Origin of the sequence: Rhizobium sp. 18065 (assembly GCF_902706095.1) — a bacterium.
Lineage (GTDB): Bacteria > Pseudomonadota > Alphaproteobacteria > Rhizobiales > Rhizobiaceae > Allorhizobium.
In genome coordinates this window covers 1-56,645 of sequence record NZ_CACSJP010000003.1, presented here as the reverse complement: position 1 = coordinate 56,645, position 56,645 = coordinate 1, and the positions used below count along the sequence as shown (strand labels likewise).

The following is a 56,645-nucleotide window of genomic DNA, read 5'->3' as shown; positions in this document are numbered from 1 at the left end:
TCCCAGAAACCAGACCGTGCGGATGACGCGGCGGACATCGATCCCGGCAATGCCGGCCAGCCCCGGGTTTTCGCTGACGGCACGCATGGCCCGGCCGATATCGGTTCGGGTCATGATCAGATGAACCGCGACCACCGAGACCAGCGCCACAACCAGCATGGCCAACTGATCCGGCGTGGCACGCAGGCCGCCGCCCAGCTTCATGGCGATCTGCAGCGCCTGGCTGAAATAAGCAGGCTTCGAGGTGAACAGGAATTCGAGCAGGCTGCGCAGCGCAAGCGATGCGCCGAAACTCGCCATGACCATGATGATGATGGCGCTGCCGCGTCGGCGGAAGCTGGAAAACAAAAGCGCATCGACGGCAAGCGCCAGAAGTCCGGTCAAGGCGATGGCCAAGACGGCCGCAATCGGCAGCGACCAGCCGAAGGAAAAGGGACCGAGCGGCGTGGTGAAGCCCGTTCCCAGAACGCCAAGCGCACTGCTGATGCCGAGCGCAAGATAGGCGCCCCAGCTCAGAAACTCGCCATGGGCAAAGTTGGAAAAGCGCAGGATCGAATAGGTGAGCGTCACGCCGATGGCACCGAGGCCGATGATGGCGCCGGCAATCAGTCCATCCATGAGAAACTGCGAGTTCATCGGGCCACCCCGCCAGAGGCGTGCCGCGCCGTGCCGAGATAGATCTGGCCGATCAGCGGATCGTCGGCAAGTTCGGCGGGTGTTCCTTCGTGGCGCATGCACCCTTCGGCCAAGATGACGGCACGATCGGCAATCGCCATCGCCGCCTTCACATTCTGCTCGACCAGCACGATCGTAACGCCATCGCCATTGACACGTTTGAGCATGGCAAACACCTCTGCGACAATCTTCGGCGACAGCCCGGCCGACGGCTCATCCAGGATCAGGACCGGCGGATCCAGCGCCAGTGCGCGGGCAACCGCCAGCATCTGCCGCTGCCCGCCTGATAGGGCTCCGGCCAGCCGCGTCGGCCGAACGGCGAGGTCCGGAAACCTGGCAAACAGCGCATCGATCTTGGCAACGCGCGCTGATTTGGGCAGGAGCGCCACGGCGATCTGCAGGTTTTCCAGAATGCTCATGCTGGCAAAGACGTTGTCCGTCTGCGGCACAAAGGCCAGCCCTTGCGCCAACTTGCGATGCGGCGCAACGCTTGTAATATCCTGGCTACCCAGATGGATCGTGCCCGAATGGACCGGGACCATGCCGGCGATTGCCTTGACGAAGGTTGACTTTCCTGCACCGTTCGGCCCGAGAAGAATGACAAGCTCGCCTTTTTTGACTGCGAAATCCACGCCGCGCACGATCGGCAGATCGGCTTCGTAGCCAGCGAAAAGCGCAGATGTTGCAAGAGCTGGGCTTGTCATGCGCCACCTCCCAGATAGGCTTCGATCACCGCAGGATCGGCCGCGACCTCCGCCGGCGAGCCTTGTGCCAGCGGCTTGCCGAGCGCCATTGCGACAACACGCGAACATAGCCGCGATACCATCTCCATGTTGTGCTCGATCAGCAGGATCGACTTCCCCTGCCCGTTCAGCGCCACGATTCGCTCGATAAGCACCTCCAGCAGGGCGGGGTTTACCCCGGCTGCCGGCTCGTCGAGCAAGATCACCTGCGGATCGGCCATCAGCACGCGCGCCAGTTCCAAAAGCTTGCGCTGACCGCCGGAAAGCACGCGAGCCGGCTGATGCGCAAGCGGCGAAAGCGTGACGAACTCCAGAAGGTCACGGGCCTTTTCAAGCGATGCCTTTTCTTCGCGTCTTACGCGTCCGGGCGTGAGAAAATTGGCAAACAGCCTCTCGCCATGCTGCTTTTGCGCGCCGACCAGCAGATTTTCGAGCACGCTCATTTCGGGAAACGGTCTCGGGATCTGGAAGGTACGGGCGACACCATGGGCAATGCGTCGCTCCGGCGGCTCGCCGGACACTTCGCGGCCTTCGATCCAAATCTCGCCAGCACTCGGCTTGAGGCTGCCGGCCAGCAGATTGAACATGGTCGTTTTGCCGGCACCGTTCGGGCCAATCAGGCCGACCATCTCGCCCTGAGCGACCTTTAGTGACATGTCCGAAACAACAGCCAGCCCATCGAACCGCTTGGACAGATGTCGTGCCTCTATCGATGGCGGCGCGACAGCTTGCGACGCTGGCGCTGGTGGTTGGAGAGTTTCGGCAGTCATATGCAAAAAGAGGCCTTGATCTGGTCGTTGATGTTTGATCAAACTTTACGACAGGACTAAAATCAACCGATATTTCCTGAAAGGCGCATTGGTGGCAGGAATTGCGGAAACGGTCGACCAGAGGGATGAACGGCTCACCCCCCGCCTGACACCGGTCGAGCGCGAGACGGTGCAGGACCGTGTCTACGGCCAGTTGCGCCGCACCTTGATCAACGGCGGCTTTGCTGCCGGCGACATGCTGCGCATCGTCGATCTGGCGGAAAGATTGAAGACGAGCACAATGCCGGTGCGCGAGGCTCTCGGCCGGCTTGTTTCCGAACAGGCGCTGGAAGCCCTTCCCAACCGCTCGGTTCGCGTGCCTCTGATCACCCGACAACGCCTTGATGATCTGGAGCGCGCGCGCATCCTGATCGAGGGCCGTCTGGTGGCGCTCGCCTGCCACCGGTTGACGCCAGACGATCACGAGGGGTTGAAACAAACCAACAGGGATTGCGAGGCCGCCTTTGAGAGGCACGGCCAGGACATCGCGCCGGTGACATCAGAGATCAACCAGCGTTTTCATTTCCAGATCTACCGGGCCGCAGGTTCGCAGGTGCTGATTCCCATGGTGGAAAGCCTTTGGCTACAGTCCGGTCCGGTGGTGCGTGCGGCAGCCCATATCCACGACGAACAAGGGGGACTTGCCGCAACCAATCACCACTGGACGATCGTGGCGGCGCTTGAGGCTCGCGACGAACAAGCGGCGGTCGACGCGCTGGCAAACGACATTGGACGCTCATTCGACCTGGTGCGCGGCCGTCTCGATGCCGGCGACGAAGCAGCATGAGGAAAGTGCTATGAACGAAGCCGACGATACATTCGAGCTTTTCGACCTGCGGGTCGACGTGGTGATCCCGGAAAATGGCGCCGTCTATTGCGGCGCGAAGCCCGGCGATTATTTCGAACTGCGGGGTGAAATGCTACATCTGCCGGCGGGACAGGGCATTTCCATCTACTCGCTCGCCTCGGTCTTGCCGCTGCTGGCCGCCAAGCAACGCCCGACCCATGCGCATGACTGGATGACGACGGATGCAGATATCGCCTGCCCCGATCCCAATTGCTCGACCCGGCTGAGGATCCGGCGCACCGGCCGTCGCCGCTTCAGCCATGCCGACACCACCGCAGTCCCTCTCGAAGAAAAACAGTGACCATGCAGCGCATTACCATCGCCCCCGACTATGAGATTTCCCGCGTCATTCGCGGCGGCTGGCAACTGGCTGGCGGCCACGGTGCGGTCGATCATGAAATGGCGATCGACGACATGGTGGCCTTTGCCGATGCGGGTATCACCACCTTCGACTGCGCCGATATCTATACCGGCGTCGAAGACCTGATTGGTCGCTTTCGACGACACTACCGCGACACGCACGGACAGTCTGCCGTGGATCGCATCCGCGTGCATACCAAGTTCGTCCCCGATCTCGGCATTCTGCCAACTATCACCAAGGCCTATGTGGAAAGCGTGATCGACACGTCGCGCAAGCGCCTGAACCTTGAGCGCCTTGATCTCGTGCAGTTCCACTGGTGGGACTACGAGATGCCGTTATGGCTGGAAACGCTCGGTTGGCTGAAGGAATTGCAGGACGACGGCCGGATCGACAAGATCAGCGGCACCAATTTCGACAGCGACCATGTGCATACGATCCTCGATGCCGGTATCCCCTTCACCTCGCTGCAACTGCAATATTCTCTGCTCGACCGACGCCCGGAAAAGCGCATGGTGGCCCTGGCAAAACGCCATGACGTCGCGCTGTTTTGCTACGGCACGGTCGCCGGCGGTTTTCTATCCGATCGCTGGCTCGGCAAGACCGAGCCTGAGCATCCGTTGGAGAACCGCTCGCTCACCAAATACAAGCTGATCATCGACGATCTGGGCGGATGGGATCTCTTCCAGGCGCTGTTGCAGGCCTTGCGCAAGATCGCAGACCGACACACCACCGATATTGCAACGATTGCCAGTGCCGCCATGCTGCGCCGGCCGGGAGTGTCTGCGGTCATCGTCGGCGCCCGCAACCGCGATCATCTCGCGTCCAATCTCACCATTGCCAGTGTCGCCCTGTCGGACGCCGATCTTGCCGAGATCGACGCCGCGCTGGTCGGCGCTCAGGAACTCGAGGGCGACGTCTATACACTCGAGCGCGATCGCACGGGGCGCCACGGCAGCATCATGAAATACAATCTCAACAAAGGGGAATGACATGAACAAGGGGAACAATATGAAACGACTGGTACTCGCCTCCACCATGCTCACAGGCATCGCGCTCAGCGCAGCCCCGGCAGTTTCGCAGGACTGCGACATCACCGTCGGTGTCGTGATGGAACTGACCGGTCCTGCCGGGGAATATGGCAAGGCAGGCGCAAAATCCGTCGAAATGGCGTTCCGCGATTTCAATGATGCGGGCGGCGTGGGCGGCTGCAAGCTCGTGATGGACACGCGCGACAGCCAGAGCCAGGGCAATGTCGCCGTGGATCAGGCGACCCAGCTCGTCAATATCAAGAAGGTGCCGGTCATCATCGGCGGCATCATTTCCTCGGTATCGATCCCGATCCTCACCTCCGTTACAGCGCCGGCTGGTGTCGTGCAGGTTTCGCCAGCCTCGTCTTCGCCGACGCTGACGGCACTCGGTCGCGATGGCAAGACCAATGGCGTGTTCTTCCGCACCATCACCTCGGATGCACTGCAGGGTACCGCAGCGGCGAAATACGCGCTCGACCAGGGCATGAAGAAGATTGCCATCATTCACGTCAACAATGACTTCGGCAACAATCTGATGAACGAGTTTACCGCAGCTTACACCAAGCTCGGCGGCACGATCACGTCGACCACGCCCTACAATGAAAAGCAGGCGAGCTATTCTTCCGAAGCCTCCGTTGCCATGACCGACGAACCGGATGCGCTCTACCTCGTGTCAACCCCGGTCGACGGCGCCACGATCGCCCGCGCCTGGATCTCCGGCGGCGGTGCGCAGAAATTCCTGTTCAACGACGGCATGAACTCCAAGGATTTCATCGCAAGCGTCGGCGCACAGTATCTCAACGAAGCCTATGGTACCTCGTCCGGTACGACGCCGACGGCCTCGACTGAGTATTTCAACGCCAACTACGAACAGTTCTCCGGCGGCATTGCGCCATCCGCTCCGGCGGCCGACCGCTCCTATGATGCCGGCGCCATCGTGGCGCTTGCTATCGCCAAGGCGGGAAAGCCTGAAAAGGATGCCATCAAGGCCGCCATTTTCGAAGTGACCGCGCCTGGCGGCACGCCAATCCATGCTGGCAAGGCGGAATTCGAAAAGGCCCTGGCGCTGCTGAAGGAAGGCAAGCCGATCAAATATGAAGGCGTCATCGGACCGGTCAGCTTTGATCAGTATGGTGACATCACCGGTCCCTTCCGCCTGTGGAAGATTACCGATGGCGAGGTGACGACAGTCGGCGAAATGCCATCCGAGGACGTGTCCAAGATCAAGGCTTCGCTCGGCAAGTAACCGGCACAGTCAAACGTCGGAACGGGCAGCCATGAAAGGCTGCCCGTTGTCGTTCGGGTCGAAGGGTGCGCTCGGCCTTTTTGGCGCGCGCTCATTCTGGGTGAGCTTCCTGTTTCCAGCTGGCCGATCGGAACTTATGGCGGTGCCATGCATTGGCGTCAAAGGGATACCGCCATCTCCCAGGAACCCAGCAAGTCAGCTCCCGCATCCAAGCACGAAGCCAGTGACCCGCATCCCGGCAGTGTCTCGCCGACAGTGTCTCGGATGGAACACGCCGCGATGCCGTCGAGACAGACGGCACCAATGCCGGTGGCGGTGCCGAGAAGCCCGGAAAACGCGCACCACCGTCAGCGTAAGCACAGATCAGCTGGATCTACTGTGTACCTCAAGGGAGGAAAATCGAAATGGACGATGATCGCTCAGCGCAGGCGAAGGGAGGTGGACGGTCATGGTGGGCGATCTGACCAACATGAGGCGCGTCCGTTCCATGCACTGAGCCCGTTGTGGCTGGCAAGTCGTGGCTGGCAGAACGCCGACTAGCGCTGGCGCAACCGGCGCAATGCACTCGTGTTCAACTCACGACATCGGCAAAAGCGAACTATGGCGAAAACATCCCCCCACCGTATCGCACATTTTGCAAACCGGACGCGGTCTCTGCATCGGCCAGCGAGACTATCGCCAAAGCGACGGAGGCACTCAACTATGTGCCGAACCGGATGTGGCCATGCCGCCGACTTCGGACTGTAGCAGCGTCGGAGATCGCCATTGGTCAAATGCAGATGGGCTCCGGCCCATGAGCGTTTAGCCGATGAGGGAGGATCGTTGCGCGGTCAGAGATGGACGACTGTCCATGACTGTCGTAAAATACTCTTTGGATGTGGCAATGGACCTTCGGGAGGAAACTCATGCCTATCTTCATGGACCGGCACGATCTTGCCGGCGCTTCTGCTGCGGATGTTGCTGAGGCGCACCTGAAAGATCTCAATATTCAGGATCAGTATGGCGTCAAGTTTCTGACTTACTGGTTTGACCATAGACGTGGAACGACCTTCTGTCTCATCGATGCGCCGGACGTGGAAACCGCGCAGTGCGTGCATCGAGAGGCGCATGGATTCATCGCTGGCGAAGTCGTCGAGGTAGCACTATCCGCCGTCGAGGCGTTCCTCGGGCGAATACAGGATCCTACAGCGGCCGTGGCGACTTCAAGAGATATGGATGCTGGTCACCGGGCGGTTCTTTTCACCGACATCGTCGGATCTACCGAAATGACATCACGACTTGGCGATCGCATGGCCACCGAACTTGTCAGGGCTCACGATGCCCTCGTTCGCGGTTGCCTGGGACGGCGATCGGGCCGTGAAGTCAAGCATACCGGGGACGGAATAATGGCCGCATTCTCGTCCACGGTGTTTGCCGTAGACTGCGCCATTGATATCCAGCGCGAGTTTCATCACTTCAACTTGGGCAGTTCCGAGCCAATTCACATCCGCATTGGACTGGATTGTGGTGAACCAGTCGAAGACAGCAACGATCTTTTCGGCAAGACGGTGCAACTCGCAGCAAGGCTTTGTGCTGCCGCCAGTAGCGATCAAATCCTGATATCAGAAAACGTATGCCAGGAGTATGGCAAGACTAGTGTGTTCACAAATGGCAGCCACCACAGATTGAAAGGATTTGCAAAGCCAGTCCTGGCATATCGCTGCGAATGGTTGAACTAGCTATGACTTGCCGCGTCCAGATGATCTTTTCCAGTTGCTACCTTGATCTGTTCCTGACGATATCAATTCCGACATATTCTCGCTACGACACAGTCACGCTGTAGAACGGCAAAAGGCGCCTGTTCTCTCCGAGAGACTTTGCTGCCTGTGGAAATACCGAATGGCTGGGCCTTCGTTACCCATTCATATAGCGTCTACGCTGTACAGCCGATCTTGGCGGCGATAGAGCCACCGCCGCCCATCGAAAAGAACGCTCGCCGCCGTGATCCGAAACCATCCGAACGGCTCGGGCGCGGACTTCCCCGGAAAACTTGTTAGTCGTCTTGCGCATAGTGGCTCCACTTTCACAGAAGTTGGAACCTCTAGCGAATCCAGGGCGGCTCAGGGATGAACCTAACCTCGTGTCCGATAAACCGGCAGCAGGCCACACTACTCAATCGCGTCAGCCGCGTTTCAGGCGCTTGATCAGCGTGTTTGCACGGCGGAGTGTCGTGAAAGCAGCGCCAATCACGACCACGGACAACCCAATTGTCAGCACCTGATTGTGTCCATCCCAGAGCGGTTCGACAAGCGTCGCCAATGCCGCTGCTGTTACTGTCGCCATTCGATGCTGCTTGGCCATTGGGCCGGAGAAGTCGCTCGGATGGCCATTGGCCCGGCCAAGTTCACGGATATAGGCCGTCAACACGGCAAAGGCTCCGGCTGCCCATCCAAGATCCGGGACGCCGAGACCGTAGCCGAGGCCGACGAAGATCAGAAGGTCTGCGACGCGATCGGGAAACTCGTTCCAGAATGGACCGTCAGGCTCTCTCTTTCCGCCTTCGATGGCAACCATGCCGTCGAAGAGGTTGCAAAGCAGCCGGACCTGGCAGCAGAGTGCTGCGAGCAACAGCAAGCTCACACGTGGCCAGTCGCTGGCAGTACCGGCCAGATAGAACGCTCCGCCGGCAATCGCCGCCGCCGCCATGCTTGCCCGGGATATCTGATTGGGCCTGATATCGCGCGCCGCCAACCAGCGGGCAATGGCGCCGGCCCAGCGGGTATTTCGACTGTCCAGCGGTCGTCTGTCGCCTGTATCGGTCATGGCCCTCGCCTTGCAGAAATCGAGTAATTGTAGATCGTGGCGTAACTGGTCGACACCAGAAGAGGAACTGCGATGGTCTTCCATATTTCCGGTGTGCCACTTGCTGCATGGATCGCAACGAGAAGACTGGCCGACCCGAGGCAGGCAATCGCCGGCGGAGCCCATAACTGCACCGGGTAAGCAATGCGGCGCGAAAGGCCATCGATCACCGATTTGAGCAAGAGCGTCAGGCCGGCCGACATCGTGCCCTGAACCAGGCCGGCATAAATCGGTTGCGGCATGTCATGGCCAAGATTGACGAAGACCGCCCAACCTCCCATTGCAATGAAGGCAAAAAGGACATGCACCCCTCCATTGCGGGCAAACCGTCGCAGGGGTTCCCTAGTCAAAGCGACCACCAGTACCGGACGATATGGAAGAAGATTGGCGCAGAGAAAACGACGGAATCCAGTCGGTCGATCAGGCCGCCATGGCCTTCGATCAAATTGCCCCAGTCCTTTACGCCGCGATCGCGCTTGATCGCTGACATGACCAGACCACCGAAGAAGCCCATCAGCGTGATGATGAAGGCCAGAAGGCCGGCCTGGAATGGCGTGAAGGGCGTGATCCACCATAGGGCAGCACCAATCAACGTGGCACTGACCACGCCGCCGACAAAGCCTTCGACGGTTTTGGAGGGTGACAGATTGGGAGCGATCTTGTTGCGCCCGAACATTTTGCCCCAGACATATTGCAGGACGTCACTGAGCTGGACAACGATGACCAGGAAGGCGATCAGCAGGACATTGCGGCCCTCGTAACCCTGAATGTGCAGCGTCAGCAATGCTGGCACATGTGAAGCGCAGAAGACGCAGATCATTAAGGCCCATTGCACTTCAGCGATGCGGATCAAGAAGCGTTCGGTATCGCCCCTGAGCACCGAAATGATCGGCATCAAAAGGAAGGCATAGACCGGAATGAAAATCGAAAAGATGCCGTATTCTTCCGCCCAGAGCAGATAGTACTGGATCGGCACGACAAGGAAGAAGGCTGCGGCAAGGGCCCAGTGATCGGCCCTGCGCGTGTTGATCAGCGTCACGAATTCGCGCAATGCCGCGAACGAGCAGAAGCCGAACAGGACCAGCACGCCAATCCGGCCGGCGACGAAGGCAAGGCCTATCAGCACCACCATCACCCACCAGGCCTTGATGCGCGCATTGAGGTTTTCGATCGATGCGTTCGAACCGGTTGGGGAAAAACGCAGCTGGAGACCGTAGCCGACGGCTGATGCAAAGATCAGCACACCGAAGATACCAATCACAAGCATCAGGAGATCAGAATTCGCGGCACTCATTCGCCACCTCCTGCCGGTCGGGGAGACAGGGCCAGAAGGGCTGCCTGCATCCGTTGGAGAAACGCGTCCTTGGCTTCGTCAGGCTCGATGCGCAGTGGATTCCCGAAGGTGACCGTGCATATCAGCGGGATCGGCACAATCTCTCCCTTCGGCATTACCCGGTTCAAATTGTTGATCCAGACCGGAACGAGGTCGGTGTCCGATCGAGCTGTGATCAAATGGAAAATTCCGCTTTTAAACGGTAGGAGCGGTGCGTCGGTCTGGTTTCGCGTGCCCTCGGGAAAAAGAATGAGGGAGGATCCGGCATCGATCGCCTCGGCCATCTGCTCGATCGGATCATGGATCCGATTGTCGCGCTCTCTGGCGATCAGAACCGCATTGAACACGTCACTGCCAATGAATCGCGTGAGCCTGGATTTCAGCCAGTATTCTGCGCCAGCCACGGGGCGTGCCTGCTGCCGAAGCCTTGGCGGCAAAACCGTCCAGACCAGCACGAAGTCGCCGTGGCTGGAATGGTTGGCGAAATAAATGCAGGGGCGGGTCGGCAGTCCCTCTTCGGCCCAGATGGCGCGCACAGCCGTGACCGCGCGGGCAAACAGCACGATCACTGACGCCGCGGCCTCTATCAGCAAAGCCTTCATTCTTCCCCCCGACCCAACCCAGCACTAGTGGCAATCAAACTGTATCATCTGCGCACGGGGAAGAAAGATGCGCTGCCGGATCTCGATTGGCCGCAAATGAGGAAAAAATAGCGCTTCCTAATCTTGCCGTCCGATAAATATGGTCCGGTTCCGCCTTGCCAGCGTTCGCAGCACCGTATCCGCCAGGTTCGCCGCCTGAGCAGCAATCTCCGGGACGCCGATCAACTCACCAAATGCCGGGCGTGCGGGCGGCCCCGCGACAAAGAGACTGGTGTTCGGGCAGCCGTCTAGCGAGATGATGCGACCTCCTCGATCGCAAACCAAGCCCAAACCAAGTGGGTCGGATTGAACCAACCCTTCTCGATGAAGAGCGAGCAGGAAATTTTGGTGTGTACCGTAGTCCCGGAAATCGGGCCCTGTCGCAAGCAGAATGTGTTGGCAGCGATGAGTCAGGTCGCAACCGTCTCGCGTGGCGATCCTCGCAACGAGATCTCGCCCGTCCTGCCGCACGGAAGCCAGGTCTCCGACCATGGTCTCGACCTGACCGGTAGCCATCCCCTCCATCAGGAAGGCGGATACCTGTGGCGGCATCCGGTATCTATGGACGTCGTACCACCGCCGCAGACGACGAAGCAATTTCTGGCGCTCGCATTCAGGAAGACGCTGCCAGACACATTGTGCCTGCTGCCGCAGAGCATCGAAGACCGGCTGCCAGGGAATGCCATGCGTTGCGGCATCCAAGATCGTTGCCCGTACCTTCACCAAAACTTGCCGGGCGGTGGTCAGGGCCTCTTCCTGGAAATTTCCGTAAGGCGAAAAGCCACCGCCTGCGTGCGGTCTCGGCAGAAGACCGGAGCGAGAGAGAAGCGAAATCTTCCCCTGATGGCCCTGGGCGTTGAGCCGCACCAATGCATCAAGGGCGGTCAGTCCTGAACCGACAATCAGTATACTGCTGTCGGGGTTGAAGTCTCTCAGTGCGTCTGGTGCCATTGCATCTGTCACCCTCATGGCCGTTGGCTTGCTCAGCTTTTCCAGAGCCCGCGGCCTCGAGGCTGGGGGGTGCCCCGTCGCGACAATCAGCATGTCGGCTACAATCTTCGTGCCGCCAGCGCCCGTAACGTGCCACTGATCGTTCACCCGGCAGACTATCGATACCGTCTCGCGAAGGTGACGAATGTTACCGTCCTTGACCAGAGGCGCCATTTGCTGGTGCATGAAGCGACCGAAATCACGGCGTCGGGCAAAAATCCCTTCAGATGTGAAGGCCGCCGGGTCGACGGTCAATGTGCCACTTGACTGCAACCAGTCGAGAAACGCCGACGGCGTGCCGGGAACAGCACGCATCCGATGGGCCGCGACGTTGAGCCGGACATCGGGGTCGCTCGTATCGTAAGCAAGGCCACTGCCGAGTTGTGCACGCGGTTCAAAGACCGTGACGTCTTCGACATGTCCGAAGCCGCGCTCGACGAGAAGTTTGGCGACAGTTGCTCCCGTGAAGCCGCCTCCGATAATGGCGATCCTTGAGCCATGCACATGATCGGTGGTCCTCGCCCGCGGCGAAGATATCCTGATTTTCAACATGGCAGTCTTCCCTCCGGTTCGCGGCAGTAGAGTTAGACATATTTTCTATAAAATATATGTAGATTAAAAATGTTTGTCTACTGCGTCAGTTCCACGGCTGATATCTCTTGCTCCAGATGAGCCCAAAGGGAGTGGAATTATGAGCCGTTTTATCGCGACAGAGTTTGCCGAGCCCCGTATTCGTCCCGTCCTCGATCAGCCCGCCGATGCTATCAATCTGAAAGAGGCCATGAGAACACTGGGCGGCGGAGTCTGCATTGTGACGGCGGGCGAAGGCGATCTCCGGTCAGGAGCCACTGTCACCTCTGCGACGGCATTGTCGGTAGATCCCCCGCGCATGCTCGTTTCCCTCAACAGGACGTCCTCGACATGGCCTGTCGTTGATCGCTTCCATCATTTCGCCATCAATGTGCTGGGCGCGGAACACAAGGGCCTTGCGAACCGTTTTGCCGGGATAGGCGGCCTGAAGGGAGCAGAGCGCTATCGTAGCGCCGAATGGACCAGACTTGCCAGCGGCGCGCCCGTGCTGGAAGATGCCGTTGCGGCTCTGGACTGTGAAGTCGAGGAGGCGATTGAGAGACACAGCCATGTCATCGTCATTGGCAGAGTGCTCGCAATTCGGATCGGATTTGGAAATTCCTTGCTCTATCAAAACGGGAGATACCATTCTGTCGATTGATGACAATCAGTCTCATGTCCAGAGGGTTTGAATGATGAAATCGGCATCCGATCGATTGCGTCCGGTCCCCGCGACGCTCCCGACCGAAGGGCAGGTTCTCGCTGTGGTCGAATCGATCGTTCTGAGACCCGTTTCCGATGGACAGGATATGGCGGCGGCAACCTTGGCCAAGTCAGGCCTCCTGGCCATATCAATTCCGGCGATTTTTGGTGGCGCGGACATTTCCAACGTCGTTGTGGCTGAAGCAATCAGCAGACTGTCGACCTGGAGCATGAGAACAGCCGAACTTTTCGTCCATCATCTCATTGCCCTGGAACTTCTCCGCACGAGCGGAACGACCGAACAGCGAAGAGCCGTCTACAGCCGGGTAGCCCTGGGAGAAGTGTTCCATTTCTCCGCTGGCCCCACGGTTCACCCCATGGCCCGCCTGGTGCGCTCAGGCCTCTCCTTCATGGTCGAACCTGCGCCTTCCATGCCGCCGCGAGGAACCGATTGGCATGTCCTGATCGCCACCTCAGCTGGCATGGGCGAGGTCGCGTTCATCCTGTCATTCGAAGATGGACAGCCGTCGGATGGCGATGTTTTACCGACAGCGCCGCCGGTTTCCCCGGACAATGTCCTTGTATTGGGGCTGGATGCTCTCCCGCTTGCTGCACTCATGCAGGCTTTCCTTCGAGGAGCAATCTGTCGCGGGGCAATTGATGTCGAACTTGGCAAAGACGATATCGGCGATACCACCGCATCTGCCGTTGAATTCGAACTTCTCGATGCAATTGTCTTGAAAGTCGCTTCGATCATCGACGGCATTCAGGTGGATGTACCCACCCTCGACCTGGCGCAGACGGAAAGATTATGTAAGGCATTGCAGACAGCGTGCCTCCGCTGCGCCGACGAGGTCACTCCCCCGCGATAAGGTCCTCGGCAGGGTTCTCGCGCGCGACGAACTGCGAAAGCGTCATGTTGTCGAGGATGGACGCGATAGCATCCCGTACCTGCGTCATCGAAATCCGAACCTGGCAAGCAGAGGGATCGCGACAATCATCACAGGCCTCGAATGCAGTTCGGCTGGCACATCGGATTGGCGCCAGCGGTCCGTCCAGGGCGCGGATGACCTGGCCGATCATGATTTCATCGGCAGGTTTCGAAAGCGCATAGCCGCCGTTCGGTCCTTTTTTAGAACGCAGCAACCCATTGTTTCGCAGTTCCAACAGAATGGTATCGAGAAACTTCTTCGGGATGTTGTTGCGCGTGGCGATGTCGGTGACGAAAGCCGTCTGTCCAGGTTCCAACCCTGCCAGGTCGACTAGGGCCTTCAAACCGTATTTGCCTTTGTTGGTAAGCATTGCGAGGAATTCCGGCCCATGGCCACCGCGATTGAGTTTCTACCAAATTATATAGTTTTTCTGAATTAATCGTTCAAGCTCGTCTTCCCGTTTCTGGTCGGCGATCCGCCTCCTTTCGCATTCCGCAGCAGGTTCGTGCTTATTGGCCCCAGCCGTTGAAAATCAATTCGTCAATAGCCAGAATCTTCGCAATCCTATTTCTCTATATAAATTATAGACAATATAGGCTGCTCTCATTCGACCATCTGACTGAGAGAGGACCAGCCATGACACGCAAGATCAGACTTGGAGCATTCCTGCCCGGTGGAGGACAGCACGTCGCCTCATGGCGTCATCCCGACCAGCCGGTTGACGGCGCCGTCAGCTTTGAATTTCACAAGCAGTTGGCGCAGACCGCGGAGCGCGGGCTGTTCGACGCCTATTTCCTCGCCGACGGTCTCGCGGTCGGCTTTGGCGGCGCTCGCGAAGGCGGCAACGCGCGGGTTGCAGGCTTCGAGCCCGTAACGCTGTTTTCGGCCCTGGCGCCCTTCACCACCCATCTCGGTTTCATCGCAACCGCATCTACGACCTATGAAGAACCTTACAATACTGCACGTAAGTTTGCGTCGCTTGATCTCATCTCCAACGGACGCGCCGGCTGGAATGTCGTCACCACGACGGGCGATGCCACCGCCCAGAATTTCAATCGCGATACCCAGTTGCCGCATGCCGATCGCTACAAACGTGCCGCCGAGCATGTAGAGGTGGTAAAAAAGCTGTGGGACAGCTTCGAAGATGATGCCTTTATCCGCAACCGAGAAACCGGCGTCTTCTTCGAACGCGCCAAGCTTCACGATACAAACCACAAGGGTGAGCACTTCAAGGTCAAAGGGCCGCTAAACGTGTCCCGCTCGCCCCAGGGGCATCCGGTGATCGTCCAGGCGGGCCAATCCGACGACGGACGTGGGCTGGCGGCAGCGACGGCAGAGGTGATTTTCACCGCGCACCAGCACATCGAGACGGCACAGGAATTCTACCGCGACATCAAGAACCGCGCGCGTGGCATCGGTCGCAATCCCGACCATGTTCTGGTCATGCCCGGCGTCTCGCCCTTCGTCGGTCGCACCGAGGCTGAAGCCCGCGAGAAGTATGATCGCCTGACCTCTCTGATCCTCGAAGAAGATGGAGTCGGTCTGCTCAATGGCCTGACCGGTGGAACGCTGGATCTGCGCGGCTACGACTTGGATGGCCCGCTACCGCCCGCACCGCCGACAGAAGGCATGAAGAGCCGCCAGGCGCTGATCCGCCAGATCGCCGACGAGAACAATTTCTCTATCCGTCAGCTCTACCAGTGGGTCGCCTCTGCCCGTGGGCACTTCACCATTGTCGGAACAGCAGGGCAGATCGCCGACACGCTGCAGGAATGGTTCGAGAACGAGGCGGCGGACGGCTTCAACATCCTGCCGCCATGGCTGCCGACCGGCCTGAACGATTTCGTCGATCTCGTCATCCCGGAGCTTCAGCGTCGCGGACTGTTCCGCACTGCTTACGAGGGCCGCACCTTGCGCGAAAACCTCGGCCTGCCTTTCCCCCTCAACCGTTGGACCGTCGACCCATCGGTCGTCCAAGCTGCAGAGTGAGGACCGGTCATGTCGTTTGAAGAAATACAACGTGGTCCCGCTTACGGGATCAGCCTCTCTCGCCCGGGAAACCGAGCACCGCGCTGGTTGGCGCAGACGGCCACTGTCGCCGCTCCGATCCTGTCGCGCTACGGTCTGGTCATCGGCTTCCTGGTCTTCTGGCAGGTGTCGACCAAACTGGGCTGGGTAAACGCATCCGTGTTTCCGCCTCTCGACCAGATTATCGGTGCCCTGTGGGAAGGCATCGCCACGGGCGCCCTGGTCGATGATATCGCGATCAGCCTGCAAAGATCAGGGATCGCCTTCCTCGCCGCCGTCGCGCTCGGTATTCCGCTCGGACTGTTCATGGGGCAGGTTCGCGCCATCGAGCAGGCGCTCGACCCACTACTGCAGTTCTTTCGCCAGACCTCGGCACTCGCCCTTTATCCGGTCTTCATTCTCATGCTGGGTCTCGGTGAAGCGTCAAAGGTCTTCGTGATCTTCTGGGCGACACTCTTCCCGATTCTGCTGTCAACCGTCGGCGGGGTGAAAGAAGTGGACGCCAAGCTCATCGAGATGGCGCGCACCTATGGGGCTGGTTCGCTTGCGATCTTTCGGCGTGTTGTCCTGCCGGCTTCGGTTCCGGCGATCTTCGTGGGTTTGAGGCTTTCTGCGACCACCGCACTGCTGCTTCTGATCGCTGCCGAGATGATCGGCGCCAACAAGGGCATCGGTTTCCAGGTGATGAACGCCCAGTACAACTTCCAGATCCCTTTGATGTTTGCCGCCATCCTGCTGCTCGCCCTGCTGGGGCTCGCCGCCAATGCCGCACTCGTTCTCCTGCAGCGCAAGCTGTGCCGATGGGCGCTGCCCCAATAACACTCCGCCTCCCGACGCGACATCACTCTTCAAAAGGAAAGATTCCATGACATATCACACCCGCAAACTGCTCTTGTCGGCCGCAATCGCCATCGGCCTGTCCGGTTCCGCCTATGCTGCCGAGGACGTCAAATTCCGCTACCTCACCAGCCAGGGTGGCTTGTCCGCTCACGAACTCGCCGCCGAACTCGGCTATTTCGACGGCACCGGCATTACCATCGAGAATGTCGGTTACGCGACTGGCGGCCCAGCCTCGCTGATCGCGCTCGCCTCCGGCGATGTCGAGATCGGCAGCGCGGCGACATCGGCGGTCTTGAACTCGATCGTCGGCGGCAACGACTTTGTCGCCGCCTATCCGTCAAACGGCATCAACGATCAGGTTCAGTCTATCTTCTACGTGCTCGATGATAGCCCGATCAAGGAGATCAAGGACATCGCCGGCAAGAGTATCGCCGTGAACACGCTTGGCGCCCATCTCGACTACACGATCCGCGAAGCACTCCACTCCGTCGGCCTGCCAAGCGATGCCGCCAACCAGATCGTCGTTCCCGGACCGCAGCTTGAGCAGGTCCTGCGCTCGGGCCAGGTCGACGTTTCGGCCTTCGGCTATTGGCAGACGACCTTCGAGGGCGTTGCCAAGCAGAAGGGCGGGTTGCGGGCCATCTTCGATGACACCGACGTTCTGGGCGACATCGCCGGCGGCTTCGTCGTCCTGCGCCGAGACTTCATCGCGGACCACCCTGAGGCCGCAAAGGTCTTTGTCGAGCAGTCGCAGCGCGCGCTCGACTATGCCCGCGAACATCCGGAGGAAACCAAGGTACTCTTTGCCAAGGCCCTCGCCGAGCGCGGCGAAAACCCAGAGATCGCCAAGTTCTTCCGCGGCTATGGCGTGCGTCCGGGCGGCCAGGCGGTGGATCGTGATCTGCAGTTCTGGATCGACGTTCTGGTCCGCGAAGGCAAGCTGAAGGAAGGGCAACTTGCCGCCAAGGATATTCTCTACACCGCCGACACGGCAAGCAACTGAGGCGTCGCAATGGCACTTTCAAACAGCATTCGTGGAGAGGTGACGGTTCGTCATCTCTCCAAGACCTTCACCCTGAACGGTCAGCCACTGCCGATCCTGAGAGACCTCAATCTCACCATACGCTCCGGTGAAAGCTTGGCGATTGTCGGCGCGAGCGGTTCGGGCAAGACAACGCTTCTGCGCATCCTGGCAGGCCTCGAAGAGGCCGACGGCGGCGATGTGCTGATTGACGGAAGGCGCGTCCGTGGCGTCGGCACGGAGCGGGCTGTCATCTTCCAGGAACCGCGGCTTTTGCCCTGGCTGACGGTGATCGACAATATCGGTTTCGGTCTTGAGACAAGGGGGCTTTCTCGCGACGAAGCCCGGTTCATCGCCCAGAGATATGTCGACTTAGTTGGTCTGAAAGGCTTCGAAACGGCCTATCCCCGACAGCTTTCGGGCGGCATGGCGCAGCGTGTCGGGATTGCCCGCGCGCTCGCCGTCCAGCCTGAAATCCTCCTGCTCGATGAACCCCTCGGGGCCCTCGACGCCATGACCAAGATCGGCATGCAGCAGGAACTGGCGCGGATCTGGAAGGACGAGGACGTGACGACGGTACTGGTCACCCACGATCTCGAAGAGGCAATTTTCCTCGCCGACCGGATCCTGATCCTGCCGCGGGAAAAGGGCGGCGAACCACGGCTGATCGACATCGACCTGCCACATCCACGCGACCGCAGCGCTCCCGGCTTCGTTCGGCAACGGGAAGAACTGTTGGGCTTGTTCGGGCTGCATTGAGACTGTCCTGATCCCCAGAAACTGGATCGTTTTGGGGATCAGAGCAAACCAATCACAGAAGACAACGAAGAAACGATCCTTGAGACAATCGTGGTCGCCCATGACCTATGACTTTCGGGGCACCTGTCTTGGGTGGACCGGGGACAGAGCCGCGTAGCCAATATCGGACATCCCGACCATGCAAAGAGATTGGGCTCTTTTGATTAGGACGTCGCTTCAGCCAGCTTGAAGGAAACGAATCGTACTGTACCGGGCACTGCCTCGGTAAATGGGGCTGAATTTTTGGATCATTTTGCGCCGACCTGGTGCTGGATACTCGTGAACTGCGATGCGCTCGCAACGTCGATATCCTGCGCCACCGATCCGCCACTCACCCCGATCGCGCCGATGACGGTTCCATTGAGGAGCACAGGAATTCCACCACCGAATATCACGACTTTTCCCGCGTGGCTGTGTTCTATACCGTAGAGCTCGGCGGCAGGCTGGGCGAGTTTGCCAACCGCTTCGGTCGAGTTTCTGAAGATCAAGGCGGTATAGGCCTTGTTGATTGCAAGCTCGACGGAGCCGACCATCGCATCGTCCTGTCTGGCGAAGGCGAGCAGGAATCCTCCGGCATCGACCACCGCAACGGAGCAGGCAATCTTGAGCGCATTGGCTCTGGCCAAACTGGCCTCGACTATGTTTTTCGCGTCGAGAAGATTGAGACTTTCAAAGGTGTTGGGCATGGCTTTCCATCCAAAGGGCAGAGATATCCTGCCTCGCTTTCGCGCGGGCAAATGTCGACAATTTCGAGACTGCTTGCGCATCGTGGGCCGCCTGATGCGTGACGACTGCCCGGCAGAGATCGATCTACCAGGCAGCGCCTACAGCTAATGCTACTTGGCAGCACTCGATGCCATTTCAATCACGTCGACAACGGACCGCGGGTTCGACATGTAGACCGCGTGACTGGACTTGACTTCGGTCACGTGGGCACCGCCACGCTTGTACATCCAGCGTTCCAGGTCGGGATTGATCGCCTTGTCCTGCGTGGCGACGATGGCGAAAGCCGGCTTGTCATGCCAGGCTGCCTTGGTGGTCGGCGCAGAGAAAGCTTTTTGGGACGTGAAGACCTGCGAAGCTGCCATGAATGCCGACGTTTCCTTTGGCAGATCAGCGGCGAAGTCAGCGGCAAACCTGGCCGGATCGAGATAAAGATAGCCGTCCTTCGTCGCCTTGATATCCTCGCTCGGCAAAGGCATCGTCTTGGCAAGCGAGAGCAGACTGTCGCCGGCTTCGGGCATGAATGCGGCGACATAGACCAGCGACTTAACCATCGGATCGTTGCCGGCGTCGGTGATAATCATGCCACCGTAGCTATGGCCGACCAGAACGACCGGGCCGTCCTGCTGGTCGATAATACGCTGGGTCGCCTGGATATCATCCTGCAGACTTGTCTCAGGCTGCTGGACAATACTGACCTTGAACCCGTCCTTGGTCAAAAGTTCGGCCACATCCTTCCAGCCCGATCCATCGACGAAGGCGCCGTGCACCAGAACGACATTCTTGACCTTGTCTTCTGCCGCATTAGCTGTTCCAGACGCGAGAGCGATCGATGTCAGAAGCGCAGCACCTCCGAGGGATTGAAGAATTCTAGACATTAAACTCATCCTTGCATTTTTATTGAGTTGGGAGTTTTTGGAAATACTGTTTCGTTGAACCGACCAGAGACTGACGTGGCTTGCTTGACGCGCGTCACCGGTCTGAGAGAACTAAAATTCCTGCGCCGTCGGACGGATGACAATTGTATTGATGTCGACGTCGTCCGGCTGTTCAATGGCGAAGGCAATCGCACGGGCGACGGATGAGGCAGGAATGGCCTGCTCATAGAAACCATGCACTGTGTCGCGTGCGGTTCCGGTCGTTCCCAGTTTGAGATCGCTTTCCACGGCACCAGGTTCGATCGAAGTGACGCGCATCGCCTTGCCGACCTCCATGCGCAGCCCTTCGGAGATGGCACTGACCGCGAACTTCGTGCCTGAGTAGACGGTGCCACCCGGCGCGAAGACCTTGATGCCCGCAACCGAACTCAGATTGATGATGTGTCCGGAATTCTGCGCCAGGAACAGGGGTAGCACTGCCGCGATCCCATAAAGCGTGCCCTTGAGGTTGACGTCGATCATCGCATCCCACTCTTCCGTATTGACTTCCGCCATCGGCCGGATCGGCATGATCCCGGCATTGTTGATGAGCACGTCGAGCTTTCCGAAGTCACGGACCACCGCTTCGACCACCGCCTTGACCTGGTGCTTATCGGTGACGTCCATGCCATAGGCGCGAATGTCGCCGCCCTGCCCTGCGATCTCGGCTCGCACCGCCTCCAACTTGTCTTTACGCCGGGCGGCTATCGCAACCTTGGCGCCGTTGGCGGCGAGCGTCCGCGCGACCTCTGCCCCGATCCCTGTGCTGCCGCCGGTGATGAGAACGACTTTGTTTGCGATACCTGTGTTCATGACTTTCTCCTTGGGTGGATTGTGGCCTGACGATTGGTCGAGCCATTGGCTGTAATGTTGGGGACAATGCCCAAGTGCTGGGAAAAATGCTTAGTTCTGCGTCTTGCGGTGGTGGTGGGGCTGCAGGAAGGGCGACAGCGCAAACATCAGCAGTGCCACTGCGGCAAGCATCCAGAGAGGAATATCGAAGCTGCCGCTCCGGTCGCGCATGACACCCAGCAACAATGGGCCGAGAGCTCCGGCGGAATAGCCAATCCCCATGACGAAGGCCGTCCATGAATTCGCCTCCTGCGAGTCCGACGCATTGTCGAGGGGCAGGATCATCGCCAGGGTAAAAGAGCCACCGACCCCGCAGGCAATGACCGGGATGAACACGAACGGAAGAAGCGTGGGCGATGCAGCAACAAAGACCGAGCCGATAAGAGCAAGACCTGCAAACAGGGCGATGATGACACGGCGGTCATCATTGCGGCTCATCAGGCCAGCGAGCGGATTGGACAGCATGAAGGCTGCGGTGAAACTTGCAAGAACCAGGCCCGCTGTCGTGGCACCCATGCCAAATTCCCGGAACATCGGCGCGGTCCACGATACGAAGCCGAAGAACAGGAAATTGTTCGCAGAGAAGTAAAGGGCGGCCAACCATGCCGTGGGATTTCGAACTGGCAGGCCGGACTGAACTGGCCCCGGTATCATTGAAACCTGGATATCTGTTCTGCGCTCAGTGCGGGCCACGATCACCCACGCCGCGATAGCCGTCAGACATGGCAGTGCGAAGATACCCGCTCCAAATCGCCAGCCTCCTTCGATCCCCGCAAGCGGTTGGGTAAGCCCCGCCGCCAGAGTGCTGCCCAGCCCAAGCGACATCGCGTAGAGGCCCATCAGAACGGCAGCGCTTTTGGGGAAGCTCTTTTTGGCAAAGCCCGGGATCAGGGCACCTGCTATCGCAATTCCGGCGCCGACACCGGCGGTGGCCGCAAGCAGAAGTCCGAGCGAACCGGCAAAGGCGCGCAGAAGGGTTGCCGCCATCAAGACAGTGAGGGCAACAAGGATGACGCGGTCGCGACCAAATCGCCGGGCAAGCCAGGGCGTTGGAAAAGCCAGCAACCCCATCAACATTGCCGGGATTGCGGTCAGCAGCGACGCCTGGGCGTTCGACAGTGCAAATTCCTGCCGGATCTGCGGCAGCAGAGGGCCGATGGAAACAATCGCCGGCCGCAAGTCGATCGCGACGAGGATGATACAGGCGGCGACAGCAGCAAACGACAACGGAGAAGTCCGCGAAGGATGTTGCAGATCATCAGCTTGGGTTTTTCCCGGATTGAAGGTTACGGAACGCCGATAGGCAGTTGGTTCAGTGGAAAGAATGCGGGTCATTTTCTTTTTCCAGGTCGATCGACCGCGATGCCTGTTCATGCGAACGGCTTTGGTGGCTTATCCAATGTCAAGAAAGACGAGTGCGCATTCGGGCCTTGCCCGTCACCCGCAAGTGATCGGCGATTGACGCGCCGAGCGAAGGTGCAGGAGCAACAAACTCCTGCACCTGTTTTTTTCGATCAGGCAGCTTTGCTGATCTTCAGCATCGTCAGCAGGGTGCGGGCTGTCTCGACGGACGAACCCGGGTTCTGGCCAGTGATCAACAGCCCGTCCTGAACAGCGTAAGACGCCCAGTCGTCACCGCTGGAATAAATCCCACCATTCTGCTTCAGCATGTCTTCGACGAGGAACGGCACGACATCGGTCAGGCCGACGCCGTCTTCTTCCGTGTTCTTGAAGCCGGTGACGTTCTTGCCCTGGACCAGCGGCGTTCCATCGACCGCCTTGACGTGGCGAAGAACACCCGGGGCGTGGCAGACGAGCGCGACCGGCTTGCCGGACCGATAGGTGCTCTCGATGAGAGCAATCGAATTCTTGTCCTCGGCCAGATCCCACAGCGGGCCGTGACCACCCGGATAAAAGACCGCGTCATAGTCTTCCTGGGAGACGGAGGTGAGTTTGACCGTCGAACCGAGTACGGCCTGCGCCTTGGGGTCAGCATGGAAGCGGCGAGTTTGCTCGGTCTGGAAACCAGGCTCATCGCTCTTCGGGTCGAGCGGCGGCTGGCCGCCCTTCGGCGATGCGACGATGATCTCGGCGCCAGCTTCGAGGAAGGCGTAATAGGGTGCCGCGAACTCTTCGAGCCAGAAGCCGGTCTTGCGGCCGGTGTTACCGAGTTCGTCATGCGACGTGAGAACCATCAGAATTTTCATTTTACCGATCCTTTGGGTTTGCCTGAAATGATTTTAGGAAGAGGCGAACGCTGCTTTTGCTCGTTCTGTCCCCATCCGTTTGGACACCTTCAAGATGCCTGATGGATCGTTATTTCTGAAATTTATTTGTTGTATTCCAGATATTCACATGAAATTATAATTAGATGAAATACGACCTGAACCTGTTGCCCGTGTTCCTAGCACTCATGGAGGAACGCAACGTCACGCGCGCCGCCGCGCGGCTCGGCATTACGCAACCTGCGATGTCCAATGCCTTGAGCCGCCTGCGCGATACGATGCGCGATCCGCTCTTCATTCGGGAGCGCTACGGCATGAAGCCGACCCAGATGGCGGAAGAACTCGAGCCCGTCGTGGCTGCCGCGTTGGCAAGCATTGACGACATCATCCTCGGTCAAAGGAACTTCGATCCGGCCAAGGCAGAAAAGCTCTTTACGATTGCTCCCAACGGCTATGTCGAGTTTGTGCTGATGCCGGTACTGGTCGCCCGACTGCGGGAGCGAGCCCCAGGGATCAAACTACGCCTCACGCCGTTCGGCAACGACCTGGCTGAAACCGGCGCAATGTCCGGCGGGGCTGACATCGTGCTGGGCCGAATTATAGATCCACCGGATAATATGGTGGTTCAGCATCTGATGGATGAAGGGCTTGCTTGTGTGGTGCGCGCAGATCATCCCGATATTGGTGATGGGATTTCCCGTGAGCAGTATGAGCGAATGAAGCACGTCAATGTTCTTCCGCCGGGGCGAATGCGCGCCGGCCTGTTCCAGGCGCTCGGCCATCAAGGTCTCCGGCGCGAGGTTGCCGTTTCAGTCACGCATTTTCTGGCCGTTCCCGAAATGATCGCGGTAACCGATTATTGCGCTACCCTGCCAAGCCTGATCTGCCAACGTCTTGCGAACGACGCGCGCCTGAAGGTGCTCCCTGCCCCAACCGACCTCGGCACCTTCCCGGTCGAGATGGCTTGGCATGTGCGTAATCGCAACGATCCGGCCCATCGATGGCTGCGGTCATTGATCAGCGAAATAACAAGAGCACTAACGGATACGAATTCGGCGCCTGTTTTACTTTCGTAGGTTATAACGGTTTCTTGTTAGCGAGTGTGGCCTACCTACCTCGCGTGGTGTGCTAAACATATCTTGCAAGTCAGTTGAACCACGCGTCTATCTGAAAATGTAGCTTTTCATCTGCTGAAATTTTACGAATTCCTTGTTTGTGGGGCACATGGATTTAAATGCATTAGTAGAAACATTCTTCGCATCGACCAAAGATTGGGGGCAAGGCTGTCGCGCAATGTAGCGAGTGAACCATTGATCGCCGTGGCAGATCACCCCCGTTTCAGGACGCCTTTGTCCAATTTCGCACATCATCAAGCTTGAGTTGAGCCGCGTCCCAATAGCAGACCGCATCGCGGCCCGACGCTTTTGCGCAATAGAGCGCCTCATCAGCTCTAGTGACGAATTCGGAGGATGGCGCTGCAATCGATTCCGCACAAAGGGTGGCAACGCCAATGCTCACCGTCAACAGACCCTTTCCGCTTGTCGGGTGGACGATGTCAAGCTCAAGCACTCGGTTGCGCAGTTCGTGTGCAATCAACAAAGCCACCTCTCGCGAAGCTTGCGGAAGAATGACAGCCATCTCCTCCCCGCCATATCTCGCCGCGCAATCTCCCAGACGACGCGCGATGGCGCGCACCGCACCGGCAACCTGCTTCAAGCACCCGTCACCTGCGGTATGGCCATAACTATCATTAGACGCCTTAAAATGATCCACGTCGACGAGCAGAAGGCTCAAGCCGCCGTCAACTGCGTGGCAGCGTTCCAGCTCCGCTGCAAGAGCTGCATCGAACGCACGCCGGTTTAGTAGCCCCGTCAAGCCGTCAGTCATTGAACCGCCCCCGGCTTTGCCGGAGACCTCAACTCGTGAGAAGTAGGGTCTATGACAAGCAAAACGACGAACAAATTTTCTCCTGAAGTTCGTGCCCGTGCCGTTCGGATGGTGACGGAGCATGAAGCCGAACATCCCTCCCGTTGGGCGGCTGTATCATCGATAGCGGCCAAGATCGGTTGCTCGGCGCATACGCTGCGTGAATGGGTGAAGAAGGCCGAGGTCGACAGCGGCAAGCGTGCAGGTTTGCCAAGTGACGTGGCGGAGAAGATGAAGGCTCTGGAACGGGAGACCCGGGAGCTTCGTCAGGCGAATGAGATTCTACGCAAAGCCTCGGCGTATTTTGCCCAGGCGGAGCTCGACCGCCCACTGAAGCGATGATTTCCTTCATCGACGAACACCGCTCGGTGCTCGGGGTCGAGCCGATCTGCAGGCTGCTGCCGATTTCCCCGTCCACCTATTATGAGGTCGTCGCCAAGCGCACGGACGTGGGTCGCCTATCGGCCCGCGAACGGAATGATATTGCCATGAAAGTCGAGATACGCCGGGTGTTCAACGAGAACTTCCAGGTCTATGGCGTGCGCAAAGTGTGGCGACAGTTGCAGCGAGAAGGTTTCGATGTCGCACGCTGCACCGTCGCAAGGCTCATGAGAATGATGGGTCTTCAAGGCATCATTCGTGGCAAGCCCATCAAAACCACTGTATCGGACAAGTCTGCCCCGTGTCCGCTCGACCGATACCCCCCCTTCGGCTTCTGCTTGCAGACTTTGTGATCGGCGCTATATTCCCCAGCGCGATGCCACGATAGTGTTGCTGCACGCTGGGGAATAACTGCCTGATCGGTCAGGAAATTTTTACGACGTCCCGGATCGCGAGGGCGCGTGGTCACCATTCTGTCGGCAAATTGACCACTTCACCCGTCTCGGCCGAACGCTGGGCTGCGAGCCCCATGGCCACCGCCCACCAGCCGTCGTCCAGCGCTACCTCGACGGGTTGCTCCCCGAGTGCTGCCTTCTGGAAGCGCTGGTGCTGGTAGAAGGTCGAACCGTTGTGGTCGCCAGCCTCCAGCAATTGCGGATCGACGGGGATCTCCACCATGTGCGGGCCCTTGGGGTCGCGCGGCGACACGATCACCTGCGACACCGGCGGTTCGCCCAGATGCTCCGGCCAAAAGCGGCCCGGCCCCGGCACGAGGCATTCGATCTTGCCCTTCGGCCCGACGGCAGAAATCTCCTCCTGATAGCGCGCGCCTTCGGCGAACATGCAGAGTTCGAGCATGGCGCGGGCGCCGGAGGCGAAGTCGACGATCACATAGGCATTGTCCCAGATGTCGGATTTCTGACCGCCATAGACCTCGTCGAGATGGTTCACCGATTGCCCGCCCGACGCCATGACGCGCACAGGATCGGATTTGAGGATATGCCGCATCAGGTCGAAGAAGTGGCAGCATTTTTCCACCAGCGTGCCGCCGGTATTGCGGTTGAAGCGGTTCCAGTCGCCGACCTTTTCCAGGAAGGGAAACCGATGCTCGCGAATGGTCAGCATGCGGATGCCACCTGTGGCCTCCGCCGCTTCCGCGATCATCCGGGCAACGGGCGGCATGTAGCGATATTCCATCGCCACCCAGATCGGCGCCGGATAAGCGGCACGCAGAGCCGCCAGACGGGGTGCATCGGCCGGGTCGGTGAACAGCGGCTTTTCCACCAGCACCGGAAGCGGCCGGATCGCGGCGATCTTTTCCAGTTGCTCCAGATGCAGATAATTGGGGCTGGCAATCAGCAGGCAGTTCACCTCGTCGACGGCGAGCACCTCCTCGATGCTGTCCACCAGTTTCGCCGAGGGCACGGCCTCAGCCGAGAGCGCCCGCATGCCGGCATCCGGCTCGAAAATCGCCACCACTGCCGCATCCGGCAAAAGTGCGATATTGCGCAGGTGCTCCTGCCCCATCATGCCGCAACCGATGATCCCGTAGTTCAATTTCGCCACTCTTTCCTCCTCAGGCATGGATATCCGGGCATTATCTGCCGGTCATTTCAGGCGCGACACGTAGCGCGCCACCTCATGGTCGAGCCAGGTGCGGGAGACCTCGGCGCGTGCGCCCTCCTGGTCCTGGCTGATGCGTTGGATATGGGTAACAGGCGCACCGGCAGGCTGGCCGAAGACAGCAGGCGTCCACTCCGGCACGCGATCAAGGCCGATCTGGTCCTCGGCGCGGGCAATCCAGAGCGACAACCGGGTGCGATAGAAAAGATAGAGCGATTCCGATACCGCCTCCGGATCGATGCGCTCGACATAGGTGCCGTCGAGCCAGATCTCCTCCAGTGCCGCCGGGCGGCCAGACAGCCGGCGCAGGCGGCGGATGCGGTGGCCCTCGTCACTGGTGCCGAATGCCGGCAGTTCCACCGGCTTGGGCAGGCGCTCGATCGACAGGATCTCGGCCGTCGGCAGGCCACCGCCGCCCAGAAGCTCCAGCCGGAACATCGAATAGACGCTCTTCGGATCGGCCAGCGCCCGGATGTAGTTGCCGGACCCCTGAACCCGCTCCAGAAGCCCGCGGCTCTGCAGTTCGGCCAGCGCCTTGCGCAAGGTGCCGACGGCAATGCCCAGCTCCTCCGCCAGATCCCTTTCAGGCTTCAGCTTTTCGCCGTCGATCAGGCGTCCGGCCGCGATGTCGCGCACCAGCAATTCGGCGATCTGCACATAGATGGGAAGGCTTCCGGGGGCGGCTGTCATGGATCCGGCAGGGGCTCAATGTTGCGTTTTCATCGCGTCGAGAAAAAATTGATACACTATTGATCTACATCAATTCGGATGTTAGGCAAGAGGAAAGTTGTCGTCTTGGAGGAGACCCGAATGACCGTCGTGCCCGTCACATCCGCCGATATCGGTGGCGCGGAAGTATCGTGGTTTGCGGCCCTTTGCTCTGACGATTATCAGTTTCTCGGCGTGCCGGACGGCGACCTGCGCTCGAGCTTCGAGCACTGTTCAGACATCGTGCAGAAGGCCGAACAGCTCGGATTCCGCAACATTCTGTGCCCATCCTCTTACCAAGTCGGCCAGGACACGTTGAGCTTCGTTGCCGGTTGTGCGCCGATCACCTCCAAGATCAACTTGCTGGCCGCCATCCGCTGCGGCGAGATGCAGCCGATCATGCTGGCGCGTACGGTGGCGACGCTCGACCACATGCTCAAAGGCCGCCTGACGCTCAACGTCATCAGCTCCGATTTCCCCGGCGAGGTCGCCGACAGCGCGTTTCGCTACAAGCGCAGCCACGAGGTGGTCGAGATCCTGCGCCAGGCCTGGACCCGTGACACGATCGACCATGAAGGCGAGGTCTACCAGTTCAAGGGCGTCTCCACCGAGCCCGCCCGCCCCTATCAGCAGAATGGCGGGCCGCTGCTCTATTTCGGCGGCTACTCGCCCGACGCACTCGAACTCTGCGGCGCGCAATGCGACGTCCATCTGATGTGGCCGGAAAAGAAGGAGCAGCTGGCCGAGCGGATGAAGGCCGTGCATGCCCGCGCCGAGGCCCATGGCCGCACGCTGGATTACGGGTTGCGCGTCCACATGATCGTGCGCGACACGGAAAAGGAAGCCCGCGAATACGCCGACTACATCGTCTCGAAGCTTGATGACGAATATGGCAAGCTGATCCGTGAACGGGCGCATGACTCGATCTCGCTTGGTGTTGCCCATCAGGCGCGTGCCCGCGAACTCGCCGACCAGTTCGGCTATATCGAGCCGCATCTGTGGACCGGCATCGGCCGGGCGCGCTCCGGCTGCGGCGCGGCCCTTGTCGGCTCGACGGACCAGATCCTGTCCGAACTCGAATCCTACCGGAAAATGGGCATCCGTGCCTTTATCCTGTCCGGTTATCCGCATATCGACGAGGCGGTCCATTTCGGCACCAAGGTGTTGCCGCAGCTGACCACCGCCTCCCTCCCCCATGTCTATGGCCGCGTACCATTGGAAACGCCTGATACCCCTCTCGGAAATGGAGTTCGTCGCTGATGCAGCGCGTCAATCTCACCCCAGACCTGACCTTCAGCCGCCTCGTCTATGGCATGTGGCGCATCGGCGACGACGCCGATACCTCGCCGAAACATGTGCAGGCCAAGATCGAGGCCTGCCTTGCCCAGGGCATCACCACAATCGACCAGGCTGACATCTATGGCGGCTACACCGCCGAAGCCGTGCTCGGCGGCGCGTTGAAGGCTGCACCCGGCCTGCGTGACAAGCTCGAGATCGTCACCAAATGCGACATCGTAGCACCGGCAGGCCGGCATTCGGCCACCCGGGTCAAGCACTACGACACGTCGGCTGCCCATATCACCGCATCGGTCGAAGCCTCGCTGACCGACATGGGCACCGACCATGTGGACCTGCTCCTCATCCACCGTCCCGATCCGCTGATCGATCCCGATGAAACCGGCCCGGCCCTCGATGCGCTTGTTGCATCCGGCAAGGTGCGCGCCGTCGGCGTCTCGAATTTCCGCCCCTGGGATTTCTCGCTGCTGCAGTCGTCGATGGAGAACAATCTCGTCACCAACCAGATCGAGCTCAGCCTTCTGGCGACAGACGCCTTCGTTAATGGTGACCTCGCTTATCTGCAGGAGCGCATGGTGCCGCCGATGGCCTGGTCGCCGCTCGGTGGCGGGCGCCTGTTCGACGGGTCGAAGCCTGAACTTCTGGCCGCGCTGAAGCGCATCGCCTCGGGCCAAGGCGTCGACGAAACCGCCGTCGCCGTCGCCTGGCTGCTGCGCCATCCCTCCGCCATCCTGCCGGTCATGGGCACCAATTCGCTCGACCGGATCGCCAGGATTGCCGAGGCCGAAACGGTTGAGATTGACCGGCAGACATGGTTCGAACTCTACACGCTGGCAATCGGGCGGGAGGTCGCCTGATGATAGCCGCCAATGACAGTCAGCGATCCGGCGAAGCCGTTTTTCTGCCCGAGGCGGAAAACCATCGCGCCTATCGCAATGCGCTCGGCAGCTTTACCACCGGGGTCACGGTGGTGACCGCGATGAGCCCATCCGGCCCGATCGGCATGACGGTGAACAGCTTTGCCTCGGTCTCGCTCGATCCGCCACTGGTGCTCTGGTCGCCGGCCAAGAACTCGTCGAAGCACGATGCCTTTGCCAATGCCAGCCATTTCGCCATTCACGTGCTCGGTGCCGGCCAGGATCATCTGAGCGCCGCCTTCACGCGGGGCGGGGCCGCCTTTGACGGGCTCGAGGTCGAGATCAATCCGCAGGGCGTCCCGGTGCTGCCGGGCACGCTGGCGCGGTTCGAATGCATGCAGCAGGCGCTGCATGATGCCGGGGATCATACGATCATCATCGGCAGGGTGACACGGGTTGCACATCGGCAGGGAGATCCGCTGTGCTTCTCGCAAGGACGGTTTGGCCGCTTCGCGGTCTGATCGAAATGTTGGGAGGAGGTCGTCGGGGCGTTTTCACAATGCACCGGGAGGACGATCGAAGCATTTCCGCAAGACGGGTCGCGGTGGAGAGATTTGCTCCATCAAGGCCCGAAACGGGAACAGTCGTCTTTGCGCCGCAAAGACTTGTCTTCGATAGTCGCCCGGAATTGACCGACGACAAGTGACGGGTGGAGACATGAATTCAATCGCATACCTGACCAACCAGCTCGGCCGGCTGAATGCCGCCGTTTTGACGGTCGGGCTCTGGCTGGGTGCCGGCGCCCTCGGCATCATGCTGTTCTTCATGCTGATGCAGGTCTTCTTCCGCTACTTTCTCGGCAATGCGCTGGCCTGGAGCGAGGAAGCCTCGCGCTTCCTGATGCTGTGGATGACCGGCCTGATGGTGCCAACCGCCTTTCGCCAGGGTGGATTCGTTGCCATCGGCATGATCGTCGACCTGCTGCCCCGCCTGATCGCCAACCTCATCGCCCTGTCGTTTCTCCTGCTCAGCGCCGTGGTGCTGTTCGTCGGCATGCGGATCGGCTGGGCCGAAGTGACCGGCATTGGCGGCCGTTTCGCCATGTCGGCGATTGCCCTTCCGACTTCGTTCGACTTCTCGACCTGGATGAAAATCCCGCGCGGCTGGATGATGGCCTCGCTTGCCACCGGCATCACGCTGATGTTCGTCGTCAATATCGAACTCATCCTGCGCGCCCTTCTCAACCTTTTCGGAGAGCGGCTCGCGCCGATCCCGATCGCCGGACAGTTGGGAGCCGAATGATGCTGAGCCTTTTCCTGCCCCTCTTCATCGCCTTCCTGCTGTTCGGCCTGCCGATCGTCTTCGGGTTGATCGCGGCCCCCGCCATTTTGCTCTGGATGAACGGCCAGGAGCGCGACATCGTGCTGCTCTACCGCAACATCTATGCCGGCATGGACAGCTTTCCGCTGATGGCCATCCCGTTCTTCATGCTGACGGGCGAATTGATGAACCGCGCCGGCATCACCGTGCGCATTATCCATTTTGCCCAGGCCATGGTCGGCCACATGCGCGGCGGCCTTGCCCAGGTGAATGTCGTGGATTCCATGATGTTTGCCGGCATTTCCGGCTCTGCCGTCGCCGATGTCTCGGCACTCGGTGCCATGCTGATCCCGGCGATGGAAAAGGAGGGTTATACCCGCCGTTTTGCTGCCGGTATCACGGCGGCGTCGGCCATCATCGGGCCGATCATCCCGCCCTCCGGCATCATGATCATCTATGCCTATGTCATGGGCGAAAGCGTCGCTGCCCTCTTCCTTGCCGGCATCGTGCCGGGCATCCTGATGGGCATCAGCCTGATGGTGATGATCCGGCTGATGGCAGATCACTACGATCTTCCTGCCGCCACGAAACGTGCGTCCTGGCGTGATCGCGGCCGGGCAATGATCGGCGCCTTCTGGCCGCTGCTCACCCCCGTCATCATCATGGGCGGCATCCTCGGCGGCGTCTTCACTCCGACGGAAGCCGCCGCCATCGCTGCGGGCTATGCCTTCTTCCTCGGCCTCTTCGTCATCGGAACGCTGCAATACAAGGACATCCCCGGAATCCTGATGCGGGCCGCCATGACCTCTGCCGTCGTGCTGCTTTTGATCGGCGCGGCCATGGCCTTCAAGACCGTCGCCTCACTGGCCCATACGCCGGAACTTTTGGCCGATATCTTCCTCAGCCTCAGCGACAATCCGCTGGTTCTGCTTTTGCTCGTCAACATCCTGCTGTTCGTCGTCGGCATGTTCCTTGATGCCGGGCCGGCGATCATCGTGCTCGGACCGATCCTCGGGCCGATCTTCGTCTCGATCGGCGTGGACCCGGTCCATTTTGCTATCATCATGGTGGTCAACCTGACGGTCGGCCTGCTGACGCCACCGATGGGGCTCGTGCTCTTCGTGACGTCCTCCGTCTCCGGACTGAAGGTCGAGACCGTCGCCAAGGCTGTCATGCCATTCCTCTTGGCGGAAATCGTCGTGATCTTCCTGATCACCTATTTTCCTGCCTTGACCCTAACAGTCCCGCGCCTTGCGGGCTTCGTCGACTAACTTGATAAAAGGGAGGAAACCATCATGCTCAAGTCCATGTTCAAGACCCTGCTGCTTGCCAGCGCGCTGACGATTACCGGCGTGGCCCAGGCCGCAGACATCACACTGCGTGCGACCGCCAATTCGAACGAAAACGACGAGGACTATGACGGCCTCGTCGTCTTCAAGAACTATGTCGAGAATGCCTCGAACGGCGCGATCGCCGTCGAGATCTTCATGGGCACCCAGCTTTGCGCCACCGGCGAGGAATGCCTGCAGGGCATCGCCGACGGTTCGCTCGACGTGTATATCTCGACCTCGGGCGGTGCGGCCGGTCTCTTCCCCTATATCCAGGTGCTCGACCTGCCCTATCTGATGAACGACGACCGCGTCGCGGAAGCCGTTCTGACCGGCGACTTCCCGCGCAAGCTGCGTGACCGCGCGCTTACCGACAGCGACAACAAGATCCGCCTGATGACGATCGGCAATACCGGCGGCTGGCGCAACTATGCCAATACCAAAAGAACGGTAAAGTCACCGGAAGACCTGAAGGGCCTGAAGATGCGCACCGTGCCGGCCGACCTGCCGCAGCAGGCCGCCACCGCCGTGGGAGCCGCACCCACTCCGATCCCGTGGCCGGAACTCTTCACCTCCCTGCAGACCGGCGTCGTCGAAGGCACAGCCAACGGCATCACCGACATCATGTCGATGAAATTCCCGGATGCCGGCCTGAAATACCTGACGCTCGACGGTCACAGCTATATGGGCGCCTTCTGGTGGATGTCGAATGATCGCTTCACCGGCCTGACGCCGGAGCAGAAGAAGGTGGTTGTCGATGGTTTCGCCGCCCTCCAGCAGGCAACCTTCGCCTCGCCGAAGCGCAAGGAAATCGCTGCCTATCAGGACTTCGCCAAGGCCGGCGGCGAGATCTACGTGCCGAGTCCGGCAGAAAAAGAAGCCTTCAAGGGTGCCGTCTCTCCGGTCTTCGACTGGTTCAAGGGCAATGTCACCGGCGGCGCCGAGGTCTTCGACCAGTTCACGGCCGCCGTGGCGGACGCACAGAAGACGGTCGATGCCGAGCGGGCAGCCGAATTGAACTGACAGCATGATGGGGATGCGCGGTCTGCCGCGTATCCCTGCCCGACCGCCCGAGACCGGCGCGTGACGCTGCACGACGCCCGGCGGCTCTTTCACAGGTGTTAAATGTCCTTACCGTCCCCCACTCCGTCCGACCACAGGCGAGAACGATACCTCTCATCCTTCGCAGATGACTGCCGTCGGCGTTTCCCCGGCGTCTCCGTGACGTTCCTGATCGCGCTTGCCTCGGCTTTCCTGTCGGAGCACTACGGTGCACCAGCGATGCTGCTGGCGATCCTGATCGGGCTAGCCCTTCATTTCCTCGCTGAAGACCCGAAGACTGCGCGTGGACTGGACTTCGCCTCCCGCACCATGCTGAGGCTCGGCATCGCCCTTCTTGGACTTAAGGTCAGCGTCGGCATGTTCGCCGAACTGGGGATCAAGGTGATGGCCATGATCGTCGCCTCCGTGGTCATGACCATCCTCTTCGGTTTATTGGCATCGCGACTTTCGGGACAAGGTAGCCGCTTTGGTTTTCTCACTGGCGGCGCCGTGGCGATCTGCGGCGCATCTGCGGCCATGGCGATTTCGGCGGCATTGGGCGGCGCGCGCGACAGGGATGCTGATCAGCAAATGGTTTTTGTCGTAATCGGCGTCACCATGCTTTCGACACTCGCCATGATCTTCTATCCGATCCTCGCCAGCCAGGTCGGGCTTGACGACTTCGCGACCGGCATATTCCTCGGCGCCACCATCCATGACGTTGCCCAGGTTGCGGGCGCCGGCTTCTCGGTCTCCGGGCCGGCTGGCGAAACTGCAGTCTTCGTCAAGCTGATCCGGGTGACATTGCTGGCTCCGGTTGTGCTCGTCGCAGCAATTGTTTTTCGTCGCGGCCTTAGCGGTACCGAAACTGTCCACAGGCCACCACTGCTACCGGCCTTCGTCATCGTATTCCTGGCGCTGGCGAGCCTCAATTCTCTGGTCACAATACCGGCGGCAATTGCCAACGCAGCCGGCGAAATTTCACGCTGGTCTCTCCTTGTCGCTATAGCGGCTGTTGGCGTAAAAACGTCATTGCCAGAGGTGTTCGGCATTGGCCGTCGCGCAATCGGTTTGTTGATAGGCGAAACCGTATTTCTGGCAGTGCTTGTCCTTTCGGCACTGACGTTTGCCAAGATCTGAGTGACCCAAGGTGTTGCAGTCTTTTGTCCCGAATGAGACCGAAATCTTGCAGCATATCAACGTCAACGCGCATGCCGCCCACATTCTGGATCAGGCTGAATTGGCACATATCCAACAATCGTATCGCGCGCGAAAACATCACGGGCCGGCCACTCCGGCCGAAATCAGTATGGTTGCAGCGAGTGGGATCACTCTAATATTGCCGGGTTTCGCTTTCGGAGTAGGCATCTCAAACAAGCTGAATTCCAACAATTAACTGCCTGTGAAAATGAAAGCTATGCCCAGAGTGTGTGTTTCGGCGTGGAATATTGACTCTGCTCTGCTACCCAGAAACTGGACCGTTCATAACTGGAGTTTTTTTTCGGTAATTTTCCGGCTGGGAAGGGAGCGGAAGTATGAAGGTATCGAAGTTTTCGGACGCGCAGAAGGCGTTCATTTTGAGGCGGGCGATGATGGCATGCCAGTGGCTAAGGTTTGCCGCAAGGCTGGAATTAGCCAGGATCACGCGTGAGCGGATGAAGGCCATCTCGATGGCCCGGGCTGCCAGCGGTGAAGAGACGGAAGACTATTGATTTTTTATTACGCAAAATAAGTATCGGCCATAGCAAATTTTGCATAGGCACATTTATCGAACTTGGTTCGACAACACAGCACTGCAGTCAACAACTTGATGCCTCGAAACGTCGGCGATCAAACCCGGCCATCTCTGGCGGAATGGCACCCTGCTCTACCCAACCCGCAGTTTCGTTCGCGTGGATCGCGGCGAGGGAAACGCCACTGTGACAGGTGACCAGAAATGCGCCCGGTACGACTTGCTCATAAATCGGCGCGGCATCAGGCGAAATGATCCGCAGTGCTGACCAACTGCGGATGATACGAACGTCCTTCAAGAAGGGGAAAAAGTGCAAGGCGTCGTCCGCAATCCGGCGCGTGACGTCGAACGTGGTGTCGAGATCGAAGCCGACGTCCTCCCAGCTCCCGCCAATCATCAACGTCCCATCTTCCGTCTGGCGGACCTGCTCTATCGCGATGTCGAAGATCGGGGGCATGCGCTCGGTCACCAGGATCTGACCCCGGATCGGCTTGACAGGGATCGTGACACCGAGCATCTCGCCAAGGGCCGCGTTGCCCAGACCTGCGGCAAGGACGATGCGGTTGGCAAGCACCCGTCCATTCGCCGTCGTCAGCACGAACTTGTCGCCACGGTGGTCAATGCCTGACACTCCGCCATCCGATAAAACACGACCGCCGCGCCGAAGATAGCCCCGATGAAGCGCGTGGAGCAATCGCAGAGGATTGGCCTGGCCGTCATATCGGGAGTAGCTTCCACCCACGACCTCCGGTCCAATCTCCGGCACGCGCTTCCTGATCCCTTCATTGTCAAGCATTTCGAAGTCATAATCGCCAGTGAAGCGCGATTTCACGGCGGCCAGGCCTTTTGACCTTTGCGCGAAGGCTTCCGGAGTTCTGCTTAGATAGAGGCCGCCTCTTTGCGTCAGGCCGACGTCGATGCTGGTTTCGGAACGTAGGCGATCGGCCAGTTCCGGCCATTGTTCGACGGCACGCATGGCCCAGCCGGTATAGGCGGGAAGTGAAAGTCCCTTGCCCTGGACCCAGACCAGGCCGAAATTTCCGCGACTGGCTCGAATGGCGCCGTCGCCCTGGTCCAGCACCACACTATTAACCTTGCGCAAGGCCAGACCATACGCGACCGATATTCCGACCAGACCGCCGCCAATCACCGCCACGTCTGCCTCAACCAGCATGTTCATGACCCTCTGACTGTTCGTCGTCCCGACCACAACGGGCCATGTCGAAGACCGTGACGGGCCTCAGAGGAAAGCGCACGTTGTAGGTGCCGACCTCACCGATCGGCTGGCCGGTTTCGCTTGCGATCATCTGGGAGACAATCGGCCCGCAGATGCGCCCCTGACAGGCGCCCATGCCACACCGTGTAAAGGCCTTGGCCTGGGAGGGACCGATGGCGCCATCATTGATGGCCGACCGAAGGGTGCCCGCACTCACCTCTTCGCAACGGCAGACGATAGTCGTATCGCTCGGCGCGGCGACGGAAATGTGCGGCGGATAAAGCGCGTCGAGAAAGGGGCGAAAGGCGCGTTCTCGCGCAAGTGTTGCCGACGCCCGGCGAAGCGTTGCACGCGAGCGGTCGTCGCTGCGTCCCATCCGCTCCAGAATGCGACCTACAGCCATCTCGGCGGATGCGGGCGCCGCAATCGCGCCGTTGATCGCAGCGCCATCGCCTACGACATAGACATGCGCGATACTGCTTTCCCCGAAGCCGTCGATGTCCGGGCGCAGGCATTTCTGCCTATCGTCCCACACATGCGCGCAGCCCAGAGCACGGGATAACTGCGTGTTCGGAATGATACCTTCATGGATCAGCAGCATGTCGACGTCGAGTTGGTGGTGGGTTCCATCCGCTTCGAAGCGGATGGCATCGACCCGGTCGCCACCCGAGGCTGACAGGCTGGAGACGTTGCGATGAACAGGAATTCCGGCGCGGCCGATGTCGCGCATCAGGCGCAGACCCCTGGAAATCTTATCGAAATTGCGCAGCAGCCCACTGAAATTTGCGAGTGCGGCGGACAAGCCAAACCGGCTCGGAGACGTATCGAGAATGGCGGCAATCTCGACCCCCAGCCCCAACAGTTGCGAAGCGAACAACAGCGTCAAGGGGCCGTTTCCGGCGAGCACAATCCGGCCAGCCGGTACCATCGCCGATGTCTTCAACAGGAGTTGCGCCGCGCCAATGCCCATGACACCGGGCAGTGTCCAGCCTTCAAAAGGGACCGGACGTTCGATTGCCCCATTCGCCAGGACAAGATCAGCAAATGCCAGGCGCCGGGAAACGCCATCGTGGCTGTAGCTGACCACACCGCCGGTTTCAGCCATATCGATCCGCCAGAGGCTCGTCCCGAAATAGATCGTCACGTCGGCTGCCCGCAAGCTTGCGATTGCTCTCGCTCCCTGCTGATAATCTGCCCCAAGAGCACTACCGAGAGCACTTGTGTTCCGGAACGGCCCATCCTCCACGCCTCGATAGATCTGACCACCGGCGCTCGGGCGCTCATCGAGCAGTGCCACGGACAGCCCGTGTCTCGCTGCCATGACGGCTGCCGCCATTCCGGCAGGACCTCCCCCCACCACGCAAAGATCGAAGGCCTGGATCATAGCTGCGGCTTTCTTTCCGAGGAGGTGATTGCGATTCCGACTTGGCGCCTGATCCGCATGCCCGGCTCTACACGCCGCAGACAGCCCTGCTGATTTGGCACGTCGTCGATCTCGATGAGACATTCGAAACATATGCCCATCATGCAGAACGGCGCCCGCTCGGAACCGGACAGGATGCTGTGGCGGTAAGGGCGCGCGGCATGGAGCATGACCACTGCCGCCACGGTGTCACCCTCCCGGCACAAGACGTCATGGCCGTCGATCTCGACGCTTACGGTTTTTCGATCGTCGATCACGTTCAACTTGCTGAACATCGATCATTCCTCTCGGTTTTGCATGGACCTGCGGAACCAGGGGCCACTTGCCATGACGGACGAAACCCTCGCTCCTCTAAGACGCAGACGTCCGGAACGTATGTTTGGCGTGCCATATGCAGGGGCACGATCGAAGCCGGCAAATCCGATCGCCATCGTGAATCGGGATGAGGCCTTCGGAAAACGATGTGAACGTTGCGCCCGCTCTCGCGCCGGTATCGGTCAGTGAAGGATCTGGCTGAGAAAGAGCTTCGTGCGTTCGTGCTGTGGATTGTCGAAGAATTCGGCCGGTGCGTTCTGCTCGACGATCTGTCCCTGATCCATGAAGATGACCCGATTGGCGACCTGTCGCGCAAACCCCATTTCATGCGTGACACAGACCATCGTCATGCCTTCGTCAGCCAAGCCCACCATCGCATCGAGAACCTCCTTGACCATTTCCGGATCAAGCGCCGATGTCGGCTCGTCGAACAGCATGATCTTCGGCGTCATGCAGAGCGCCCGGGCTATGGCGACACGCTGCTGTTGGCCACCGGAGAGCTGGCCGGGATATTTGTTGGCTTGCTCTGGAATCTTGACCCGCTTCAGATAGTGCATGGCGATTTCTTCGGCGTCCTTGCGCGACATCTTGCGAACCCAGATCGGCGCAAGGGTACAATTTTGCAGAATGGTCAGATGCGGAAACAGGTTGAAGTGCTGGAACACCATGCCGACCTCGCGACGCACCTCGTCGATCTTCTTCTGATCATTGGTGAGTTCGATCCTGTCGACGATGATCTTTCCCGACTGGTGCTCCTCCAGTCGATTGATGCAACGGATCATCGTCGATTTTCCGGAGCCCGATGGGCCGGCAATGACAATGCGCTCGCCCTTCCTGACCTGAAGATCAATGTCACGCAAGACATGGAATTCACCGAACCACTTGTTCATGCCGATGAGTTCGATCGAAAAATCAGGCCGGGCCGCAGGGGTTATTAGTTGAGCTTCTGCCATAATCTGTGTCCTGGATCTGCAAGTCGAAAAAGCTTGGCCCGGGAGCCGAATATGCTCCCGGCACCGCCGATCAGCTGGGAATTGCGACAGTGAATTGTATCTCGACCCGGATCTCCGGCAATCCGAGAACGGCCTCGACCGTCGCGCGCGCCGGTGGCGCGTCCTTGTCGATCCAATCGACCCAGGCAATGTTCATCTGATCGAAGTCGGCGATGTCGCGAAGCCAGATGGTTGCACTGAGTATAGATGCGCGGTTGGATCCGATCTGCTCCAGGTAACCATCAGCCTTGGACAGGATCTGCGCTGTCTGACCGAGGGTATCCTGCTGCTTGTCGTCGGCGGTCAGCCCTGAAAAATAGGCGATCCCATTGTGAACGACGACACGGCTCAGCCGCTCGGTCTTGTCAATTCTCTGTATCGTCATGATCTTTCTCCCATGCCATTTTTTGCTGCGATGAACCGATCCGGCCGGAAGTCAGAGAGACTTTCATGGACGCGGCCCCGAACGACCTCGTCGGCAATCGCCTTGCCGAGATAGGGTGCAATCGTCACCCCACTATGAGTGACCGCAGCGTAGTAGCCGCTGACGCCTGGAACCCAACCGCTGCAGGTCAGGCGGTCGCTCGGAATCGGACGCATGGTCGTCCGGATGGATTCGAGATCGTCCGGCTGAACTGCTGGCAGCACCCGGCGCACGGCATCGATCAGGAGGCCGGCTTCCCTGCCCTTCGGATCGAGGTCACCCAATTCCGGGACGACATCATCCACTGAGATCTTGTGGATCATCAGGCGCCCGGCACCATCGGGCCGGACATCGAGATCGTCCATGTGAAATTGCCGCTGCAGCGTCGATGCAACCGGCAAGGTAAAGCCGAGAACGCCGACATTCGACGCCATGGGGATAGACGGAACACCTTCGAGCTTGCGATCAGCCCAACTGCCCGTGCAGTTGATGACAACGTCTGCCTCGTAGACATTGCCGTTTGTCGTGCGCACCGTCTTCGTCTCACCGCTCATGTCAATCGCCGCGACAGGGGAGAAGGCATGGATCGACGCATTCCATCTCTCCCTGGCCGCCCGCAAAAGGCTGGCGGAATAGAGGACCGGATGAACCCAGCCTTCTTCCGGATAGTAGACGATCGGAGACTTGGCGATGGCGGATAGATCGATCTCGGGCTCCAGCTCAGCCAGGCGATCTTTGCTGATCCACTCGACACCGTAGCCCCAGTCCCGCATCTGGTCGGCATTTTCCGCCTGCGCAGCCCAGTCCTCTTCCTTCGAATACCATTCGAGGCTGCCGGTCTGGTTGAACCACGGCGCATTGCCGAATTCCCGGCTGAGGTCCAGATGCGCGCGCATGCCGGCAACGTTCAGGGCGAAATAGCTCTGCGGTCTCTTTCCGGTCGCGTTGGTCCAGGCAAAACTGGCCGCGGACGCTCCACCGGCAATCTTTCCGGCTTCCAGCACCGTGACCTGCGCCCCGGCCTTGGCCGTTTCATATGCCACTGAACTCCCGATGATCCCTGCCCCTATGACGACAACGCGCATTCTATTCTCCGGTACAAATTTCGACGATTCTGTCGTGCTTCGAAGCGAAGCTGGCGCCGAGTTGGCGATGTCTGATGTTTTGGAGAAGGGGGTGTTTTAGGTCAAACAACCGCATCGGGGCCGCTTATAATGAATAGTTATGAAGCGCTGGCGGGCTTGCCGGAAAGCTTGGAAATGCGGGAGCTATGAGAAATCAGGGGAACGTGTCGCCCTGCAGTTATGAAGTTTCCCCGCCCGGACCATTTTCGCAATGATATCTCTTAGGGCACCTGAAATGTCAGAGGTACCCCATGTCTTTGCGCTCCCCGCAAATCGTAAGCCCCACAGCCGGATTGCTCGTTGTCGATGGACCGACCGTCGAGGCGCTCGTGACGCAGCAGGATGCCATCGACCTGACGGAGGCGGCATTGCGAAAGACGTCCAACCGCATTGCGCATCAGGATATCAGACGCACTCTGGATCTGCCGGGAGCGGATGGCGCCTGCCTCTCCGTGATGTATGCCTCCCCCGGCGACCGACCGCTGTTCGGGGCCAAAGTCCTCTCGGTCAGTCCGCAGAATTTCCAACATGGCCTGCCATCCCATCAGGGCGGCGTGCTCTTGTTCGAAAAGGAGCATGGGCGTCCGGTCGCCTTGATCAACGGACACGCAATCACCGGTCTGCGCACACCCGCTGCCAGTGCCGTCGCGACACGAACCCTCTCCCGCCCGGAATCCTGTTGCCTGGCGATGATCGGTTATGGCGAGCAGGCTGCCCGGCACATTGAAGCGATCGCGCTCGTACGCCCGATCAGGCAGGTTCACGTGTGGGGGCGCGATCCGCAAAAGGCCAAGCTGTTCGCCGACGTTCAAAGCCGGAAGGGTTACCCGACAACGGTCTATCCGACTGCTCGGCAGGCCGTCGAAGGCGCCGATATCGTCTGCACCGTCACATCAGCAAAATTTCCTGTGCTGGAAGGCAAATGGGTCTCGGACGGAACGCATATCAATGCGGTCGGCGCCAGCATCGCCTCGCTCAAGGAACTGGACACGGAATGCGTCATTGGTTCCAGCATCTGGGTGGACTATATGCCGATGGCCATGACCTCGGCGTCGGATCTGTTCGAGCCGCTCGCCGACGGCAGCCTCGACCCCACAAGGATTATCGGAGAAATCGGCGCGGCCCTGAATGGTCAGGTCCGGGGCCGCAGCACCCCGTCCGAAACCACCTTGTATCGTTCGCTGGGCGTTCCCGCACAAGACATCGAACTTGCGAATTTCATTTACCAGAAGGCGAAAGACCTCGGTCTCGGCGTCGAAGTCTCATTGTAAGGATATTCCCATGCTGGCCAGCCAAAGGCATCTGTTTTCCATTCCCGACGACGTCACCTATCTGGACGTGGCCTATATGTCGCCCATCCCCAAGAGTGCCGTCGAGGCCGGCATTCGCGGCGTGAAGGTCAAGGCAGCGCCCTGGGAAATGACCATCAATTCCTATTATGACGAAGTGGAAAAGGCCCGGGCACTCGCGGCCTCCTTCATCGGCGCACAGCCGGACGACGTAGCGATCGTTCCGGCGACCAGCTACGGCATCGCGGTCGCCGCTGCGAACGTGTCGGTCGCTGCAGGATCCGTGATCCTGATGATGGAGAACGAACATACCTCGCATCGATACGCATGGTTGGAACTGGCCAAACAGACGGGCGCACGTGTCGTAACCGTACAGCGGTCGCCGCATGAAGCATGGGCGGACAAGCTCATCGCTGCGATCCGGAGTTCGGAGGCGCCGGTCTCGGTCGTCGCGGGAACGATTGTCCACTGGTTCGAGGGAACGCATGTCGACATCGAAGCAGTGGCAGAAGCAACACGTGAGGCCGGCGCAAGCCTGGTGATGGACGGCACCCAATGGGTGGGTGCCGTGCCTTTCGATGTGACCCGTGTTCGCCCGGATTTCCTGACATTCGCGACCTACAAGTTTCTTCTCGGCCCATACCGGCTTGCCTTTCTCTACGCCAATCAGGACTGGCAGCAGAAAGGACGCCCGCTTGAATTTCATTCCTGGAACCGTGCGGGAGGCGAACGCCCCGATTTCTACCTGCAAACGATGCTGGACTATCTGCCGGGCGCCCGTCGGTTCGACATGGGTGAGCGCTCCGACTTCGCCGTCCTGCCGATCGCCATCGAATCGATGGGACTCTTGCAGCAATGGGGCGGAGAGGCCGTGCATGAGCGGCTTCTGCACCTCAATCGCTGCATCTGGCAACAGGCGGAAAAACATGGGTTTTCCGGACCGGACGAGGCTCTGCGGACCGGGCATATTTCCGTCGTGGATCTCGGGGAGCAATACCGCGACGATCTGGCCAAACGACTGAGGGAAAAGAAAGCCTTTGTCACCATCCGGGGCAGCAAGATGCGCATCACGCCGCATGTCTACAATGACGAGGCGGACATTGTGAAACTGTTCGAGATCGTCGAGACGCTCACCCGATAGGGTCAGCCGATAAAAGAAAATGGGGCACTCAGGAACCTGTGAGTGCCCTGACGCCGCGGTCGACACCGTTCATATAGTCCCTGGTGGACTGGATGAGGTGTTCGACAAAGGTATCGGCGACCGACGAGGCGATCGTACCCCATGGCCTATAGACGCTCAGGTTGATGTCGAGGTGAGGCTGGAAGTCGCGTATTTCGATGGGCAGGTCCCTCGCCATCCATGCAGACAGCCTGTCGATGACGGCAACACCCACGCCATTGGCAACCAGATTGGCGCAGGTGTTCGAAAGAGCGGCTTCGATCTTCAGCGAACGCGCCACGCCGCGTTCTTCGCACAAGGCATCCAGTTGCCGCCGCATCGGGTCGCCGACACCCAGCGAGACGAAATTCAGCCCTTCCAGATCGTCAACCTGCACGACCGAGAGCCTGCTCAACGGATGGCCCTTGGGCATGATACACACCGGTGGCGTCGCGACCAGCGCCCGCCGGACCACGGACGGCGTCTCGTCATTGACCTCGGCCGCGACCCCGATATCGAGCTGGTTCCGGCTTGCATGCTGAATGATCGTGGATGAGCTTCTGATGTCGACGGTCACGGCAACATCGGGATAGTCCTTGGTGAAACTTGCGATGATCGACGGCAGCAATGTCAGGCCGAATGCCGGCAGCGCCGACACATTGAGCCGGCCGCTCCGCAACTCCTTGATCTCCCGCGCCACCCTCGAAATACCCCGCACGGTCTCGTAAACGCGCCGCACTTCTGCATGCAGCATGTGCGCCTCGGGCGTTGGGATCAGGCGCTGGCGATGATTGCGGAAAAGCGGAAATCCTGCCTTCGTCGTCAGTTGAAGCAGGATCTTGCTGACGGCGGGCTGCGTGATGTTGAGCGCATCGGCAGCCTTAGTCGTCGTGCCATGCGACATGACCGCAGCGAAGACTTCAATCTCCCGAGGTGTGAATTCGCCGTCATTGGTCAGCAACTCGATCTCCCAAACAGGTATGGCATGCAGACGATCACCCCATCAAGAGTATGAGGGTAATCGTCTTTCGACAAACTTGAACCCGGATGTGATGACGATTGCCAGCATAAAATAGGCGAAAGCTGCCGCGAGAAGGGGCTCGTAGACGCGAAAGGTTTGCGCGCGGACGAGGTTTGCCGCACCCATGAGTTCGAAAAGCGTGATGGTCGCGGTCAATGCGGTGCCCTTCAGCAGCAGGATGTTCTGCCCGCCGATGGCCGGCAAGGCCAGCCGGAATGCCTGCGGCAGAAGGATCGAACGCAGAATCTGGCGTTTCGACAGGCCCAGGGATCTGCCGGCCTCGCTCTGGCCACTTGGGACGCCCTGCAAGGCTCCGCGCCAGATCTCGCTGCAATAGGCGGCCGTGTTGAGGGACAACGCAAAGAAGGCATAGCTGTAGGCGCTGCGGAACAGTGGCCACAGGGGACTATAGCGAATGCTCGGGATGCCGGACAGGATCTGCCCGACGCCGAAATAGACAAGGTAGAGCTGGACCAGAAGAGGCGTGCCCCGGAAGGCGAGGACAAATCCGATCGCCGGATATCGCAACCAGCGCGATGGCGACAGCCTGGCCAGTGCGACAGGGATGGCCAGCGCATTGCCGACCAGCGCGCATCCGACGAACAACAGGATCGTCGATTGCAGTCCGGTCAACAACTGCGTTGCGAGATAGGTGCCAAAATCCGACATGCTATTTTTGCCTCCAGACGTGGTAAGATCTCACTTCGCAGAAGTGCAGCAAGGCTGTCGAAGCGGCCGACATCACCAGAAACATGAATGCGATTGCCGAATAGAACAGGAAGTAATGCCGTGTCGCACCCGCGGCCATCTTTCCCGCAAGTACGAGTTCGGTGAACCCGATGAGGCTGACGAGTGAACTCTCCTTGAGAACGACCAGCCATAGATTGCCCAATCCCGGCAGAGCCAAAGGGACCATCTGCGGCATCACGACCAGAAGAAACGTCTGACGGCGTGTCAGACCGACGGCATAGGCTGCCTCCGATTGTCCGGCCGCGACCGCGACGATCGCGCCCCGCAGGACTTCGGTGCTGTAGCCGCCCTGGACGATGCCGAGAGAAATCGCCGCCGCGACGAAGCCATTCAGCTGGAAGTCCGCCAGCAGGCCGGTCATGCCAAGAAGCGATCTCAGGGCATCGGTTGCCGAATAGTAGACCAGGAAGATGATGAGAATGTCCGGGATCGAGCGAATGATCGTGGTGTATCCGGCGGCAATGCCCCTTGCGACCGGGCTTTTCGACACCTTCGCGATTGCGCCGATCAGGCCAATACAGAGACCAATGAGATATGCGCTGATTGATATGCCGAGGCTCAGGCAGGCGCCACGAACCAGTTCATCGCCCCAGCCCTGGTCGCCAAAACCGAGTAGGGTTAGCCAAGAGACCGTCGAGTCCATGCTGCATGTGTTCCAATTCGACAAGGAGAGTGCCAGCGGCCAAGTGGCCAGCCGGCACCGATTTTGAATTCAAGAATCAATCACCGTAAATGTCGAAGTCAAAGTAACGCTTGGTGATCGTGTCGTATTCACCGCTTGCGCGAACCGCCTTGATCGCCACGTTGAGACGATCCCGAAGGGCAACGTCTTCTTTGCGGACGCCACCGCCGTCGCCATAGCCAAACATCTTCTCATGCGGCATCTCGACCTTGATCTCGTAGGCCTGCCCCTCCGGCTTCTTCAGGAAATCGGAGATCTGAATGGCAGAGGCCGCCATGAGATCGACACGTCCTGCCTGCAGATCTGCGATCTCGTCGTCCAGTGTCGGATAGAGCTTGAGATCGGAAACGCTACCGAACTTCTCCTGCATATAGGTTGCCTGAAGGCTGGCGCTCTGAGCGGCGACAGCGACACCTTTGAACGTGTCAGGCTTGGTCACGTCGAATGCCCTGGTGTCGGCCTTGGCGCCGACGAGCACGTTCGCCGAATAGTAGTATTTGTCGGTGAAATCGATCACTTCCTTGCGCTTGTCGGTGATCGACATCGAGCTCCAGATGACGTCGAATTTCTTCTCGAGCAAGGCCGGGATGATCCCATCCCAGGCAATATCGACGATCTCGCACTTTGCTTTCATTTCCGCGCAAACGGCATCCATGAGATCGATTTCCCATCCCTGCCATTTGCCGCTCGCATCCTTGACGGAGAAGGGCGCGTAGGGCTCGGCGGCGACCCCGAAGCGCAACACTTCGTCTGCCGCCATCGACGCGCTGGCGGCTCCCAGCGGCGCGACAAGAATAGACAATGCAATCAAGATTTTTTTCATTTTCATTCCCCTTTTGGTTTGTATGGTCGTCTTGGGTTCTCGCCTCAGCGCGCCTCCACCGTGCGAAGCGCTTCGCATACCGAAAACAGCTTCGCGTCGGTATCGGGTCGCGTCGAGATTTGAATGGATGCCGGCAGCCTGCCCTGCGTCTTCAGAGGCATGGCAAGCGTCGGAAGTCTGAGAAAATTCGCCCACCGGCGGAAGGTGCCGCCCGCAAGGCCGTATGGCACGACGTCGACGCCGACGGCTGTCATCTCGTCGGACAGGCGTGGCGCCAATCCGGGTGCAACGGGGGCCGCGAGAAGATCCGCCTCCGACATCACCTGCTGAAACGCCTCACAGGCCTCAGCGCGAAACGCGAGTGCCATCTCGTAGGTCGCCGTATTTATGGCAACACCCGCCGCCAGAAAGCTACGCACCTGGTTGCCGACCGCTTCAGGCTTGCTGCCGATGAGATGCGCATACTGTTCGGCAAACTCGAATTGCAGGATCGTCAAGCCCGCATCCTTGACCCGTTCGGCGAGCGGGAACTCCAGATGCTGGATGCAGGCACCCGCCTCCTCCAGTGTTCGCAGCCACCCGGCATGTGCATCCGCCACGACAGGATCGATCGCTGCGGCATGGAGATCCGGGCAAAGGCCGATCCGAAGGCCTGCAAGCTCGACCACCTCCCGTTGTGGAACATCGCCGCCTTGACTGGCGAAATGGACCAGGCGTGCATCTTCGATGCTGTTCGCAATCGGGCCGATAGTATCCAGGCTGGGGGCCGTCGGACGGACCCCAGCAACATCGACACGGCCATTCGTCGGCTTGAACCCGACGAGACCGGTGGCTGCGGCCGTAGACCGGTTCGACCCGCCGGTATCCGTTCCAAGGGCTGCGACGCAATAGCCTGCGGCAACGGCTGCAGCAGAACCGCTGCTTGTTCCCCCAGTCCCGCGGGATGGATCAAGCGGATTGGTGACTTTCCCGAACCAAGGGTTTTCATGACTTCCGGCCGTCAACTCATGCAGGTTCGTCTTCCCGACGATCACGGCTCCGGCAGCGCGGAGGTTTTTGACGCAGGCAGCGTCGTCTGCCGCGACATGATCCTGGAAAAGGCGCGACCCGGACGTGGTCGGCCAGCCTTTGACGTCGATGACATCCTTGATGGCGATCGGGATGCCATGGAGTGGTCCGCGGCTCCGGCCAGAGCGAAGCTCCGTTTCCATGCGCCGTGCATCGTCAATTGCCTCGTCGCGGCCGACGAAGATCATCGCCTTGCAAGCGTCATTGCTGCGCTCGATCCGGGCGAAACAGCCCTCAACGAAAGCCACCGGAGACAGACCGTCGGCAAAATCCCTCTGTATCCGAGCAATCGACCGAGGAGTGTAATCTGTCATTGCGTTCAGCCCGCCTGTTGGTCCTTGCGACCGTCAGATGCAAGCTAACAGGAAGCTCCAGCCGGCCCTAATTCCCAGGAGCGCGCGGTTAATTACCAATTGTTATTAACCCCATGCCACATGCATGTGGTTCTCAAGACAGTCGGGTTGGTCACCTCGCTCGAGCAAGAGACGGTGCAAGGTAGGTAGGGGCAGCTCGCCACCCTGCTCGTTTGTTCCGATCTCGTCACTCTCGCCAGGCTGGGCTACCTGCCGTTCAGTCCGTCAGGTGGCGCGTTGCTCTTCCATCTCCTGAGCAAGCTCTACGAACGTACAAGTGTCGTCATCACCACCAACCTCAGCTTCAGCGAATGGGCCAGCGTCTTCGGCGATGCCAAGATCACCACCGCGCTGCTCGACCGTCTGACACACCACTGCCACATCCTCGAAAACGGAACTCTTCTATCCACGAGACTGGAAGGCCATCAGAATCGAACAGTTCGTCGCCGAGGTGGATGCCTATATCCGCTGGTACAACGAGGAGCGTATCAAGATATCGCTGGGATCGCTCAGCCCGGTCGAATATCGTAAGAGCCTCGGCCCGAACTTATGAAGCAGTCCAACTTTTTATCCGCACCCCTTACCGGGTCAGTTCTCAATGGAAATCAACACACATTCATCGTTTCGGCGGTTAGGGCCAATCGGCATATCCCGTTGAAAGCTTGGCGGTCCCTCCTCCGAAAGAGTTGCGTGCAAGCTTGCGGTACTTAAGAGGCGTATGACCGGTACGAGTTGTGAAAAAGCGATTGAAATAGGTTGGATCGCGGAAGCCAAGGGCATCAGAAATCTTTTGAATGCTATGAACCGACCGTTCTAGTCGCAACCTGGCTTCCTGAATCACTCTCTCATGCAGTAACTGGATCGGTGAGCGCCCTAATTCGCGCCGGCAAACTGCGTGCAGCCTGTCCGTGGTCATCCCGAGATGTCGAGCGTAGTCCGAAATTGGCCGATGCTGTAGGAACCAGCCCTCAACCAACTGTCGATAACGCTGCAGAAGTGAGACCTGCACGGCCCGTCCTGCCTGCTCCGCATCACCGGATCCTTCAGCACGCCAGACTGTCATCAGGATCAAACGCAGGTACGCTGACAGCATCATCCAAGATGCCTGATCCGCATCCCGCACTTCGCCGACGTAACCCGCAAACAATGGTTTCATCTCATCTGAAAGCCCCGGTTGAGAGCTGTTAGCTAGCGCTAGTTGCTGGGTAAGAATACACAAAGAGTAAGATTCCACCTGCTCGCCTATTGCATCCACCAGCATGTGAGAGGAGGTCCCGATCAGGAAACCGTGTGCTCCCGCTGAAATTGTGAGTTCGTACTGTCTATGTGCCGGAAGCGAGGCAATCGCGTGATTGGTCTGCCCCTGAAAAGTGATCCTTCTTGAAGTATGGCTTATGAGCCGAGGAAGGAATTGAAATGGCAGCGAAAAGACACAAGGCAGAAGAGCTCGTCACGAAGCTTCGTCAGGTTGACGTGCTGAATGCGCAAGGCAAATCGATGGCGGAGGCGATCCGGTCAATAGGCGTGACGGAAGTTACATATTACCGCTGGCGAGCAGAATATGGTGGCCTGAAGGGCGATCAAGTGAAGCGATTGAAGGAGCTGGAGACCGAGAACGCTCGTCTCCGGCGGGCAGTTTCCGATTTGACCCTGGACAAGATGATCTTGGCAGAGGCTGCCAGGGGAAACTTTTAAGCCCCGCTCGCCGCCGTGCCTGTGTGGATCATATCACCGCAGAACTGGGTGTGTCCGAACGACGGGCATGCCAGGTTCTCGGTCAGCATCGTTCCACGCAGCGCAAGATCGCCAAGACTCCGGATGACGAGGCGGCATTGACCGCCGACATCACGGCGCTCGCGCTCCAATATGGCCGTTACGGGTATCGTCGCATCGCGGCGATGCTGCACCAGGCGGGTTGGATCGTGAACGTCAAACGGGTCGAGCGGATATGGCGGCGTGAGGGGCTGAAAGTTCCCGGCAAGCAAACCAAGCGCGGTCGGCTCTGGCTGAACGACAGCTCGTGCATCCGGCTTCGGCCGGAATACTTCAACCATGTCTGGTCCTACGATTTTGTCGAGGACCGAACCCACAATGGAAGGAAAATCCGCATGCTCGCGACAAACGCTGCGCGATTGCGCCTATGTGATTGATGAGTTCACACGAGAATGCATCGCCATCAGGGTCGAAAGAAAGCTGAAGGCCGTCGACGTCATCGATGCGCTCTCCGATCTCGTCATCCTGCGCGGCATTCCTGCGCATATTCGTTCGGACAACGGCCCGGAATTTATTGCCAAGGCTTTGAGAGAGTGGATTGCGCTGGTCGGTGCCAAAACGGCCTACATCATGCCCGGCAGTCCCTGGAAGAACGGCTACTGCGAAAGCTTCAACTCCAAACTCCGGGACGAGCTACTCAACGGCGAAATCTTCTACACGCTCAAGGAAGCAAAAATCATCATCGAGGGGTGGCGGCGGCACTACAAGACTGTTCGTCCGCACTCGTCCTTAGGCTACAAACCAACGGCAACCGAAGCCACCGTGTGGTCGCGCCAGAATGGCCCTGCTTCAACTCCCGCAGTGGCGGCGAGACCCAGTATGCACCAACATTAATCCCCGGATCACCCCACGGGGGCAGGCCAATCCGAGGAGAGCAGACGCTGGTGGAATTATCCCAACAGTTTGACGTACACGCAAACCAGATCAAGCAATGGAAAGACCAGCTTCTTGGGGGTGCGACAGGCGTTTTCGGTGACGAAGCCAAAGCGGAATCGGCGGATCCAACCGTCGATGTCAAAACGGGGCAGACTTCAGCCGTGCATTCAAGCGGAAGTTCAATGACACGTCGAGCGATACCCGCCACCATTTCTTGCAAGCAAGCTACATTGTGAAGCAGATCCTTGAGAATCCGGCACCGCAAAGATACTCACCTTCCTGTTGCGACGGCTCGAATTCCGAACTGCCTTTCGCAAAGGGTGTCGATGAGAAACTGTACGCAGCTACGCCTAGGCTTTTATCATCGTCATCCACGGTTAAAGTTCATGTGGCAAGCGAAAGGTTTTATCAACCTGCCGAATGATCACGAACAATGAAATCAGATGGTTATGGTTTGATCTTCGTTGATCGATTGTATTTATCGGCCAAACTGGACGATCGATTCAGCAAGCATTCAATCCGCATATTTCAAATCAACTAATCTATTGCAAAGGGGCAAACTACCCCCTAGGGTATCTGCAACTTTTGCAAGAACATTTAATGCTCCGATACTCATTGGGTTTTGGCCTGAATATGGAGACGTGCATGGAAATGCTTGACCCGCACTGCGATCCCTGGAGTTCCTTCGCTTCAACTGGCCGACTTCCTCCCGATGATGCGGCAATCAAGTCGGTCACATATGCACAAGGGCGCTCCGCCTAAGTCGCACAGGAAAGCAGTTCACGGGTGTCCCTGCCGTCGTCGGCGACTTTCCCAGTCTCTTCTGCATCTGTAAAGCCGGAACGGACAGACCATCTATCTCCGTCAGCGTCGACGGACACACATTCACTGCCGCGAGCGTCTCGACGCTGTTCATCTTCGCCTTGGTATGGGGCACCTCCAGCGCTGAAGCTCTGACGAAGGCGCGTCAACGAATGCATAACTGCTCTCGCTTCCTAGCTTTGTGCACCAAGGGAAGCTGGGCGTCCGCGAAGCGTAATCCTTCTGGGACTTTCAGATTTGCGATGAAAACCCGCTCGATGAATTCGTCCTGATCGAGACGCCAGAGTGTCGCCTGAAAGTGAGCATCAAGAACGGCAAGGTCCATAAAATACAATTTGAAGGCCGAGTGGAGACAGACGGATGCCAAATGCCCGCCGCTATGCTGCAATCCTCCCCATTCTATGTAGTGCCATTGTTCTATCCGCCGGACCTCTATCCGCACAGACGGATCTAACTGTCGGGGTCGCAGAGGTAGCCATTGTGGACGTGTCGCCCAAGCATGAGTTTGTCGGGCGTGTTGAAGCCATGGACTCGGTTGATGTTCGTGCCCGCATAGAGGGCTTCATCGAAAGCCGTCTCTTTGATGAAGGACAAGCCATTCGAAAGGGGCAGGACCTCTTCCTGATCGACCAGCGCGCCTCCCAGATCGCTCTCGACGATGCAAAGGCGGCGCTGGCAAGCGCACAGGCTATTCTTGCCGATGCGAAGCGTCGGCTGGATCGTAATCAATCTCTAAGCAGCCAGACCGTTTCCCGCGCAATTCTTGAAGAAAGCCAGGCGGCGAGCGAAACCGCAGAAGCGAGTGTTCTATCTGCCATGGCAAGGGTCGATCAGGCGGAGCTCAACCTAAGTTTCACACGGATATCCTCACCTTTCGATGGACGCATCGGCGCTGCTACATTTTCGGTCGGCAGCTATGTGAGTAATTCTTCCCCTGCGCTCGCACGCGTCGTGGTGGTCGATCCGATCCGCGTGGTGTTTTCCGTCAGTGATCGCTCGATCCTGGAGTTGCGCGCCGCGGCCGGTGGAATCGGCAAGGAGGATTTGGCCAAGCAGTTCGCGCCAAGCCTGCGTCTCTCGGATGGTCAACAATACCAACAGTCTGGCAAGATCGAGTTCTTCGGAAATGAAATCGATGAGCAGACTGGCACGCTTGCCATTCGAACTCTCTTTCCGAACCCCCAGTCGCTCCTCATTCCGGGCCAGTTCGTCACCGTTGTTGTTTCAGAGGTCGAGAAAAAACTACGTCCGGTCGTGCCGCTCGGAGTGGTCCAACAGGACCGTGAGGGAAAATACATCTTTCTGGTCAATGAGAAAAACGAGGCGATCGTCCAGCGGATCCAGGTGTCTGAACAAGTGAGCGGCAACTGGATCGTCGAAGAGGGATTGAAGGGCGGCGAGACACTCGTTGTCGAGGGCCTGCAGAACATATCGGCAGGCGCACAGGTCAAGGCGGTTCCGGCATCCACCGTTGCCGCAGCCGGAAGTGGCGCGGCGATTGTCCCAGGTTCCTCGCCATGAACATATCAGCGCCCTTCATTGAAAGGCCCAGGTTTGCGATGGTGATCGCCGTCGTGATGATCATCGCCGGGGTCGTCGCACTTCTGCAGATTCCTGTTGCCCAGTTCCCGCAGATCACGCCACCGGAAGTCCAGGTGAATGCCAGCTACCCCGGCGCCAATGCCGGTGTCATGACCGATAGCGTCGGTGCACCGATCGAAGATCAGGTCAATGGTGTCGAGGACATGCTCTATATGTCCTCATCGAGCACGAACAACGGCACCTACAGCCTGACTGTAACGTTTGCGGCAGGAACCGACCCCGCAATCGCTCAGGTGAACGTGCAAAACCGGGTAGCCATGGCCACGCCAAGGCTCCCTGCCGCAGTCACCCAGACGGGCGTCTCGGTCAGGGCGCGCTCCTCCAGCATGTTGCTCGGCTTCGCGATCTACTCTCCGAAGGGAACCAAGGACGAAGTCTTCATCAGCAATTATGCCACGATCAACATCCGCGACGCCATCGCGCGCATTCCGGGCGTGGGCGAGGCAAGTGTTTTCGGGCCTGTCTATAGCATGCGGATCTGGATGAACCCGGACAGGATGCAGGCACTGGGTGTCACGGCCGCCGATCTCACCGCAGCCATCCAAGCACAGAACGCACAGGCGTCGGCGGGTCAGCTTGGATCTCCGCCCTCGGCAAGCGGCCAACAACTACAGTTGACCGTCATGGCCAGAGGCAGGCTGGCAAACGAGGCGGAATTCGGGGACATTATCGTCCGCAGTAACCGGGATGGCGCAATCGTGCGTTTGCGGGATGTAGCAAGGGTCGAGCTAGGGGCACAGTCTTATGATACGGCGTCCACGCTGAATGGCCAGCCGAGCGCGACCGTAGTGGTGTACCAGTCCGCAGACGCCAACGCCTTGGCCGTCTCCACCGCTGTCCTTTCTGAGCTTGCAGCCCTGTCAAAGCAGTTTCCCGAAGACGTGTCCTATGCCTTGGTGTTTGACACGACAGCGTTCGTTCGAGAGACCATTCGAGAGATCTTTATTACACTGGCAATTACATTCGCCCTCGTGGTCGCAGTGGTCTATGCCTTCCTGCAAGACTGGCGTGCCACCGTCATTCCCACTTTGACTATACCCGTATCGCTGATCGGCGGCTTCGCGGTGCTCTACGCGCTGGGATATTCGGCAAACACGATAACGCTATTCGCCGTCATCCTCGCGATCAGCCTTGTCGTCGATGACGCTATCATCGTTGTCGAGAACGTGCAGCGCATAATGCACGAAACCGCCGTCGGCGTTCGGGAAGCGACGCTTCGAACGATGAGCCAAGTTACCGGTCCAATTGTCGCAACGACGCTGGTGCTGGCTGCCCTGTTCGTGCCTGTGGCTTTCCTTGCCGGGATAACCGGCGAATTGTACCGCCAGTTCGCCGTGACAATTCTCGTGACCATCACTTTTTCAACGATTAACGCGCTTACCCTCAGTCCGGCGCTTTGCGTGCTCATGCTGCGCCCGCCGGAGCAGCAACGAGGCGGGCTGTTCCAGAAACTGAACACCGGGCTGGACGCCTCCCGGCGCTTCTATCTGCACCTCCTGCCAATGTTCGCAAGAAGGGCACTGATCTCGTCAATTGCATTTCTGGCTATTATCGGCGGCATCATCGGGCTTTTTCGGATTCTACCGACAGGTTTCGTGCCGGCAGAAGACCAGGGCTATCTGTTTATGAACGTCCAGTTGCCGAATGCCGCGGCTTTGGAGCGAACGCAACAGACGTTGACAATGGTAAGTTCCATCCTCCAGCGAACACCGGGCGTGGCCAATACGATCGGCATAGCGGGTTCAAGTATGGTCGGCGGTGGTGGCTCCAATTCGGGCATGATCATTGCTGCACTGAAACCATGGGGGGAGCGTGGGCAGGACCAGAGCGTATTCGCTTTGATGGACAAATTAAGAACCGAATTCGCGGCCATATCGACCGCGTCGGTGGTGGCGTTTAACCCGCCGGCGATACCCGGTCTTGGAAATACTGGCGGTTTCGATTTCAGGCTTCAGGCTCGCGCGGGACAAGGTCCGGAAGAACTCGCGGCAGTCATGCGCGGTCTCATGGTCACAGCCAACAAGGTGCCGGGGCTGACGGGCGTCTTCAGCACGTTCTCGGCTGACGTTCCGCAGGTCTATCTCGACATCGACCGAAAGCGCTCTGAACTCTACGGCGTGACGCCGGCAACGATCTTCAACACGCTACAAGCCCATTTGGGCTCGTCGTATGTCGATGACTTCAATCTGTTCTCGCGCGTTTATCAGATCCGCATCCAGGATGAGCCGAGCTTCCGCGCCCGCACAGAAGACATCCAGCGCCTGCGCGTTCGAAGCCAAACGGGCAATCTCGTCCCGTTACAGGCGATGCTTTCCGTTTCTGCCGCTTATGGTCCTAACGCCGTCAATCGCTACAATCTCTTCCCCTCGGCGGCAATTAACGGACAAGCGGCTTCAGGCACGAGTTCTGGCGAGGCACTGAATACGATGCAGCAACTTGCGGATGCGACCTTGCCGGCCGGGTTCGGCTACGAGTGGACCGGCCTGGCATTGCAGGAGAAGCAGGCTGGCAGTCAGGCAGCAATCATTCTGATCATGGGCATAATGTTCACCTACCTGTTTCTTGTGGCGCAATATGAAAGCTGGAGCGTGCCCATCGCAGTAATGCTCTCAGTTACCGTCGCCGTCCTGGGTGCGCTTTGCGGTCTACTCGTCGGGGGCATCGACCTCGACATCTACGCGCAGATCGGCCTCTTGCTGCTCATCGGACTTGCAGCGAAAAACGCCATCCTCATTGTCGAGTTTGCCAAGGAGAGGCGGGAAGCAGGCCTCAACATCATGGAGGCAGCCGCCGAAGGAGTGTCACAACGGTTCCGGCCAGTCTTGATGACCGCGATGGCGTCGATATTGGGCGTCATACCATTGGCAATCGCGACGGGCGCAGGTGCTGGCAGTCGGCAGGCGATCGGCACCACTGTGTTGGGCGGCCTTTTGCTCGGGACGTTGGTCGGCCTGCTGATGATCCCCCTTCTCTATATCGCGGTGCAGAACACCCGCGAGCGGGTGAAGCGCCGTTTGTTCGGACCCGTGATTGACGAGGGGATTGCCACCAGGGTGAAGCCCGGCGCGATCGAATAGGTCGACACCGACAGGGATCACACATGCTCGATATCTTCCAGGCACTTCCCAATTGCGCTTGAAGACGTGTGGGAACACAGCTGCGTTGTGTCACGTCGCCGTTGGCCGCATGCCTGATGCGTTGATATTTCAAGATTTGTTACAGCCGGCGGCCTTGTGCGCCTTGATGAGATACGAACCGGTGTACCCGTTGCCTAGTTCTGGCTACCACTGCCGGATTCGAAGCAGAATCATTCTGTTGGAGCTTGAAACAAACGCCACCAGCTTAGGACGCCGGATCGGCAACTTACGCTGATAGCCGGGCGGCGTCGAATACGACACCATCTTGGTGGCGCTATTGCGCGATATGTTGAATTGCTTTGCAGCCTGCCGCCGGCTCATCCCTTCTGAAACAGCTAGGCCGCGCACTCATAAACCGGGTTTGCAAATCAGTTTGATTTTGATTCACTGAAGCCTTGATTTGGAGGCTTCTCATGACCCGTCGCCGGTTTGACCTCACCGATTTCGAGTGGAGTGTTATTC

General features: G+C 59.1%; 53 protein-coding genes, 6 pseudogenes and 1 other annotated feature (1 of these 60 running past the window's edge). Of the genes and pseudogenes, 29 read left to right on the top strand and 30 right to left on the bottom strand.

The features are described 5' to 3' along the window. The 3 genes in view from GVK95_RS09040 to GVK95_RS09030 are tightly spaced (each overlapping or abutting the next) and all read right to left on the bottom strand, a layout consistent with a single transcriptional unit that may run on beyond the window. On the bottom strand, positions 1-636 hold the 5' portion of the coding sequence (locus tag GVK95_RS09040; RefSeq protein WP_159948735.1) for a branched-chain amino acid ABC transporter permease. It extends 276 nt beyond the left edge of the window; 636 of the gene's 912 nt are visible here — the first part of the coding sequence; the start codon lies at positions 634-636; the stop codon falls past the left edge of the window. Next, positions 633-1,379, bottom strand: a complete 747-nt coding sequence (locus GVK95_RS09035; protein WP_159948733.1) for an ABC transporter ATP-binding protein — start codon at positions 1,377-1,379, stop codon at positions 633-635. The genes GVK95_RS09040 and GVK95_RS09035 overlap by 4 nt, the downstream gene beginning before the upstream one ends. Beyond that, on the bottom strand, positions 1,376-2,188 hold the full coding sequence (locus GVK95_RS09030) for an ABC transporter ATP-binding protein (protein ID WP_159948731.1): 813 nt from the start codon (positions 2,186-2,188) through the stop codon (positions 1,376-1,378). Before GVK95_RS09030 ends, GVK95_RS09035 begins: the two co-directional genes overlap by 4 nt. Positions 2,189-2,279: 91 nt before the next feature. Here GVK95_RS09030 and GVK95_RS09025 point away from each other — a divergent pair, with 91 nt between their 5' ends. The 5 genes from GVK95_RS09025 to GVK95_RS09005 all read left to right on the top strand — a co-directional run bounded on the left by GVK95_RS09025 (position 2,280) and on the right by GVK95_RS09005 (position 7,427). Then, positions 2,280-3,014 (top strand): GntR family transcriptional regulator, encoded by a 735-nt coding sequence (locus GVK95_RS09025; RefSeq protein ID WP_159948729.1) that lies wholly within the window; start codon positions 2,280-2,282, stop codon positions 3,012-3,014. A 10-nt stretch (positions 3,015-3,024) separates the two neighbouring features. Continuing rightward, a complete protein-coding gene (locus GVK95_RS09020) occupies positions 3,025-3,375 on the top strand; it encodes a TIGR04076 family protein (protein WP_159948727.1) in 351 nt (116 codons plus the stop codon). Positions 3,376-3,377: 2 nt separating this feature from the next. After that, positions 3,378-4,424 carry an aldo/keto reductase gene (locus GVK95_RS09015; protein ID WP_159948725.1) on the top strand — a complete coding sequence of 349 codons (1,047 nt, stop codon included), beginning with the start codon at positions 3,378-3,380 and terminating at the stop codon, positions 4,422-4,424. Between the two features lie 19 nt (positions 4,425-4,443). Beyond that, the gene (locus tag GVK95_RS09010) at positions 4,444-5,709 is read left to right on the top strand and encodes an ABC transporter substrate-binding protein (protein WP_159949484.1); all 1,266 of its coding nucleotides are present in this window, start codon (positions 4,444-4,446) and stop codon (positions 5,707-5,709) included. A 905-nt stretch (positions 5,710-6,614) separates the two neighbouring features. Continuing rightward, entirely contained in the window at positions 6,615-7,427 is an 813-nt protein-coding gene (locus tag GVK95_RS09005; RefSeq protein WP_159948723.1) for a nickel-binding protein, read from the top strand. A gap of 197 nt (positions 7,428-7,624) precedes the next feature. Here GVK95_RS09005 and GVK95_RS09000 read toward each other — a convergent pair. From GVK95_RS09000 to GVK95_RS08975, 6 genes and pseudogenes are all read right to left on the bottom strand, one after another. Then, positions 7,625-7,758, bottom strand: a pseudogene (locus GVK95_RS09000) (IS3 family transposase); the annotation flags it as partial. Between the two features lie 111 nt (positions 7,759-7,869). Further along, entirely contained in the window at positions 7,870-8,511 is a 642-nt protein-coding gene (locus GVK95_RS08995; RefSeq protein ID WP_159948721.1) for a CDP-alcohol phosphatidyltransferase family protein, read from the bottom strand. Continuing rightward, complete coding sequence (locus tag GVK95_RS08990) at positions 8,508-8,831, bottom strand: hypothetical protein (RefSeq protein ID WP_244618739.1); 324 nt, start codon at positions 8,829-8,831, stop codon at positions 8,508-8,510. The genes GVK95_RS08995 and GVK95_RS08990 overlap by 4 nt, the downstream gene beginning before the upstream one ends. A 65-nt stretch (positions 8,832-8,896) precedes the next feature. Next, on the bottom strand, positions 8,897-9,844 hold the full coding sequence (locus GVK95_RS08985; protein ID WP_159948717.1) for a phosphatidate cytidylyltransferase: 948 nt from the start codon (positions 9,842-9,844) through the stop codon (positions 8,897-8,899). Beyond that, positions 9,841-10,485, bottom strand: coding sequence for a lysophospholipid acyltransferase family protein (locus GVK95_RS08980; RefSeq protein WP_159948715.1), 645 nt, complete (start codon positions 10,483-10,485; stop codon positions 9,841-9,843). Before GVK95_RS08980 ends, GVK95_RS08985 begins: the two co-directional genes overlap by 4 nt. Positions 10,486-10,602: 117 nt before the next feature. Then, positions 10,603-12,066: an FAD/NAD(P)-binding protein gene (locus GVK95_RS08975; RefSeq protein WP_159948713.1), complete on the bottom strand. Its 1,464-nt coding sequence runs from the start codon at positions 12,064-12,066 to the stop codon at positions 10,603-10,605. 139 nt (positions 12,067-12,205) lie between these two features. On the opposite strand from GVK95_RS08975, the gene GVK95_RS08970 reads away from it, so the two are divergent. Beyond that, the gene (locus GVK95_RS08970; protein ID WP_159948711.1) at positions 12,206-12,745 is read left to right on the top strand and encodes a flavin reductase family protein; all 540 of its coding nucleotides are present in this window, start codon (positions 12,206-12,208) and stop codon (positions 12,743-12,745) included. Between the two features lie 148 nt (positions 12,746-12,893). After that, positions 12,894-13,658, top strand: coding sequence for an acyl-CoA dehydrogenase family protein (locus GVK95_RS08965; protein ID WP_210252956.1), 765 nt, complete (start codon positions 12,894-12,896; stop codon positions 13,656-13,658). Here the strand turns inward: GVK95_RS08965 and GVK95_RS08960 are convergent. Continuing rightward, complete coding sequence (locus tag GVK95_RS08960) at positions 13,642-14,088, bottom strand: Rrf2 family transcriptional regulator (RefSeq protein ID WP_007599133.1); 447 nt, start codon at positions 14,086-14,088, stop codon at positions 13,642-13,644. The two genes, GVK95_RS08965 and GVK95_RS08960, sit on opposite strands and share 17 nt — an antisense overlap. A 266-nt stretch (positions 14,089-14,354) precedes the next feature. Between GVK95_RS08960 and GVK95_RS08955 the strand changes: the two genes are divergently transcribed. From GVK95_RS08955 to GVK95_RS08940, 4 genes are read left to right on the top strand one after another with little or no spacing between them, the layout of a single operon-like run. Beyond that, the gene (locus GVK95_RS08955) at positions 14,355-15,707 is read left to right on the top strand and encodes an LLM class flavin-dependent oxidoreductase (protein WP_159948707.1); all 1,353 of its coding nucleotides are present in this window, start codon (positions 14,355-14,357) and stop codon (positions 15,705-15,707) included. A 9-nt stretch (positions 15,708-15,716) separates the two neighbouring features. Beyond that, complete coding sequence (locus GVK95_RS08950) at positions 15,717-16,565, top strand: ABC transporter permease (protein WP_159948705.1); 849 nt, start codon at positions 15,717-15,719, stop codon at positions 16,563-16,565. A 46-nt stretch (positions 16,566-16,611) separates the two neighbouring features. After that, a complete protein-coding gene (locus GVK95_RS08945; protein ID WP_159948703.1) occupies positions 16,612-17,589 on the top strand; it encodes an ABC transporter substrate-binding protein in 978 nt (325 codons plus the stop codon). Between the two features lie 9 nt (positions 17,590-17,598). Continuing rightward, on the top strand, positions 17,599-18,366 hold the full coding sequence (locus tag GVK95_RS08940; RefSeq protein WP_159948701.1) for an ABC transporter ATP-binding protein: 768 nt from the start codon (positions 17,599-17,601) through the stop codon (positions 18,364-18,366). A 287-nt stretch (positions 18,367-18,653) separates the two neighbouring features. Here the strand turns inward: GVK95_RS08940 and GVK95_RS08935 are convergent, their stop codons facing one another. From GVK95_RS08935 to GVK95_RS08915, 5 genes are all read right to left on the bottom strand, one after another. Further along, positions 18,654-19,172, bottom strand: coding sequence for a heme-binding protein (locus tag GVK95_RS08935; RefSeq protein ID WP_348532451.1), 519 nt, complete (start codon positions 19,170-19,172; stop codon positions 18,654-18,656). Between the two features lie 69 nt (positions 19,173-19,241). After that, positions 19,242-20,006, bottom strand: a complete 765-nt coding sequence (locus tag GVK95_RS08930; protein ID WP_159948699.1) for an alpha/beta hydrolase — start codon at positions 20,004-20,006, stop codon at positions 19,242-19,244. 111 nt (positions 20,007-20,117) lie between these two features. Further along, complete coding sequence (locus GVK95_RS08925) at positions 20,118-20,858, bottom strand: SDR family oxidoreductase (RefSeq protein ID WP_159948697.1); 741 nt, start codon at positions 20,856-20,858, stop codon at positions 20,118-20,120. A 90-nt stretch (positions 20,859-20,948) separates the two neighbouring features. After that, positions 20,949-22,124, bottom strand: coding sequence for an MFS transporter (locus tag GVK95_RS08920; protein WP_244618712.1), 1,176 nt, complete (start codon positions 22,122-22,124; stop codon positions 20,949-20,951). Positions 22,125-22,411: 287 nt separating this feature from the next. Beyond that, a complete protein-coding gene (locus GVK95_RS08915) occupies positions 22,412-23,104 on the bottom strand; it encodes a type 1 glutamine amidotransferase domain-containing protein (RefSeq protein WP_159948693.1) in 693 nt (230 codons plus the stop codon). Positions 23,105-23,268: 164 nt separating this feature from the next. Here GVK95_RS08915 and GVK95_RS08910 point away from each other — a divergent pair, with 164 nt between their 5' ends. Next, positions 23,269-24,198: a LysR substrate-binding domain-containing protein gene (locus GVK95_RS08910; protein ID WP_159948691.1), complete on the top strand. Its 930-nt coding sequence runs from the start codon at positions 23,269-23,271 to the stop codon at positions 24,196-24,198. A gap of 262 nt (positions 24,199-24,460) precedes the next feature. Here the strand turns inward: GVK95_RS08910 and GVK95_RS08905 are convergent, their stop codons facing one another. Next, positions 24,461-25,009: a GGDEF domain-containing protein gene (locus tag GVK95_RS08905; RefSeq protein WP_159948689.1), complete on the bottom strand. Its 549-nt coding sequence runs from the start codon at positions 25,007-25,009 to the stop codon at positions 24,461-24,463. Between the two features lie 51 nt (positions 25,010-25,060). Here GVK95_RS08905 and GVK95_RS08900 point away from each other — a divergent pair. After that, positions 25,061-25,746: pseudogene (locus tag GVK95_RS08900) on the top strand (IS3 family transposase); the annotation flags it as partial. Next, positions 25,345-25,461 (top strand) — a sequence feature (AL1L pseudoknot). Its footprint overlaps the pseudogene before it by 117 nt. Before the next feature lie 148 nt (positions 25,747-25,894). Here the strand turns inward: GVK95_RS08900 and GVK95_RS08895 are convergent. Together GVK95_RS08895 and GVK95_RS08890 are read right to left on the bottom strand one after the other, a co-directional pair. Then, positions 25,895-26,995 carry a Gfo/Idh/MocA family oxidoreductase gene (locus GVK95_RS08895; RefSeq protein WP_200844250.1) on the bottom strand — a complete coding sequence of 367 codons (1,101 nt, stop codon included), beginning with the start codon at positions 26,993-26,995 and terminating at the stop codon, positions 25,895-25,897. Between the two features lie 42 nt (positions 26,996-27,037). After that, positions 27,038-27,742, bottom strand: coding sequence for a GntR family transcriptional regulator (locus tag GVK95_RS08890; RefSeq protein WP_159948685.1), 705 nt, complete (start codon positions 27,740-27,742; stop codon positions 27,038-27,040). 120 nt (positions 27,743-27,862) lie between these two features. Between GVK95_RS08890 and GVK95_RS08885 the strand changes: the two genes are divergently transcribed. The 8 genes from GVK95_RS08885 (at position 27,863) to GVK95_RS08850 (ending at position 35,314) form a co-directional block, all read left to right on the top strand. Next, on the top strand, positions 27,863-29,020 hold the full coding sequence (locus tag GVK95_RS08885) for an LLM class flavin-dependent oxidoreductase (protein ID WP_159948683.1): 1,158 nt from the start codon (positions 27,863-27,865) through the stop codon (positions 29,018-29,020). Then, positions 29,020-29,913, top strand: coding sequence for an aldo/keto reductase (locus tag GVK95_RS08880; RefSeq protein WP_159948681.1), 894 nt, complete (start codon positions 29,020-29,022; stop codon positions 29,911-29,913). The genes GVK95_RS08885 and GVK95_RS08880 overlap by 1 nt, the downstream gene beginning before the upstream one ends. Next, entirely contained in the window at positions 29,913-30,434 is a 522-nt protein-coding gene (locus GVK95_RS08875; protein WP_159948679.1) for a flavin reductase family protein, read from the top strand. The genes GVK95_RS08880 and GVK95_RS08875 overlap by 1 nt, the downstream gene beginning before the upstream one ends. A gap of 196 nt (positions 30,435-30,630) precedes the next feature. Then, on the top strand, positions 30,631-31,215 hold the full coding sequence (locus GVK95_RS08870; protein WP_159948677.1) for a TRAP transporter small permease: 585 nt from the start codon (positions 30,631-30,633) through the stop codon (positions 31,213-31,215). Further along, entirely contained in the window at positions 31,215-32,504 is a 1,290-nt protein-coding gene (locus GVK95_RS08865; RefSeq protein WP_159948675.1) for a TRAP transporter large permease, read from the top strand. Before GVK95_RS08870 ends, GVK95_RS08865 begins: the two co-directional genes overlap by 1 nt. A gap of 24 nt (positions 32,505-32,528) precedes the next feature. Then, on the top strand, positions 32,529-33,584 hold the full coding sequence (dctP, locus tag GVK95_RS08860; RefSeq protein WP_159948673.1) for a TRAP transporter substrate-binding protein DctP: 1,056 nt from the start codon (positions 32,529-32,531) through the stop codon (positions 33,582-33,584). A gap of 198 nt (positions 33,585-33,782) precedes the next feature. Further along, positions 33,783-34,742: a putative sulfate exporter family transporter gene (locus tag GVK95_RS08855; protein ID WP_244618711.1), complete on the top strand. Its 960-nt coding sequence runs from the start codon at positions 33,783-33,785 to the stop codon at positions 34,740-34,742. Positions 34,743-35,137: 395 nt separating this feature from the next. Beyond that, positions 35,138-35,314, top strand: coding sequence for a hypothetical protein (locus GVK95_RS08850; protein WP_159948669.1), 177 nt, complete (start codon positions 35,138-35,140; stop codon positions 35,312-35,314). A gap of 87 nt (positions 35,315-35,401) precedes the next feature. Here the strand turns inward: GVK95_RS08850 and GVK95_RS08845 are convergent, their stop codons facing one another. The 6 genes from GVK95_RS08845 to GVK95_RS08820 all read right to left on the bottom strand — a co-directional run bounded on the left by GVK95_RS08845 (position 35,402) and on the right by GVK95_RS08820 (position 40,789). Beyond that, positions 35,402-36,484: an FAD-dependent oxidoreductase gene (locus GVK95_RS08845; RefSeq protein WP_159948667.1), complete on the bottom strand. Its 1,083-nt coding sequence runs from the start codon at positions 36,482-36,484 to the stop codon at positions 35,402-35,404. 13 nt (positions 36,485-36,497) lie between these two features. Continuing rightward, positions 36,498-37,934: an NAD(P)/FAD-dependent oxidoreductase gene (locus GVK95_RS08840; protein ID WP_280178062.1), complete on the bottom strand. Its 1,437-nt coding sequence runs from the start codon at positions 37,932-37,934 to the stop codon at positions 36,498-36,500. Continuing rightward, positions 37,931-38,248, bottom strand: a complete 318-nt coding sequence (locus GVK95_RS08835; RefSeq protein WP_159948663.1) for a (2Fe-2S)-binding protein — start codon at positions 38,246-38,248, stop codon at positions 37,931-37,933. Before GVK95_RS08835 ends, GVK95_RS08840 begins: the two co-directional genes overlap by 4 nt. Positions 38,249-38,470: 222 nt before the next feature. Next, the gene (locus GVK95_RS08830; RefSeq protein WP_159948661.1) at positions 38,471-39,241 is read right to left on the bottom strand and encodes an amino acid ABC transporter ATP-binding protein; all 771 of its coding nucleotides are present in this window, start codon (positions 39,239-39,241) and stop codon (positions 38,471-38,473) included. Between the two features lie 70 nt (positions 39,242-39,311). Next, entirely contained in the window at positions 39,312-39,665 is a 354-nt protein-coding gene (locus GVK95_RS08825; protein WP_159948659.1) for a RidA family protein, read from the bottom strand. Next, the gene (locus GVK95_RS08820; protein WP_159948657.1) at positions 39,662-40,789 is read right to left on the bottom strand and encodes an FAD-binding oxidoreductase; all 1,128 of its coding nucleotides are present in this window, start codon (positions 40,787-40,789) and stop codon (positions 39,662-39,664) included. Before GVK95_RS08820 ends, GVK95_RS08825 begins: the two co-directional genes overlap by 4 nt. Positions 40,790-41,079: 290 nt before the next feature. Here GVK95_RS08820 and GVK95_RS08815 point away from each other — a divergent pair, with 290 nt between their 5' ends. Both GVK95_RS08815 and GVK95_RS08810 read left to right on the top strand, forming a co-directional pair. Further along, positions 41,080-42,099, top strand: coding sequence for an ornithine cyclodeaminase family protein (locus GVK95_RS08815; protein WP_159948655.1), 1,020 nt, complete (start codon positions 41,080-41,082; stop codon positions 42,097-42,099). 10 nt (positions 42,100-42,109) lie between these two features. Next, positions 42,110-43,258, top strand: coding sequence for an aminotransferase class V-fold PLP-dependent enzyme (locus GVK95_RS08810; protein WP_159948653.1), 1,149 nt, complete (start codon positions 42,110-42,112; stop codon positions 43,256-43,258). 28 nt (positions 43,259-43,286) lie between these two features. Here GVK95_RS08810 and GVK95_RS08805 read toward each other — a convergent pair whose 3' ends face one another. From GVK95_RS08805 to GVK95_RS08785, 5 genes are all read right to left on the bottom strand, one after another. Further along, positions 43,287-44,237 carry a LysR substrate-binding domain-containing protein gene (locus GVK95_RS08805; protein ID WP_244618709.1) on the bottom strand — a complete coding sequence of 317 codons (951 nt, stop codon included), beginning with the start codon at positions 44,235-44,237 and terminating at the stop codon, positions 43,287-43,289. A gap of 42 nt (positions 44,238-44,279) precedes the next feature. Next, positions 44,280-44,966 carry an ABC transporter permease subunit gene (locus tag GVK95_RS08800; RefSeq protein ID WP_159948651.1) on the bottom strand — a complete coding sequence of 229 codons (687 nt, stop codon included), beginning with the start codon at positions 44,964-44,966 and terminating at the stop codon, positions 44,280-44,282. Between the two features lies 1 nt (position 44,967). Continuing rightward, positions 44,968-45,690 carry an ABC transporter permease subunit gene (locus tag GVK95_RS08795; protein WP_159948649.1) on the bottom strand — a complete coding sequence of 241 codons (723 nt, stop codon included), beginning with the start codon at positions 45,688-45,690 and terminating at the stop codon, positions 44,968-44,970. 76 nt (positions 45,691-45,766) lie between these two features. Beyond that, on the bottom strand, positions 45,767-46,552 hold the full coding sequence (locus GVK95_RS08790) for a transporter substrate-binding domain-containing protein (protein ID WP_159948647.1): 786 nt from the start codon (positions 46,550-46,552) through the stop codon (positions 45,767-45,769). A 44-nt stretch (positions 46,553-46,596) separates the two neighbouring features. Next, the gene (locus tag GVK95_RS08785; RefSeq protein WP_159948645.1) at positions 46,597-47,934 is read right to left on the bottom strand and encodes an amidase; all 1,338 of its coding nucleotides are present in this window, start codon (positions 47,932-47,934) and stop codon (positions 46,597-46,599) included. A gap of 138 nt (positions 47,935-48,072) precedes the next feature. On the opposite strand from GVK95_RS08785, the pseudogene GVK95_RS08780 reads away from it, so the two are divergent. Beyond that, positions 48,073-48,363, top strand: a pseudogene (locus GVK95_RS08780) (ATP-binding protein); the annotation flags it as partial. Continuing rightward, a pseudogene (locus GVK95_RS08775) lies at positions 48,362-48,526 on the top strand (IS3 family transposase); the annotation flags it as partial. The pseudogenes GVK95_RS08780 and GVK95_RS08775, both read left to right, overlap by 2 nt. Before the next feature lie 78 nt (positions 48,527-48,604). Here the strand turns inward: GVK95_RS08775 and GVK95_RS08770 are convergent. Further along, entirely contained in the window at positions 48,605-49,234 is a 630-nt protein-coding gene (locus GVK95_RS08770) for a response regulator transcription factor (protein WP_159948643.1), read from the bottom strand. Between the two features lie 155 nt (positions 49,235-49,389). Here GVK95_RS08770 and GVK95_RS08765 point away from each other — a divergent pair. The 4 genes and pseudogenes from GVK95_RS08765 (at position 49,390) to GVK95_RS08750 (ending at position 56,123) form a co-directional block, all read left to right on the top strand. After that, positions 49,390-50,580 (top strand): annotated as a pseudogene (locus tag GVK95_RS08765) (IS3 family transposase). A gap of 29 nt (positions 50,581-50,609) precedes the next feature. Beyond that, positions 50,610-50,768, top strand: a pseudogene (locus GVK95_RS08760) (IS3 family transposase); the annotation flags it as partial. Between the two features lie 1,036 nt (positions 50,769-51,804). Next, entirely contained in the window at positions 51,805-52,965 is a 1,161-nt protein-coding gene (locus GVK95_RS08755) for an efflux RND transporter periplasmic adaptor subunit (RefSeq protein ID WP_159948641.1), read from the top strand. Next, positions 52,962-56,123, top strand: coding sequence for a multidrug efflux RND transporter permease subunit (locus GVK95_RS08750; protein WP_159948639.1), 3,162 nt, complete (start codon positions 52,962-52,964; stop codon positions 56,121-56,123). The genes GVK95_RS08755 and GVK95_RS08750 overlap by 4 nt, the downstream gene beginning before the upstream one ends. Positions 56,124-56,645: the final 522 nt, after the last annotated feature.

Bases quoted from the DNA above. Each gene is read 5' to 3' on its own strand.
- GVK95_RS08910 (WP_159948691.1), top strand. From the start codon at position 23,269: ATGAAATACGACCTGAACCTGTTGCCCGTGTTCCTAGCACTCATGGAG.
- GVK95_RS08990 (WP_244618739.1), bottom strand. From the start codon at position 8,831: ATGGGAGGTTGGGCGGTCTTCGTCAATCTTGGCCATGACATGCCGCAA.
- GVK95_RS08985 (WP_159948717.1), bottom strand. From the start codon at position 9,844: ATGAGTGCCGCGAATTCTGATCTCCTGATGCTTGTGATTGGTATCTTC.
- GVK95_RS08935 (WP_348532451.1), bottom strand. From the start codon at position 19,172: ATGCGCAAGCAGTCTCGAAATTGTCGACATTTGCCCGCGCGAAAGCGA.
- dctP (WP_159948673.1), top strand. From the start codon at position 32,529: ATGCTCAAGTCCATGTTCAAGACCCTGCTGCTTGCCAGCGCGCTGACG.
- GVK95_RS08850 (WP_159948669.1), top strand. From the start codon at position 35,138: ATGAAGGTATCGAAGTTTTCGGACGCGCAGAAGGCGTTCATTTTGAGG.
- GVK95_RS08970 (WP_159948711.1), top strand. From the start codon at position 12,206: ATGAGCCGTTTTATCGCGACAGAGTTTGCCGAGCCCCGTATTCGTCCC.
- GVK95_RS09005 (WP_159948723.1), top strand. From the start codon at position 6,615: ATGCCTATCTTCATGGACCGGCACGATCTTGCCGGCGCTTCTGCTGCG.
- GVK95_RS08925 (WP_159948697.1), bottom strand. From the start codon at position 20,858: ATGAACACAGGTATCGCAAACAAAGTCGTTCTCATCACCGGCGGCAGC.
- GVK95_RS08820 (WP_159948657.1), bottom strand. From the start codon at position 40,789: ATGCGCGTTGTCGTCATAGGGGCAGGGATCATCGGGAGTTCAGTGGCA.
- GVK95_RS08790 (WP_159948647.1), bottom strand. From the start codon at position 46,552: ATGAAAAAAATCTTGATTGCATTGTCTATTCTTGTCGCGCCGCTGGGA.
- GVK95_RS08885 (WP_159948683.1), top strand. From the start codon at position 27,863: ATGACCGTCGTGCCCGTCACATCCGCCGATATCGGTGGCGCGGAAGTA.
- GVK95_RS08830 (WP_159948661.1), bottom strand. From the start codon at position 39,241: ATGGCAGAAGCTCAACTAATAACCCCTGCGGCCCGGCCTGATTTTTCG.
- GVK95_RS08815 (WP_159948655.1), top strand. From the start codon at position 41,080: ATGTCTTTGCGCTCCCCGCAAATCGTAAGCCCCACAGCCGGATTGCTC.
- GVK95_RS09015 (WP_159948725.1), top strand. From the start codon at position 3,378: ATGCAGCGCATTACCATCGCCCCCGACTATGAGATTTCCCGCGTCATT.
- GVK95_RS08915 (WP_159948693.1), bottom strand. From the start codon at position 23,104: ATGAAAATTCTGATGGTTCTCACGTCGCATGACGAACTCGGTAACACC.
- GVK95_RS09035 (WP_159948733.1), bottom strand. From the start codon at position 1,379: ATGACAAGCCCAGCTCTTGCAACATCTGCGCTTTTCGCTGGCTACGAA.
- GVK95_RS08870 (WP_159948677.1), top strand. From the start codon at position 30,631: ATGAATTCAATCGCATACCTGACCAACCAGCTCGGCCGGCTGAATGCC.
- GVK95_RS08945 (WP_159948703.1), top strand. From the start codon at position 16,612: ATGACATATCACACCCGCAAACTGCTCTTGTCGGCCGCAATCGCCATC.
- GVK95_RS08960 (WP_007599133.1), bottom strand. From the start codon at position 14,088: ATGCTTACCAACAAAGGCAAATACGGTTTGAAGGCCCTAGTCGACCTG.
- GVK95_RS08880 (WP_159948681.1), top strand. From the start codon at position 29,020: ATGCAGCGCGTCAATCTCACCCCAGACCTGACCTTCAGCCGCCTCGTC.
- GVK95_RS09020 (WP_159948727.1), top strand. From the start codon at position 3,025: ATGAACGAAGCCGACGATACATTCGAGCTTTTCGACCTGCGGGTCGAC.
- GVK95_RS08975 (WP_159948713.1), bottom strand. From the start codon at position 12,066: ATGTTGAAAATCAGGATATCTTCGCCGCGGGCGAGGACCACCGATCAT.
- GVK95_RS08940 (WP_159948701.1), top strand. From the start codon at position 17,599: ATGGCACTTTCAAACAGCATTCGTGGAGAGGTGACGGTTCGTCATCTC.
- GVK95_RS08750 (WP_159948639.1), top strand. From the start codon at position 52,962: ATGAACATATCAGCGCCCTTCATTGAAAGGCCCAGGTTTGCGATGGTG.
- GVK95_RS08865 (WP_159948675.1), top strand. From the start codon at position 31,215: ATGCTGAGCCTTTTCCTGCCCCTCTTCATCGCCTTCCTGCTGTTCGGC.
- GVK95_RS08825 (WP_159948659.1), bottom strand. From the start codon at position 39,665: ATGACGATACAGAGAATTGACAAGACCGAGCGGCTGAGCCGTGTCGTC.
- GVK95_RS08955 (WP_159948707.1), top strand. From the start codon at position 14,355: ATGACACGCAAGATCAGACTTGGAGCATTCCTGCCCGGTGGAGGACAG.
- GVK95_RS08755 (WP_159948641.1), top strand. From the start codon at position 51,805: ATGCCAAATGCCCGCCGCTATGCTGCAATCCTCCCCATTCTATGTAGT.
- GVK95_RS08980 (WP_159948715.1), bottom strand. From the start codon at position 10,485: ATGAAGGCTTTGCTGATAGAGGCCGCGGCGTCAGTGATCGTGCTGTTT.
- GVK95_RS08965 (WP_210252956.1), top strand. From the start codon at position 12,894: ATGGCGGCGGCAACCTTGGCCAAGTCAGGCCTCCTGGCCATATCAATT.
- GVK95_RS08795 (WP_159948649.1), bottom strand. From the start codon at position 45,690: ATGGACTCGACGGTCTCTTGGCTAACCCTACTCGGTTTTGGCGACCAG.
- GVK95_RS08930 (WP_159948699.1), bottom strand. From the start codon at position 20,006: ATGTCTAGAATTCTTCAATCCCTCGGAGGTGCTGCGCTTCTGACATCG.
- GVK95_RS08840 (WP_280178062.1), bottom strand. From the start codon at position 37,934: ATGATCCAGGCCTTCGATCTTTGCGTGGTGGGGGGAGGTCCTGCCGGA.
- GVK95_RS08875 (WP_159948679.1), top strand. From the start codon at position 29,913: ATGATAGCCGCCAATGACAGTCAGCGATCCGGCGAAGCCGTTTTTCTG.
- GVK95_RS08810 (WP_159948653.1), top strand. From the start codon at position 42,110: ATGCTGGCCAGCCAAAGGCATCTGTTTTCCATTCCCGACGACGTCACC.
- GVK95_RS08770 (WP_159948643.1), bottom strand. From the start codon at position 49,234: ATGCTGGTGGATGCAATAGGCGAGCAGGTGGAATCTTACTCTTTGTGT.
- GVK95_RS08905 (WP_159948689.1), bottom strand. From the start codon at position 25,009: ATGACTGACGGCTTGACGGGGCTACTAAACCGGCGTGCGTTCGATGCA.
- GVK95_RS08950 (WP_159948705.1), top strand. From the start codon at position 15,717: ATGTCGTTTGAAGAAATACAACGTGGTCCCGCTTACGGGATCAGCCTC.
- GVK95_RS08835 (WP_159948663.1), bottom strand. From the start codon at position 38,248: ATGTTCAGCAAGTTGAACGTGATCGACGATCGAAAAACCGTAAGCGTC.
- GVK95_RS09030 (WP_159948731.1), bottom strand. From the start codon at position 2,188: ATGACTGCCGAAACTCTCCAACCACCAGCGCCAGCGTCGCAAGCTGTC.
- GVK95_RS08785 (WP_159948645.1), bottom strand. From the start codon at position 47,934: ATGACAGATTACACTCCTCGGTCGATTGCTCGGATACAGAGGGATTTT.
- GVK95_RS09010 (WP_159949484.1), top strand. From the start codon at position 4,444: ATGAAACGACTGGTACTCGCCTCCACCATGCTCACAGGCATCGCGCTC.
- GVK95_RS08995 (WP_159948721.1), bottom strand. From the start codon at position 8,511: ATGACCGATACAGGCGACAGACGACCGCTGGACAGTCGAAATACCCGC.
- GVK95_RS08890 (WP_159948685.1), bottom strand. From the start codon at position 27,742: ATGACAGCCGCCCCCGGAAGCCTTCCCATCTATGTGCAGATCGCCGAA.
- GVK95_RS08800 (WP_159948651.1), bottom strand. From the start codon at position 44,966: ATGTCGGATTTTGGCACCTATCTCGCAACGCAGTTGTTGACCGGACTG.